This is a genomic window from Bradyrhizobium sp. 23AC (assembly GCF_054863025.1).
In genome coordinates this window covers 1-54738 of the sequence record NZ_JAVAYN010000001.1, presented here as the reverse complement: position 1 = coordinate 54738, position 54738 = coordinate 1, and the positions used below count along the sequence as shown (strand labels likewise).

The following is a 54738-nucleotide window of genomic DNA, read 5'->3' as shown; positions in this document are numbered from 1 at the left end:
GGCATGGCCTATCTGGAGCAGGGGCTGTTCGATCGGGCGCGCGGCATGCTGACCGAGGCGCGCGAGGAGGCCAAGGCGGTCGGCTATACCTCGGCGGTGCTGCGCAGCTCGATCTACCTTGCGCTCGCGACCTGTCGCCTCGGCGATGTCAGGGCGGCGCAGAACATGCTGCGAGAGGCCCGCAACACCGCCCGCCAGCAGGGGTTTTCGGGCCTCGAGGCCGAGGCCCTGTTCGGTGAAGCCGTTGTGACGCCCGCCTCCAGTACGGAGAGCAGGGTGGCCATCCTTACCGCGCTGCGCGCGGCCATCGCGATCGCCTCCGAAAGCGGCGCGCGGCCGCTCCAGCGCAAGGCCGAAACGATGCTGACCGAGGTGCTCGCCCAGGGCAGCGAGCTCATCTGACGCCGCGTCCCGCCGGGTCTGCACCTTGTCGCCGCGGGATCGAACCGTCGGCCCAAAATGCCAAATGAATCTCATAGGTAGCACAAGGGGTTAGCTACTGTGCATGGGGTTGTTTTCGACATAATTGGTCGGGCGCCGCCTCCGGACGGCTGCGAGAGGCAGCCCCGCTCACCGCAGTGACAAAGCCCCTTGCACCGACGCCAAGGTGGGCTACCGTCGGTGACTAGCCGCAGGGCCAGGTGACTTTTGATCTCGATTTTTTAGCATCGCATTTTGCCGGCGCCGCGATGGCGCGACGCCTACCGGATGAGGCGGGGCCATGATCACACGGGACCAGTCAGCTTTGTTGGCGCCGGTCGAGCGCGACCTCAGGCTCGATCTCTTCCGCGGCATCGGCCTGTGGATGATCTTCCTCGATCACATCCCGCACGACGTCGTGGCCTGGCTGACGCTGCGCAATTACGGCTTCAGCGACGCCGCCGAGTTCTTCGTCTTCATCTCCGGCTATCTGGTCGGCTGGATCTACGGGCCGATCGTCGCCGGCGGCTGGTTTCTCGCCGCGGCGAAGCGGCTGTGGCGGCGTGCGGCCGAGTTGTATGTCGCGCACATCATGCTGTTCCTGCTGTTCACCGCGCAGATCGCCCGCACCGCGCGTCGCTTCGACAATCCGATGTACCAGCACGAGTTCAACGTGTTCAACTTCCTGGCGCATCCGGACGAACTGATCGGGCAGGCGATCGTGCTGAAATACAAGCCGGTCAATCTCGACGTGCTGCCGCTCTACATCACGCTGGTGGTGGCTTCGCCCTTCATCGTCTGGTGCCTGGTGCGCCGGCCGAACCTGACGCTCGCCGCCTCGGTCGTGCTCTACGTGCTGGCGCGCTGGTTCAACTGGAACATCGCTTCCTACCCGCCCGGCACGACCTGGTACTTCAATCCGTTCTGCTGGCAGTTGATGTTCGTGTTCGCGGCCTGGTGCGGCGTCGGCCAGATCGACAAGGTCGCCAGATGGGTGTGGTCGAGGGCGGCGATGGGTCTGGCCGCGGCCTGGCTGGTGTTCGCGCTGCTGATCGTGATGACCTGGCACGTCCACGCGCTCGAGGCGCTGATCCCGAAATGGATGATCAAGGCGATCTACCCGATCGACAAGACCGACCTCGACATGCTGCGCTTCACGCATTTCCTGGCATTGGCAATCTGGGTCACCCACTTCCTCTCGCGCAAATGGCGGGCGCTGCATGGGGTCTGGCTGCGCCCCGTGATCCTCTGCGGCCAGCATTCGCTGCCGATCTTCTGTCTCGGTGTGTTCCTGTCGTTCTCGGCGCACTGGATCCTGACGCAATACACCAAGGGCGTCTGGGAGCAGTTCGCCGTCTCCATCGTCGGCATCGTCATCATGGTCGGCGCGGCCTGGCTGCTCAACCGCGCCGAGCGCGTGCCGAACCTGTTCGTGAAGGTGACGGAGGTCGAGGAGCCGGAGATGGTCGAGAGCGCGCAGGCCGCGACCGCCGGCGCGGCTCCCGCGAGCCGCTGAAGCATCGTCCGCATTTCCTGGAGAGCCCAATGTCCAAACGTTTGTTGACGATCGCCGGCGCTCTCCTGTTTCTCGTTTGCGGTGCAGCGGCGCAGGCGCCGTCGCCGGAGGCGATGAGCGCGGCGCGCAAGCTCGTCGTCACCTTGAAGATCGCCGATCAGTACCGCGCATTGCTGCCGCAGCTCCTGCTCAAGCTCCGGCCCGTGGTCGCGCAGGACAGGCCGGAGATCGAGCGCGACTACGATGCGGTGACGGCACCCGGCTCCGAGATCTATGCTCCGTTCGTTGCGTCCATGGTCGAGCAGATCGCGGCGTTCTATGCCCAAAGCTTCACGGTGGACGAGCTGCGCCAGATCGAGGCGTTCTATGCCCAGCCGGCCGGCAAGAAGTTTTTGGAGAAGTCGGATGCGCTGGCGCAGGCGAGTGCGCAGATCGGCCAGGACGTCAGCCAGAAGGCCGCCGACGAACTGAAGCAACGCCTGATCGAGGCGCTGCGCCAGAAGGGGCATAAGCTCTAAAGCTACGGCCTAAGCCAGAAACGCACGGAAGCGCCGCAGCGCGATCACGAAGAAGACGCCGCCGATGACGGCGAGCGCGACCAGCTGCGGCCACACCGCCTCAAGGCCCGCGCCGCGGAACAGGATCGCCTGGGCGAGCATCACGAAATGCGTGTTGGGTGCCGCCAGCATGATGTCCTGGACGAATTGCGGCATGCTCTCGCGCGGCGTCATGCTGCCCGACAGGGTCTGCAGCGGCAGCAGGATCATGATCAGCAGCAGTCCGAACTGCGGCATCGATCCGGCGACGGTGGCAAGAAAGATGCCCATGCTGGTGGTGGCGAACAGCTGCAGCGCGGCGCCGACGAGGAACAGCGCCAGCGAGCCGTCGATCGTGACCTGCAGCCATCCCTTGACGACGAAGGCGATCGACAGCGCGGAGGCGATCAGCACCACGGCGCCCATCGACCAGACCTTGCTCACCATGATCTCCAATGGCGTGACCGGCATCACCAGCAGGTGCTCGATCGTGCCGTGCTCGCGCTCGCGGATCAGCGCCGCGCCGGTCAGGATGATCGAGAGCATCGTGATCGAGGTGATCACGTGGTCGATGGCGCCGAACCAGGATTTCTTCAGCTCCGGATTGAACCGCGCCCGCAGTGCCAGCTCGATCGGCACGGTCTGGGCATTGCGCGTATGCGCCAGGAACTCCGCGACCTCCGCGCTGACGATTTGCTCGATATAGCCGCCGCCGTTGAACGCCTGCGAGATGCGCGTCGCATCGACGTTGAGCTGGATCGTGGGCGATTTGCGCGCCAGCAGGTCGCGCTGGAAGTCGGGCGGGATGTCCAGCGCGAAGGTATCGAGGCCGGCGTCCATCCTCCGGTCCATCTCGTATTGCGAGATCAGGCGCGGCGCGGAGAAATAGGGCGCCGTGAACGCCATCTCGATGCGGGTCGAGATCGGCGAATGGTCTTCGTCGATGACCGCGATCGCGGCGCGGTTCAACGTTTCCGGCAGCGCCTTCGCGCCGGCATAGACCGCCAGCGTGAAGGAATAGACGATGAGCACGAGCAGCATGGGGTCACGCACCAGGCCGCGCAATTCCTTGATGCCGAGCTGAAATACATTGTCGAAGCGCATGGTCAGCGGGCCTGTTTCTTCAGCAGCATCGCGCCGGCAATCACCACGACGGGGACCATGATCGCGAGCGCCAGCAGATCGTCGTTGAGGGTGTCGAACGCCAGCCCCTTGGAGAAGGTGCCGCGCGAGATCGTGACGAAATAGGTGGTGGGATAGAGCCGCCCAATCAGCGCGCCGGCCCCCTGCAGCGACGACACCGGGTCGATCAGCCCGGAATACTGGATGGCCGGGATCAGCGTGACCAGCACCGTGCCGAACAGGGCCGCGATCTGGCTGTTCATGAAGGCCGAGATCACCAGCCCCATGCCGGTCGTCGCCGTGACGTAGAGCAGCGCGGCGAGCGCGTAGGTCGGAAAGCTCCCGGTGAAGGGGACGCGAAAGACCACGAGGGCAAAGCCGACGAGGAGGAGGAAGTTTCCGAACGCCAGCACGACATAGGGCAGCTGCGTGCCGAGCAGGAATTCAAGCCGCGTCACCGGCGTCACGTAGAAATTGACGATCGAGCCGAGCTCCTTCTCGCGCACGACGGCGAGCGCGGCGAGCACGGCCGGAATCATGATCAGCAGCAGCGGAATGATGCCCGGCGCCATGGCGACGACGCTGATGACATCGGGATTGTAGCGGTAGCGCAGCTGGAGCTGGTAGGCGCCGGCAATCGCCGCCTCGCCATAGAGCTCGCGGCCCTTTTGCGCGAGCCAGGTGGCGTGGATTGCCTGGGCGTAGGAGCGCAGCGTCTCGGCACGCGTCGGATTGGCGCCGTCGACCCAGGCGCCGACCTCGACATGGCGGCCGCGGCTGACGTCGCGGCCGAAGCCCGGCGGAAGCTCGATGGCGAGGCCGATCTCGCCGGCGCGCATGCGGCGGTCGAGATCGGCGTAATCGGTGATGGGGGATTTTTCGGTAAAGTAACGCGAGCCCGCGATCTGGAGGCTGTAGTCGCGGCTGATCGCGCTGTCGTCGCGGTCGAGCACGGCGAAGGTCAGGTTCTCGACGTCCATGCTGATGCCGTAGCCGAGCACGAACAGCAGCAGCACGCTGCCGAGGATCGCGAGCGTGGCACGGATCGGATCGCGCCGCAGCTCGAGCGCCTCGCGCCGGGAATAGGCGAGCATGCGGGTCGGATTGAACGTCGCGCCGCGCCTGCGCGGCGGCTCCGCTGTCGCGGCCGGTAGGGGCGATGCGATCCCAGGCTGGCCGGCCGGCTCCGCCGTATCCGCGATCGCCTGCTCCAGGCAGGCGATGAAGGCCTGCTCCAGCGTCGCGGTGCCGCGCGCGGCCACGATCGCGGCGGGGGTGTCCGACGTCAGCACCTTGCCCGCATGCATCAGCGAGACCCGGTCGCAGCGCTCGGCCTCGTTCATGAAATGGGTCGAGACGAAGATGGTGACGTTGTCCTTGCGGGAGAGCTCGGCGAGGATCTGCCAGAAGCGGTCGCGGGCGACCGGGTCCACGCCGGAGGTCGGCTCGTCGAGGATGAGGATGTCGGGCGCATGGATCATGGCCACCGCCAGCGACAATCGCTGCCGCAGCCCGAGCGGCAGCGCATCGGGCAGCGAATTGGCGACGTCGGCGAGGTCGAACCGGCCGATCATCTCGTCGATGCGCGCGGCGACGGTGTCCGCCGGCAGCTCGAACAGCCGCGCATGCAGGTCGAGATTTTGCGCGACCGTGAGCTCCGAGTAGAGCGAGAAGCCCTGCGACATGTAGCCGATGCGCCGCCGCACCGACATGTCGCCGGCATCGATGGTCTTGCCGAACAGCCGCGCGGTGCCTTCGCTTACGGGCAGGAGGCCGGTGAGCATCTTCATAGTCGTGGTCTTGCCGCACCCGTTCGAGCCGAGAAAGCCGAAGATCTCGCCCTTCCTGATGCGGAAGCTGACGTCGTCGACGGCGACGAAGCCGTTGAACCGTCGGGTCAGGTGGTCGGCCTCGATCGCTATCTCGTCCTGGTCCTCGGCGCGCGGCGGGATGACGACATTGGTGTAGTTGCTGCGATCCGCCTCAGGCAAAAGACGAATGAAGGCGTCATCGAGCGTATCCGCTCCGGTCTGCCGCTTCAGCTCGGCAGGCGTTCCGGTCGCCAGCACGCGGCCGGCATTCATCGCAATCAGGAAGTCGAACTGCGCGGCCTCTTCCATGTAGGCGGTCGATACGATCACGCTCATGCCGGGCCGGCCGTCGCGGATCGAGGTGATCAATTCCCAGAACTGGCGGCGCGACAGCGGATCGACGCCGGTGGTCGGCTCGTCCAGGATCAAGAGCTCGGGATCGTGGATCAGGGCGCAGCACAGGCCGACCTTCTGCTTCATGCCGCCGGAGAGTTTTGCCGCCGGCCGGTCGGCGAAAGGCGTGAGCCCGGTGTCGCGCAGCAGGCCGGCGATCCGCCGGTGCCTTTCGGCCTTGTCGTGTCCGAACAGGCGGCCGAAGAAGTCGATGTTCTCGAACACCGACAGTGTCGGATACAGATTCTTGCCGAGGCCCTGCGGCATGTAGGCGATGTCGGGGCACACGTTGCGGCGATGGCGCGAACTCGCCATATCGCCGCCGAGGACGTTGATGCGCCCCTGCTGGATCGCGCGGGCCCCGGCGATCAGCGAGAGCAGGCTCGATTTGCCGACGCCGTCGGGGCCGATCAGTCCGACCATGCAGCCGGACGGCAGGTCGAGCGTGATGGCATCGAGCGCCCGGGCCTTGCCATAGCTCAGGCCCACGCCTTCCAGATGCACCACGCTGCCGGCGGCAGCCGATGCATCGGCTGTGACAGTCGCGCTCATCGGGTCAGCTTGATCTTGAGATTGTCAGGCCATTGCGCGGCCGGATCGAGCTGCACATACGCCATGCCGGGCAGGCCGGTCTTCACATGCTCGATGTGCTGGCGCAGCAGCTCCGGCGCGATATGCGCCTTGATGCGGAACATCAGCTTCTGACGCTCCTCCTCGGTCTCGACGGTCTTGGGCGTGAATTGCGCGACGTCGGCGACGAAGGTGGCCTTGGCGGGGATCACATATTGTGGGATGGCGTCGAGCACGAGGCGGACCTCGGCGCCCATCGCGACGCGCCCGGCATCGGCCGTCGGCAGGAAGAACGTCATGTAGACGTCGCCGAGATCGACCATGTTGAGGACGCGGCCGCCGGCGGCGAGCACCTCGCCGGGCTGCGACACGCGATACTGTACGCGGCCGTCGCGCGGCGCCTTCAGCACGCTGTCGTTGAGGTCGGCATTGATGCTTTCGATCGCGGCCTTCGCGGCGTCGACCGAAGCGCCGGCGTCGATCACCATGGCGCGGGAGGAGCTGATCGCGGCCTCGGATGCGGCGACCTGAGCGTGGGACGCGGCGAGCGCCGCCTTGGCCGTGGCGTTGGCGGAGCGGTCGTCGTCCAGCACCTGCTGCGATACCGCACTGGTTCTGATCAATTGTTCGGAACGATCGAGCTTGCGGCTCGTGGTGTCGAGCTGGGCGATGCGCTGGTCGACCACGGCTTCGGCAGCCCTGCGCTCAGCCTCGCGCTGGTTCACCAGGCTCTTGGCGGTCTCGACGTTGATCGATGCGCGCTGCAGCTGCGCCTCGGCCTGGCGGCGCTGGGCCTGCAATTGCTCGGTGTCCATGCGCGCCAGAATCTGGCCCGCGCGCACGAAGTCGCCTTCGTTGACCAGGATCTCGCGAATCCGGCCCGGCGTCTTGGTCGCGATGTCGATCTCGACCGCCTCGATGCGGCCGTTGCCGCGGGCGAAGCCTGCCGGCAGCGTGTTGGTATCGCGATGCTGCCAATAGTAATAGCCGCCGCCAGCAACGAGGACGGCGATCGCGGCGATGACGCGACCCGAAGTGAAGTTCATTTGATCAAAACGCCGTGAGGCGGCGCCCACTGTTGAGACACGAACGCCCGGCCGCTGATGGCGCGGAAAGGCGGGCTCAACACTGCAGCGAAATTTTGCACCGCAACTTGATGCAGATCAGACGGCGGCGCGTAGCGTTCTTGCCTCCATTTTGGGCTGCGCGCCATCGCCGCCGCTCGTCCGCCCAGATTGGTCAAGCGGACGAGCGAGGCTTGCTGAACGGATTACTATCGGCGCGATCCAGCACGCCCTATTTCACCAGCGGGCAGCCGCCATCCTTCAGAGGCCGAAACGCCTGGTCCGCGGGCACCTCGGCGAGCAACTTGTAGTAATCCCACGGCCCCTTGGATTCCTCCGGCTTCTTCACCTGGAACAGGTACATGCTGTGCACCATGCGGCCGTCCTCGCGCAGCACGCCATTGTCGGTGAAGGCGTCTCGCACCGGCAACTCGCGCATCTTCGCCATCACGGTCTTGGTGTCCTTCGTGCCTGCGGCCTGCACTGCCTTCAAATAGTGCAGTGTTGCGCTGTAGGTCGCGGCCTGGTTCATCGTCGGCATGCGCTTGACGCGCTCGAGGAAACGCTTGCCGAAGGCGCGGGTCTTGTCGTTGAGATCCCAGTAATAGGCCTCGGTGATGATCAGGCCTTGCGCGAGCTTCAAGCCGAGGCTGTGCACGTCGGAGATGAACATCACGATCGCCGCCAGGTTCTGTCCGCCGGCGACGATGCCGAACTCGCCGGCCTGCTTGATCGCGTTGATGGTGTCGCCGCCGCCGTTGGCGAGGCCGATGATCTTGGCCTTGGAGGCCTGGGCCTGGAGCAGGAACGAGGAAAAATCGGCGGTGTTGAGCGGGTGCTTGACGCTGCCCAGCACCTTGCCACCCGCGGCCTTCACGACATCGCCGGTGTCGCGCTCGACCGAATGGCCGAACACGTAGTCTGCGGTGAGGAAGAACCAGGTGTCGCCGCCGTTCTTGACGATGGCGCTGCCGACGGTGTGCGCGTTGGCATAGGTGTCGTAGGTCCAGTGCGCGGTGTAGGGCGAGCAGGATTTTCCGGTGATGTCGGAGCTGGCCGCATCCGTCACGATCATGATCTTCTCGTACTGCTTCGACAGCTCCATCACCGCCAGCGCGGTGGCCGACGTCGGCAGGTCGATGATCATGTCGACGCCTTCGGTCTCCCACCATTTGCGCGCGATGGTGGAGGCGACGTCGGGCTTGTTGAGCACGTCGGCCGAGACCATGTCGATCGGCTTGCCGAACATCTGACCGCCGAAATCCTCGATCGCCATTTTGGTCGCCTCGACATTCCCCATGCCGCCAATGTCGGAATAGACGGAGGAGAAGTCGGAGAGCACGCCGATCTTGAGCGGCGCCTGCTGGGCCGAGGCAGGGGTGATCAGGGCAGCCGACAGCAGGCCGGCCGCAGACACGAGTGCTGCGATGGGTCTCATGGATACGTTTCCTCTTGAGCGGGACTATTCTGTCCCTTTGTCCGACAAAGCTAGAGCGGGGTTCCGGCGGAGTCAATTTGCTCCGTAGGTGTTATAAATGACGTAGTTTGACGCACCCGACGTCGGTGCCTATACTTTGTCCGACAATCACCATTGGAGGCCGGTTTGCCCATCGCGCCGCTGTTCCGACCGATCGATGTCGCGCCGGCCTATCAGAAGGTCGCCGACGCCATCGAGCGCGAGATCGTCAATGGCCGCATCAAGCCCGGCGATCCCATCGGCACCGAGCACGATCTGGTCCGCCAGTTCGGCGTCAATCGCTCGACCATTCGCGAGGGCATCCGTGTGCTGGAGGAGGGCGGGCTGATCCGGCGCGATTCCTCGCGCCGCTTGCACGCCTGCCTGCCGCGCTACAGCAAGCTCGCAAGCCGTCTCAGCCGCGCCCTGGTCCTGCACGAGGTCACCTTCCGCGAGCTCTATGAGGCCTCGATGACGCTGGAGGTCGCCAGCATCGAGGGCGCGGTGGAACGGGCGAGCGAGGAGAACCTCGCCGAGCTCGCCGGCAATCTCGCGCGCAGCGAGGCCGCCGTTGGCAGTCCCGCGATGCTTGCCGAATGCGACGCCGAATTCCACGTGCTGGTCGCAAAAGCCTCGCAGAACCGCGTGCTCCAGCTCGCGCGCGAGCCCGCGGCGCAGCTGTTCTATCCGACCACCGAGATGATCGTGACCGGTGTCGCCGAAGGCGGCCCGCGTCTCGTCGCGGCGCACCGCCATCTCATCGACGCGATCCGCCGCCGCGATCGCGAGGCCGGCGTGCTCTGGACGCGCCGGCATTTGCAGGACTGGCGCCGCGGCTTCGAGAAGATTGCTTCGCTCGATCGCTCGGTCGAGCACATGTACATGGAGCACGCGCAGGCGGCCCGGCGAAGATAACGCAAGATATCAAGCAAGAAATCCAACAAACAAAGACATCACCCGGAGGGACACATGACCGAGACCGCAGCCACCATCGCGAAGGCCCGCGAACATTCCATCGGCGATCTCCTGCGCCGCTCGGCAGGTCGCGATCCGAACAAGCTCGCGGTGAGCTGCGGGGATGTGAGCTGGACCTTTGCCGAGATGGACGCGATCTGCAACCGGCTCGGCCGCGGTCTGCTCGGGCTCGGCGTGAAGAAGGGCGACCGCCTCGCCGTGCTGTCGCGCAATTCGCACGCCTTCGCCGCGCTGCGCTTCGCGGTGGCGCGGATCGGCGCGGTTCTGGTGCCGATCAACTTCATGCTCAATCCGGACGAGATTAATTTCATCCTGAAGAGCTCCGGGGCAAAATTGCTCGCGACCGGTCCCGATTTCGTCGAGCCGGCGAAGGCCGCCAGCGCGAAAGACTGCGCGGTCGAAAAAATGATCTGGCTGCCGGGCGAGGATCCCGCGTCGGCGCCGGCGGGCCTCACCACCTTCGACGACCTGCTTCATTCCGACGGCTCGTTCCTGGAAGCCTCGGTCGATAGCCGCGATCTCGCGCAGATCGTCTACACCTCAGGCACCGAATCGCTGCCCAAGGGTGCGATGCTGACCCATGAAGCGGTGATGTGGCAGTATGTCAGCTGTATCATCGACGGCGGCATGAGCGTGGACGACAAGTTCCTGCACGCGCTGCCGCTGTATCACTGCGCCCAGTTGGACGTGTTCCTCGGGCCGCAGATCTATCTCGGCGCCTCCGGCGTCATCACGGGCAAGCCGACCGCCGACAACATCCTGGCCCTGATCCAGGCCCACAAGATCACGTCGTTCTTCGCGCCGCCGACGATCTGGATCGCGATGCTGCGCTCGCCGAATTTCGACAAGTCCGACCTGTCGTCCCTGCAGAAGGGCTATTACGGCGCCTCGATCATGCCGGTAGAAGTTTTGCTCGAGCTTCAGCGCCGCCTGCCCGCCGTAAAATTCTGGAACTTCTACGGTCAGACCGAAATCGCGCCGCTCGCGACCGTACTGCGGCCGGAGGACCAGCTGCGCAAGGCCGGCTCGGCGGGCAAGCCGGTTCTCAATGTCGAGACGCGCGTCGTCAACACGTCAATGGAAGACGTTGAGGTCGGCGAGGTCGGCGAGATCGTGCACCGTTCGCCGCATCTATTGTCCGGCTATTACAACGATCCCGTGAAGACTGCGGCAGCATTCACCGGCGGCTGGTTTCACTCTGGGGATCTCGCCACCGTCGACGAAGAGGGCCACATCACTGTGGTCGACCGCGTCAAGGACATGATCAAGACCGGCGGCGAGAATGTCGCCAGCCGCGAGGTCGAGGAGATGGTATATCGTATCCCGGCGGTTTCCGAGGTCGCCGTCGTCGGCCTGCCCGATCCGCGCTGGATCGAGGCGGTCACCGCCATCGTCGTGGTCAAGAGCGGCGAAAAGCTGGACGAGGACGCCGTCATCAAGCACTGCGCCGGCCAGATGGCGCATTTCAAGGTGCCCAAGCGCGTCATCTTCGTGGATGCCTTGCCGAAGAATCCCAGCGGCAAGCTGCTCAAGCGCGAGCTGCGCCAGCGCTTCGTCGGTGGCGAGACGCTCGACAAGGCGATCCAGAAGAATTTTGGCGTGTAAGGGCGGGCAGCTTTTGGCTGCGTCGTGATCGAGTTCGCTAGCCGGCGTCGCCGGCCAGCTTCCTGACGTCGTCCGGCGTCTGTCCGAACCGGCGGCGAAACGCGCGATGGAAGTAGGAGACGTCGTGGAAACCGGCGAGATGCGCGATCTCGATGATCTTGCGTGTGCGCAGGCTCGGATTTCGAAGGAGACGTTCGGCACGCAGCAGGCGCTGCTCCAGCACGAAGCCGCTATAGGTGATGCCGGCCTGCTCGAACAGCAGCTGGATCGTGCGCGGGCTGACCCGGTGCGCGGCTGAAAGGACGGTGAGCGACAGCGCGGGGCTGTCAAGCTGCGCCAGGATGTCGGACTTGAGGGTTTCGAGACGCGCTGCCGCCAGGCCGCGCATTCGAGCCTGCTCGGCGACATCGCCGCGCGCTCCGATCATCAGCACCGAAAGGTCGAACAGGTGCTGCGAGACCGCGTCGAGTTCCGCGGGGGCGAGTTTGTCGGCATAAGCATGCGCGAGATCGTAATATCGCAGGTACATCGACGTGATCGGATTGGCGCCGGGGATCGACCGCGCAATCAGGTCCTCGGCATTCGGGCAAACGCGTAGCAGCGCCTTGCGCGGCAGCAGCGCGGTCCGAAAATTGCCGTTCCCGGTCTGAGTGATGTAGGCGCCTTTGATCGAGGGATCGCCAATTGTGACGTCCCCCGCCGCGATCTCCAGCGGGCGTTTTCCCATGGTCCCGCTCAACGCCGAATTGGGCGACGTCGTAATCACCAATTCGTCGTTCGTCCCCAACGACACGAAGGATATCGGCGAGCCGAACGAGGCCGAGAGCCTGATGCGGGGAAGAATGGCCGGCGCAATGGTCCGGTGGACTCGCCCTTCCCCGACCGGCACGAAATCGACGTTCGCCACCTGACGGCAAAACTGCTCGCGCCATCTTTCATAGGCCGGGCCATTCGGGTCGCCATCAAAGGAGAGTTGAGGCTGGATCATCGATCGGGAAGGGCAGGTCTGTTGGCGATTACGGCAGGTTGTATCGTCACGCTGCTGCTCCGCAACGGCAAAAGCGGGAAATTGCGTGATAAGCCACTTGCGATGACGCGCTGCGACCGCGACCAGGTGCCGCAGTCCGGTGTGCCCGGATCGCAACAGGCGCAGCCGCTGTCGCTGCGTTTCAGCTCAGTCCATTCGGCGGTTCGCGCCCTGCCACGAACGCGGATCGCTTCCCGCCTATCGTGGCGAGCGAGTGATCGACCGATTGGAAGGGAATGACCGGATGACACCTCGTGTGCGCGATCTGCTACCGGCTCTGCTGGCGCTTGGCCTTGGCGCGGCTTGTGCCATTGATGCAACGGCTGCCGACATCTCGCTCAAGGCTCCGCCTGCGCCGCTGCCGGTCGGCTTCAGCTGGACGGGCTTCTATGCGGGTGTTCACGCCGGCTATGGCACCGGCGATGGCAACGCCGCGAGGGTCGATCCCGGTGCGCTGCCGGCGCTGTTTCCCGGCGTGAACAATCTCACGTCGACGGCATCGGCGTCGTTCACGCTGGGGGTCGATCAGTCCGGCTGGCTGGGCGGATTGCAGGCAGGCTACAACTGGCAGAGCGGGCATCTGGTCGCCGGCGTCGAAGCCGATGTGAGCGCTGCCGGGATCGGCGGGCGGGCATCTGGCTCATATGCGTTTCGTCCCGTTTTCCTGGTCGGCGATTTCGACAATTACACCGGCACCGTGAGGGTGACCCAGGACATCGATTATCTCGGTACGCTGCGCGGACGTATCGGCTATGCCAGCAACAACTGGCTGCTCTATGCCACGGGCGGTCTCGCCTGGGCCCACGTCAAGGCAAGCCTCGACAGTTCTCATGTCAGATTGACCAATAATTTCCCGATTCCCGGTTTTCCCGGCGCACTGGACGGTCATGCCTCCGCAAGCGGCTACAATATCGGCTATGCGGTCGGCGGCGGCGGCGAATGGGCGTTCGCGCCGCACTGGTCGTTCAAGGCGGAGTATCTGTATCTCAACCTTGGCCGCCAGCTCTCCTTGTCTATCCCTGCGAGCAGCATGCCCGCCGGCGACATCGAGCTTCACACCTTCAGGGTCGGCCTGAACCGGCAATTTACGCCGTGAGGTCGGCCACGGCGATGAAGCTCAATACTTCTTCACCGTCGACCCGAACGCGAACCACAGCGCCATCGATGCGAGGCCGAAGCCGCCGAGCAGCAGGAAGGTCGGCCCGTAGCCGATCCATTGCGCGATCCAGCCGCCGAGCGCGGGACTGAGGCTGGCGCCGATGCCCTGCACCGTAATCACGGCGCCCTGGCCGAGATTGATGCGGCCGCTGCCGTTCAGCGCTCGCGCGACCATGCCGGGAACGGCGACCGTCTGCAGACCGGTGCCGATACCGTCGAGCACCTGCATCGGTATGACGCCCCACCATCCCGTCACGAAGAAGGCCAGCACGCCGCGGATTGGCAGGAACATGAAGGACACCAGGATTACCGGCCAATAGTTGCGCTTGCTCGCGACCTTCATCGCGATCAGCGAGGTCACGATCATGACGCCTTGCGCGATCACCACGGTGGTCGCGACGAAGCTCGGGCCGTTGGCCTGTCCCTCGGCCACGGCCGCAAGCCCGTAGAGCGGTACAATGGCGGCATTGCCGAGGTGGAAGACCGCGAGCGCGAGTGCCAGCACGAGCAGAGCCTTGTGCTTGAGCAGCATCGTCATCGCATCCGGCGGAGCCTTGGAGTCGTCCTCCTTGCTGCCGCGTGCGGCACGGTCGTCGATCGCTTTGGCGGGGATCATCATCACGCAGGCGATCGCGATGGCGCCGAACACGGCCGCCAGCACGAACACGGCGACATAGCCGAACCTGTAGCCGAGATAGCCGGACAATGCCGCGCCGATCATGTTGCCGGCGTGGTTGAAGGCCTGATTGCGGCCGTTGAGCGCGTTGAACCCCTTCTGCTTGGCGATGCCGAGCGTGATGCCTGTTACCGCCGGCACGATGGCGGCACTCGCCAGCGATTGCGCCACTTGCGAGAACGTCACTGCCCAGAAGTTTTGCGAGATCAGGATGATGGCGGAGGCGAGAACGACGCAGATGCCGGGAATGACGACCCATAGCCGTTTGTTGCGGCTGGAATCGATGAAGCCGCCGATCGGCGTCGTGACCAGCATGCCCGCGACATTGCCGATCGTCATCGCGGTGCCGATCAGCCCGGTTGCCCAGCCGCGTTCCTGGAGGAAGACCCCGACGAACGGCCCGATGCCCGACTGCATGTCGGCCATGAAGAAGTTGAGCGCAAACAGAGGCCAGATACGGGACGAGGAGGGAGGCCGCGATGTCATCGATACCTAAACATGCTCTTCGTGTGTCGCGATCCTCTTGACCATCCTTCCGGCGTGGACCTGAACGTAACGGGCGCTCGCCGCGTTGGTTCCAGTCGTCTCCTTGCGCTCATCGATCTTGCCGAAAGCGCGGTCGCAATGTCATCCTGCGATCTTCCCATGGAGCTCTGGTCATGCCTCTCTGGACCTGCGAAACCTGCGGCGCGCAATTCCCGAACGGCGGAAATCCGCCGACCTCCTGCGTCATCTGCGAGGACGAGCGGCAGTTCGTGAACTGGAAAGGGCAGACCTTTCTCACGCGCGAGGAACTCGCGCGGGGGCACCGACTGGTGGGACGCGACGATCTTGGTCTCACCGGGATCGGCCTGGAGCCGAGCTTCGCGATCGGACAGCGCGCGCTGCTGGTGCCTCAGAGCGACGGCTGCGTGATGTGGGATTGCATTCCGCTCGCGACCGATGAAGCCATCCAGTACGTCGCCGCACTCGGCGGGCTGAAGGCGATCGCGATCTCGCATCCGCATTACTACGGCGCGGTCGCAGACTGGAGCGATACCTTTGGCGGCGTGCCGGTCTATCTGCATGCCGACGATCGCGCTTTCGTCACGCGGCTGCATCCCTCGATCGTGCACTGGACCGGCGAAAGCCACCGCATCTCAGACGATGTGCTGCTGCTGCGCACCGGCGGTCATTTCGCCGGCGCCACCATGCTGCACTCTGCGCGCGGTGCGGACGGCAGGGGCGCGCTGCTCACCGGCGATATCGCCCAGGTGACGATGGACCGCCGCTTCGTCAGCTTCATGTATTCCTACCCCAACTACATGCCGCTCAATGCCGCCGCGGTGCGGCGGATCGCGGCCGCCGTCGAGCCGCTCGCCTTCGATCGCATCTATGGCGCCTGGTGGGGCCGCAACATCGCTGGCGGCGCCAAGGCCGCCTTCGCGGCGTCGGTGGAGCGCTACATCGCCGCCATCGCCTGAGCCGGCGAGCGGATCGGAGATTTGAGAAGACGGGAAATTGCGGTCAGTTCGCAAATTTTACGAGATAGCGGTAGGATGGAATTTCGGGATTGGAGCCGAACATTTCGATGTCCATCTCGTTGGCGCCGCCGCGGCGGATCCCAGTCACGACCCTTCTATCGGGCGTCCATATTCCCTGGCCTGCCGAGCGCTGCGCAAAGGAAATCCAGATCGCTGTTATGTTGAAAGGAGGCGAACTGCCGGGAAGTTGACCGCCGACAAACGTCATTCGATCACGGTAATCCCATGTTCGTTTGATATCTATGCCCTCCCTTGGCTTCACTGCGCCATGCACACTTCCACTCACCCGCCCAGCAAAGTCCTGCTCGGCCGCATCCGTAAATCCCGCCAGCAGATCAGATGTGATCCTCGTCGAGGCAATCTGCGTCCTTTGGTGCGCCTGTGCTACTACAGTGGTGTCATCGCCTCGCCTTGTGAACTGTCGAGTGGCGTATCTTCGGTCAAGCGGGCGATCGACCCAACTTTCACCCTCTCGTCGCATTGTCACGGACGGTATGCCATCCTCGGATTGCTTTTTGACCTGGATGCCTAGAAAGGATGTCTCTGCGTTTTCGGGCGAAACCACGGGTTGGTTGTTGAAGACGAGATAGATTTGATCGTAACGGGGCCTTACCTGCACCATTGATCCATACTGCTCGTCCAGAACGCAGTAGCTTTCGGCGGCTCGTGCTCTCTCTTTGCTTGCAGCATTGACGGCAATTGCCAGTCTTCCGGCGTAAGCGGATGAAAAGAAGGTGCGGTGGGCAACCCTCGTCGTGCCGCTCTGGCAATCTTGGGCCAGAGTTGGATTGAATCCCGCGACCCAGGCTGCCAGCGCAACAAAGAAAGAGGCGATACATCTCCGGTGAATGCTATGCACTGCGCGGTCCGCCCTGTCCGGCTTGGATGATGCCCATGTAATCCTTAACCAGGTTGATGAACTGGCCGAAATAGAAGCCAAGGATGATCCCGCCCCAGTTGGATAGCTGATCCGGTATGTCCTTTCCGATGATCGCCAGGGTGATGACCGAACCAATAACCGCGACGGCGATGATTCCGGCGATCAAGCTGATGACGTTGATCATACGGCCAATGGGCGCCGCCGAAAGTTCGATGCGACGCATCAATAGCTTTTCTGCAGTTGTCGCGGAATCCTGCTGCGGAGTGGCCTGCTCCTGGGGCGCCGCACCTGCTGGCCCAATGTCTGTCATGAGAGTCTATCCATAATTCTTCAAAAATCGATATGGGCAGTAAGCGGTGGCAACGAGGACACGACACCGAGGACGAAAAGTCCTTTCGCGTGTCACAGGAAATGTCGCTACCTTAGCGAGAGCTACCGTCTCGTCAAGGCCAGCCGTTGTGTTGGGACCACTTCGTCTCATTTCGCTAACGTGGGCGGTTGTCGCTGCCGCCCTCGACGACGCCTGCTTAAGTTGAGTCCACTTCATCTTGACTTTATTTCTGTACTATATGTACAGTATTTGACGTGGCGCGCCGGCGCGTCGGCGGGGCTCGGCATGATCGATGCATCGCCGCCTCAGCGGCGTATTCTTTGGCTGCGAGCGGGAGTTCGGCTCATGACGGCGCACTACGAGATCTTCGAGGCTGGCGACGTTGTCCTCCAGTCCGGGACCGTTTTCCCTTCGCTGAAGCTTGCCTACAAGACCTACGGCACGCTGAGCGCTGCAAAGGACAACGTCATCCTCTATCCGACCTCGTTCAGCGCCCAGCATTTTGACACCGAGTGGCTGATCGGCCCGGACGGCGTGCTCGACCCCACGCGCTACTTCATCGTCATCCCGAACCTGTTCGGCAACGGCCTGTCGTCCTCGCCGTCGAATACCCGAGCGCCGTTTCCCGAGGTGACCTATCACGATGCGATTGCGGTCCAGCATCGGCTCCTCACCGAGCGTTTCGGCATTTCAAAGCTGGCCCTCGTCTATGGCTGGTCGATGGGTGGCATGCAGGCCTATCACTGGGGGGCCCTGCACCCTGATATGGTCGAGCGTGCAGCCGTGGTCTGCGGCAGTGCCCGCTGCGCGCCCTACAACTACGTCTTCCTGGAGAGCGTGAAGGCTGCGCTGACCGCCGATCCCGCCTTCCGCGACGGCCGCTTCGCAGACAAGCCCGTTGCCGGCTATCGCGCCATGGGGCGCGTCTATGCCGGCTGGGCGATGTCGCACGGCTTCTATCGCGACGAGCTCTGGCGCGAGGCCGGCTTCACCTCGCTGGAGGATTATCTCGTCCGCGTCTGGGACGCGACGTTTGCGCGGCGCGACGCCAATGATCTCTTGGCGCAGATCGGCATCTGGCAGCGGGGTGACATCAGCCGCTGCGAGGCGTTCGGTGGCGATCTCAATCGCGCGCTGGCGGCGATCAAGGCGCACATGCTGCTGATGCCGGGCGCGACCGACCGCTATTTCGACGTCCGCGACAACGAGGACGAGCTTGGCCGGCTGGTCAACGCGAAATCCGCGGTGCTGCATCCGATCCCGTCGCTGCATGGCCATCGCGCCGGCAACCCCGTCGGCAATCCGCGCGACCAGGCTTTCATCAAGGCCGAAATCGCGGACCTACTCGGCAAACAGGCAGGCAACCGATCATGACCGACACAGCCGTTTCAGAGTCCGGCCACCGCCTGAAGCCGCTGACGCCGGCCATGCTGCGCGAATTGTCGGCCCGCTCCGATCTCAGAGGCGCGGCGCAGAGCCTTGGGCATTATGGCGCGATCGTGCTAGTGGGCGCGCTGATCTGGAAGATTTCGTCGACCTGGGGCGTGCTCTGGGCGTTGCCGCTGATGGCGGTGCAGGGCTATGTCGTCGCCTTCCTGTTCATGGCGGTGCACGAGACCGCGCACAAGACCGCGTTCAGGAGCCGCAGCCTCAATCTCGTCGTCGGTCATCTCTCAGCCTTCCTGATCGGATTGCCTTACGAATATTACTGCCTGTTTCACTGGGACCATCACCGCTACACCCAGGATCCGGACAAGGATCCCGAGCTGATCGTCGGCGTGAAACCGACCTCCGACACGCAGCTCGCGATCGCCTATAGCGGCCTGCTCCAGGTCGCCGGCCGTCTTCGGCTGATGCTCGGCCATGCTGTCACCGGAAAGGTCACCGTGCCCTGGATCCCCGAAAATAAGCGCGCCGTCATTGTGAGAGAGGCGCGTGTTTATGTCGCGGTCTATGTCCTGCTGCTCGCGCTCTCGCTGTGGTTCTCGTCAGGGCTGCTGCTCTGGGTCTGGATCGTCCCGCTTGTTATCGGGCAGTTGTTCCTGCGGCCCTATCTCTATGCTGAGCATACCGGCTGCGAGCGCACTCGCAGTGCTTTTCAGAACACCCGCACCACCTATACCGCCGCGTTGGTCAAATGGTTTGCGTGGAACATGCCCTACCATGTTGAGCACCACGCCTATCCCTCGATCCCGTTTCACGCGCTGCCGAAGCTGAACGAGATCGTCGACGGCGAGATCGTTTATCGCGGCCGCGGCTACATCCAGACGACGCGCGAAACCTGGGCCTGGTTTCGCCGGAATCTGAGGAGCCGTTAACCAAACGCAAAACTCCGGCCGCAGCGCGACCGGAGCTTTGTTTGGAAGGCGAGATATCAGTAGATCCCGTACGCGCAGACATTCACGACGCGGACGCGCATGCCGTGGCGGGTCTGAACGAGGCGCTCCTGGTAGCAGTTGCTGACGCCGGTGTTGACGTAGACGCCGCCGAAGCCCCAGCCCGGACCCCAGCCATGACCCCAATGGTGATGGTGGAAACCGCCAGCCGAGGCGGCGGTGGGCGCGAGAGCGGCAACGCCGAGCGAACCGGCGGCGATCAGACCGAGAGCAAGCTTACGAAACATCTTCATTCTCCAGTGTGGCGCTAAGGCCGTTGTTGTGTCCCTGCATCTCGGTCGGGCCGAGACGCGAATGCGTTCACCCGGGAGGAGGAGAATCGTGTTTCAGGAATGTTTCGTGGGCTGCGGCGAAATATGCCGGCCTCATGTTTTCCGCGCCGCGCGATAGCGCGCGGCCATCGCCTGCGTCAGCTCCGCCATCTTGTCGCGGAGGTCGGCGGGCTCCAGCACCTCGGCCTCGGGGCCGAGCCGCAACAATTCGGCCGCGGCGTGCCAGGACGTCTTGCCAACAGGCACGCGCGCAATGCGCCAGCCGTCCGCATCAACGGTCTCCTCGAGCTGCGTGCGCGCCTTGATGTACGGCTGGCTCAGCGCGTCGAGCAGCTTGACGCCGAACGGCGACAACCGGACGATCGCGACATTGGGATGCATCTCGGCCTCGAGACGCAGCGTCGCGGCCTGCCAATAGGCGGCGAGATCGAAATCGGCGGGACGATCGAAGCCGTCGTCGAGCGCCGTGCAGTCGAGCACGCGCGCAACGCGATAGGTGCGCACGCTGGCGTCGACCTGGCCGGCGAAATACCAGCTTCCACCCTTCAGCACGAGGCCGAGCGGCGCGAGCCGACGCTGCTTCTCCGCGCGCCAGCTCTGGTAGCGGATCTTGATCAGTGTCCCGCGCAGCACCGCGCCGGCAATCGTGCGCAGATGCTTCGGCTCTTCGGCCTCGCCGAACCAGCCCGGCGCGTCCAGATGAAAGCGTTCCTGCATTCGGCTGGCATCCTGGCGCAGATGGACGGGCAGCGCCGCCATCAGCTTGTTCTGCGCGGCGATCATTGCCGCATCCAGCCCGAGCGCCGCCGCCGGGCCCGGCAAGCCCGCCAGAAACAGCGTCTCCGCCTCGCTCTGCGACAGGCCGTTCAGCCGCACGCGATAGCCGTCGAGCAGCCGATAGCCGCCCTCCGCGCCACGGTCGGCGTAAACGGGGACACCGGACGCCGCGAGCGCGTCGATGTCGCGATAGATCGTGCGGACCGAGACCTCGCAGGCCTCCGCGAGTTCGGGCGCAGTGACTTGCCCCCTGGCCTGGAGGGTGGTGAGGATCGACAACATTCGGCTCGCGCGCATGATTGCTTAAACCATACCTGACACAGGATGTCAGGTATGGCCCGCTACAAGCTGCGCCACCGCCCGCTGGCCCGATGGAGACCTGCCATGACCGATCCGAACCGCATCACGCTGTATTACTCGCCGCAAAGCCGCGCCACCGGCACGCGGGTGCTGCTGGAGGAGCTAGGTGCGCCCTACGATCTGCATGTCCTCAACATGAAGGCCGGCGAGCAGCGCCAGCCCGCTTATCTCGCCATCAATCCGCTCGGCAAGGTCCCGGCGATCCGCCACGGCGATGCCCTGGTGACCGAGCAGGTCGCGATCACCATCCATCTCGCCGATCTCTTCCCGCAGGCAGGTCTGACGCCCGCGCTGAACGATCCGCTGCGCGGTCCTTATCTGCGCTGGATCGCCTATTACGGCTCCTCCTTCGAGCCGGCGCTGATCGACAAGTTCATGCAGCGCGAGCCGGCGCCGATCACGCAGTCGCCCTATGCCGACTACGACACCATGCTCGGCGCGCTCGAAGCGCAGCTGTCGAAGGGACCGTATCTGCTCGGCGAGCGGATGACGGCTGCCGACGTGTTGTGGGGCGTGGCGTTCAGCTGGACCATGATGTTCGGCATCGTGCCGAAGAAGGACGTTTTCGTCCGCTATGCCGAACGCATGACGGCGCGGCCGGCGTTCCAGCGCATCAATGCGGCGGACGACGAGATGGCGGCGCTGCATGCGGAGGCGGCGGGAGTGTAGGTCAGCCCTACACTCGGTGTCGTCCCGGATCTGCGCTTCGCTTGTCCGGGACGACGGCAGAGTATGAGACGCCTCCTCGTACTCCCTGACCAATCCCCTCAAAACCTCGGCGCTCTCTTCTCCGCGAACGCCTTGATGCCTTCCTTGATCTCGTCGCCGCGCATGCTGTCGCGGTGGCGCTGGTCGGCGGCGCGGTCATCGAGCTCGCCGCGGGCGAATTCGTTGATCGCGCGCTTCATGCCGCGCATCGCCTGCGGGGCATTGCCGGCGAGGATGTTGGCGAGCTTGTCGACCTCCTCGTCGAGGAATTCCACCGGTACCATCGCGGTGAGATAGCCGATGCGCAGCATCTCCGGCGCGCTGATCTTCTGCGCCGTCAGGAACAGTTTCTTCGCATTGTCGACGCCAAGCCGGGTGACGTAGCGTTTGATGCCGCTTCTGTAATAATGCAGCCCGAGCCGCGCCGCCGGCATGAACATCTCGGCGGTGTCGACGCCGATCCGGAAATCGCAGGCGAGCGCGAGGTCGGTCGAGCCGCCATAGACGCCGCCGTTGAGCCGGCAGATCGTCGGCACGCCCAAATCCTCCAACCGGTTGACGACGACTTCGAAGGCAGAGCCCGCGCTCTGCTGCTCGTTGGCGCTCACCGCGCGCTCGGCGACCGAGTTGAGGTCATACCCGGCCGAGAAGGCGCGTCCGGTGCCGGTCAGCACCAGCACGCGGATGGCTGGGTCGGCCTCGATCAGATCGAACAGTCTGACGAGCTCGTCGAGGTCTTCCGCTTGGAGCCGGTTGAGATGCTTGGGCCGGTTGAGGCGGATGGTGGCGCGTGCGCCGTCGCGGTCGAGCACAGGGCCGGTGGCTGCGTCGGTGATGTCCGACATTCTTGTCTCCTTTTACCTGTTTTCGAGCGCGCGCCGTTTCGCCTCGGCGTCAATGGTCTCGGCGAGATCGGGATGCCGTGCCATCAGCACGCGGAAGTCGACGAGGTCGAGCACCAGAAGCCGCGACACTTTCGTGGTCGAGACGTTGGCGCCGCGCATGTTGTTGCCGAGCAGCGCCATCTCGCCGAAGAAGGCGCCTTCGCCGAGCTGCACTTTCTTGCCGGGCAGCTCGACCTCGACCTCGCCCGCGGCGATGAAATACATGCAGTCGCCCTGCGCCCCCTTGCGAATGATCATGGTGCGCGCCGGCAGCTCCATGGTCCGCAGCATGTGGGTGACGTCGGCAATCGCAGCGGGGCCGAGCGCCGCGAAGAATGGCACCTTGCTGACGGATTCCCAGGTCTTGAGGAAATTGTCGCGCCGCGTCTCGGCGGCAAATCCGGTCGCCAAAATACCGGTCCAGAGGCCGAACACGCCGAGGCCGGAGATCATCACCGCGGCCGCCACGATGCGGCCGAGCGGCGTGACCGGCACGACGTCGCCGTAGCCGGTGGTCGTGAGTGTGACGACGGCCCACCACAGCGCGGCGGGGACGCTGCCAAAAGTCTGCGGCTGCACGTCCCGCTCCAGGAAATATTCGGCGACGGAGGCGAGGAAGACCACCATCAGGAAGATCACGAGCACGCTGAGCAGCGGGCCCGATTCCAGCACCAGCACGCGGCGAAGCTGCCGCAGGCCGGGGATGCCCGGCACCACCTTCAGCACCCAGAGCACGCTGAGCAGCCAGGCCGTCTTCGGCTCGGCGCCGAGGAGAAGCGCGACTGGCACCGCCAGCGCCCCGATCGCATCGACCAGTCCGGCGGAGGAGGACATATACAGCGAGAGCCGCCCCTGCTGCGTCATGTGGCGCAGCCGCACCAGCCATTCGAACACGAAATAGGCGAGGCAGGTCCAGAGCAGGGCGTTGATCCAGCCGTGCGCCTCCTGGGCGCCCTTGTCCGACAGCAACACCATGCTGAGCACGCCGACGGTCACAGCCACATAGGCCGCCTTGGTCATGTTGCGGCCGGCCGTGGCGGCCGCGAACTGGGCCAGAGCGGAAATCAGCGGCTTGGACATGCGGAAAGGCGGCTCGATCTTGAGACAAGTCTTCGGGTCCCGGCGGGGACGCCGGTGTCAAAGTGCCCGCCCGGGCGGGGGCCGTCAACGACGGGCAGGCTGCGTGAACGGCGCTGCTGCGCCGGGCCTGCCGGTCCGTGCCGCCGTCGCTGGCGTGGTGCCTTACCTGAAATGGGGTGGCTCGTCGTAACCGCGGCGGCTGCTGAAGAACAGCAGCACCATCAGCCCGACGCCGACAATGACGGAAAACCCCGCGCCCAGTGCCAGCGCCACATAGCCTTCCGTCGGGATCGGCTCACCTTCGACCGCCATTGCGGAATAGGCGAAGTAGCCGGCCCCCGCCAGCATTCCCAGAAGGAGGATGATGAGGAGTGCACGCATGCTGCGGTCTCCGGTTGTAGTCGCGAACCAACGGTTGCAGATGGGCTGGGTTCCAGGCGGCGGTCGTCTCGATCTCCCTCTCGTGCTCCGGACGCAGCGCAGCACGGAGTGATGCGCTGCAGAGCCAGGGCCCATCCAGCAGCGCAAGCTGCGGTTCCTGGGTCCCGGCTCGGCGCTGCAACGCCTTCGGCATTGCGGCTTGTCCGGGACAAGAGAACGGTGGCGGCGCCAACCGGCGCGGCCGTCAGGCGCTCTGGGCAGTCTTCACCACCACGACATTGCTGTCGTCGTGCTGGGCAGGGCCGCCGCCCTGCACCGTCTTCTCGGTCTCGCCGGCATGGCGTTTCAGATAGTCGCGGCGCATGCCGATCTCGTCGCGGACGAATTCGTAGCCGAGCTTGAAGGTGTCGAGCCCGTCGGTGCTGATCGTGCCGTCCCTGAGCCCGATGACTGCCCCGCGTAAAATGCCCTCCAGCTCGTCCTGGAGACATTCGAGCTGATCCAGAGAGTGGGCGTGCTCGATCCGCTCACCGATGTCGAGGATGGCGGTAGAGAGCTCGCTGGCCTTCTCCGGCGCGATGCGGGTGATCTTGGCGTAGATCGCCGCGAAGATCGAGCCGATGACGCTGAGCGCGGCGGCGCCCAGATACATCAAGTCGCTGTACTTATCCATGAATGACTTGGTGTCGTCGTTGATGTAGTCGGCCGCCCCCTGGTGCGCCATCACGAAGGCGTCCTTTTCGGTCGAGGCCGGCTCAATTCTGCTGGCAAAGCCGTTGTCGAGCCCGAGCGCGGATTTGTTTTCGTAGATGGTGCGCGCCAGCTCGCCCGCCGTGGATGGCGACATCCTGGATTGCGTGACCAGCAGCCATTCGAGCCCGATCGTGTCGAGATCGTCATCGGGAATTTGCGGCGACGTCGACAGCGTGCCCGCCGTCAGCGTCTCGCTGGAAATGCCCGGGAGCTTGCGCGCCAGCGCCTTGGCCTCGTCGATCGCGTTGAGCGTGAAGCCGCCGCGCTTGGCGACCTGCTCATAGGCCTTGTCGCGCACCGCCCTGGAGGCATGAACGATGGCGATCACCGCGCCAAAGCCGTTTGACGGCGCAAACAGCTTGTCGAGCGTCGTGCCCTGCGGCGCCATCTGGATCTTGGCGGCGTCCGGACCGTCGGGGATGTCGAGGATGCCGCGGACGAAGGCAAGGGAGGATTCGTTCTCGGCGAGAACGGCGACCTTCTTTTTCTTCAGCTCGGCGATCGACTTGATCTTCTTGGTGCCGGGGCCGAGCAGAAGCACGAGATCGTGCTCGAGGATCGCGAGCGTGCGCGCCCGTAGCGGCACCTTGGCGTCGGTGCGCAGCACGGCGAGATCGGCCTGCTTGCGGTCGAACTGCGCGAGCGCCTTGGGGTTGTCGGCGTTGTTGACGACCTTGATCCGGAAGCGCGAGGCGTTGGTCTTCAGCAGGGTGGCGAGCTTTGCCGCGAACAGCGCCTCGTCGCTGTTGGGAGCGCCGACGGCAAAGATCAGCGTTTCCGAATTATGCAGCATGGCGCGGCCGCCCCAGACGGTGGCGAGCGACAGCAGCAGGGTCAGCACGACGTAGAGGAAGACCTGTTGCTGATTGGTCTTGATCACCTTGGGACGCCGCGGCGGCGGCTCGATCGGGGATGTGGTGGGGCCTTCAGTACTCATGGCAGCACTCTGGCCTTAATCTCCGGTGACGGACGGCTCGCGGACGTGATCGCGGCGGGCGCCCTGCAATTCCTAAACGTCTGAAAAAAGAATGATATTCTGTACCGGCAATGATAGCGCGCCGGGACCGGAATGCAAATTTCGAGCCGAGGGTAACCTTACTCGACGCGGACGCGGCGAAAGGTCATCCTATCACCGGTTAGCCACACTTGGCGATTTTCCGGTTCCCCCCGGCTGCATTCCGCCGCGGGAGATGTCATAAATCGAAGGTCCCGGCGATTTGACCCGGTCCAAGAAGAAGTTGCGCTGAACGCTCCAATTTTTCTTGTCACCTCAATGAGGGCGTCGGCTTTGTCGTTTCCACCCATGTCATCGGCGATTCCGGTCGAAGCGCTCATTGGCTGGATGTTGCTGCTCACCTTCAAGCACATCATCGCCGATTTCGTCCTTCAGACCGCCTGGATGGCGCACGGCAAGGACCAGAAGCACGGCTGGGCCCTGCCGCTTCTGGTGCATTGCCTGATTCACCTTGCGGTTGCGCTGCCGCTGATCCTGATCGTCGCGCCGAAATTCTGGTTCGTGGCCTTTATCGACTTCGTGATCCACATCACGATCGACCGCGCCAAGGGACTGGTCTCGGCCAATTTCGGCGTCGACCTTGCGCATCCCTGGTTCTGGACCCTGATCGGCGTCGACCAGGCCCTGCATCATCTCACCGGCTTCGGCCTCTCCATCTTCATGGCGGCGAACTGAGGGTAGTGGCCTCTGGGCGACGGTCGGGCCTGCATGGTTCGAGACGGCGCTACGCGCCTCCTCACCATGAGGGGATAGTGTCTTTCAGCAGCTCCTCATCCTGACGAGCCCGCCGAAGGCGGGCGTCTCGAAGGATGGCCACGGGGAAGCTCTTCGCCGCCTCCGATTCGCGGCCCACGCGCAAGCACCCCGGGTGACTACCGGGCAGCGTGGTTAACCTTTCATTAGAGAATTGCGCTGCATCTTCCGCACACGAGGGAGAACTGCAATGTTTTCAAGCCGCGACACTTTTGAAAGCGATTTCTGCCCGGTTCGCGACGAGCTCCTTGGCGAGATGTATCGCGCCAGCGAGAGTGGCCTGCCGAGGCTGGTTGAGAGTGTTTCCCCTGACGCGCGCGCCAGGCTGGCGCTGTTCTGCTATCGCCGCAGCCATCTGCATTCGCTGGCGGTCGCGATCGCAGCAAGCTGCAACGAGCGCGACCTGATCGAGAACGGCGGCCGCGTCGGCTCGACGCTCTATGCGCTGTCGCGCGAAGGCACGGCGAAATCCTCGCCCTCGCTGCCGGGCGGGCGCAAGCCGATCACGCTGTCGACCAAGCCGCTCTCGGTGCTCGCACCGCTGGATGACGAGATCGACGACGAAATCGGCGAAGCCGTTCCGGCCTAACTTGCCTCGATAGCCGGAAGCCCGAACTTCCGCCGCGCCATCGCGCATTCGGCATCGCCCGGCATGCAGGTGCGGCACACCTCCGGCCGCACCGCATAGATGCCGCATGCGGTCGCTTTTCCAATCTCCCCCTGCAGCGCCGAACAGCGGTCGCCCTCGCAACGCATGCCGGATTGGCGGTCGTTGACCAGCGCCTCCGGAATCGCGGCAAGCTCTTCGTCGCTCTCGATCGAGAAGCGCGGCCAGTTGGCCGAATAGCCGCAGCAGGCGCCGCAACTCTGGCAAAAGCTCGACAGATCGACGGGGGAGTTCTCTTCCATCGTCCTCAAATGTCCTTGTCAGGTGTCTTTGGGCGGGCCCCAGACCAGGCTCTGCCGCCATCTCGCGCGCAGCACGTCGCGCCGCTCCGGATATCTCTCGTCGAGATAGTTGGCGTCGACCACGCGGTCGGTGCGGAAGCTGCGGAAGTCGCCGCGTAGCTCGCACCAGGCTGCCAGCAGGCGCACGGCTTCGAGATAGCCGACCGAGATCGGCCAGATCATGCGCTCGCTGGCGCGGCCCTGCTCGTCGCGATAGCGCAGCATGATTTTCTTGCCTTCGTGGATCTGGGTGCGCGTGCGTACCATGTCCAGGCGGTCCGGCTCCCTGTTCCAGCTCGGCCGTGCCCGGCTCGCCGGCTCCAGCACGAAGGGACGCAGGCGCTCAGGCACGGTGTCGGCGATCTTGGCCATCAGATCTTCGGCCGCGCGCGCCAGTGCCGAATCGGCATGGCCGGCGACCCATTGTGCGCCCAGCACCGCCGCCTCGATCTCGTCGGGCGTGAGCATCAAGGGCGGGAGATCAAATCCCTTTTCTAGGATGTAGCCCATGCCGGCTTCGCCGCGGATCGGCACGCGCTGGCCGATCAGCGTCGCGATATCGCGATAGATCGTGCGCTTCGAGGTCTCGAGCTCGGCCGCGATGGCGTCCGCCGTAAGCGGCTTACGCGTGCGCCTCAGCACCTGGATGATTTGAAACAGCCGGTCGGCGCGTCTCATGCGGGTCCCTTGTCGGTGATCTTTTCAGAAGGCGGCGCGCGGCTGCTGACAGGATGTTGGCAGCAGGGGGGTTCTATACCGGGACAACACATCGACTGAAGAGGATTTGTCCATGATCATTCCGACCCATTTCGGCCCGGCTATTCCGATGTTGCGGGCACAGGCGTGGTCCGCATCGGCGTTCGGCCGCCTCGTTTCGCTCGATCTCATGGCCGTCGACCTCCGGTTTGCCCTCGCAAGCGTGGTGGTACGCCCGCTGATCCAGGCCGCGGACGCGCTGGTCCGCCACGTGATGGGCCGTGCCTGGCGGGGGGCCCGTTTCGCAGAAGATATCACGGCTGCTGCCACCATGGTGGCAGCAGCCCGGCACTAGGTTCCGTCAACTTTTTCGGTGGTTCAGGAGAAGCTTTCATGATCACGCTCTACGGATTTGGCACCGGCTTCGGCCTGCCGGAAATCAGCCCCTTCGTCACCAAGACGGAGGTGCAGCTCAAGATGGCGGGACTGCCCTACCGGAAGGAGCGGGCGATGCCGCCGGCCTCGCCCAAGGGGCAGTTGCCCTTCATCGACGACGGCGGCGAGGCGGTGGCCGATTCCACCTTCATTCGCGCCCATATCGAGCGCCGCTACGGCTTTGATTTCGATGCCGGGCTGTCGCTGACCGAGCGCGCGCAGGCCTGGGCGTTCGAGCGAATGATCGAGCACCACATCTACTGGGGGCTGGTCGGCGCGCGCTGGGTCGATCCGGTCAATTTCGCCAAGGGGCCTGCGCATTTCTTCGACGGCGCACCGGAGCACAACCGCGAGAAACTGCGCGAGGATGCGCAATTCCGCGTCGCCGAGAACTATCTGCTCTCGGGCCTCGGCCGCCATGGGCCCGATGACGATGTCGAGCTCGCCGTGCGCTCGCTGTTCGCGCTCTCGGTGCAGCTCGGCGACAAATCCTATCTGATGGGCAACAAGCCCTGCGGCGTCGACGCCACCGCCTTCGGTATGCTCGCCGGCATCCTCTCGCCGTTCTTCGAATCGGCCCTGCGCGAGCGCGCCGAGGGCTTTCCGAACCTTACCGCCTATGTCGATCGCATGATGGACAATTACTATCCGGAGTTCGCCTGGACCCCGCTGCGGCAGGCGGCTTAGGACCGCGGCGTATCCGCGGGCTCGGTGCAACCTCTCCCGCTTGCGGGGGAGGTCGGCGCGAAGCGCCGGGTGGGGGCTCTCTCCTCTGGGGGATTTCCTCGGAAATTCGGAGACAGCCCCAACGCGGAGGCACCCCCACCCCAACCCTCCCCCGCAAGCGGGAGAGGGAGCGCAGCGACACCGTGGAAGCAGTTCGCTCCTACAGGCCAAAACAAAAGGGCCGGCCCATTGGGCCGGCTCTCGTCGTCTCTCAGCTTTCGCTGCGTCTATTTCACCAGCGAGTACTTGCCGTTCTTCACCGTCAGCAGGATGCGCGAGCGCTCGTCGAGGCCGTAGCGGTCCTTTTCGGTGAAGTTGTAGACGCCCTGGCTTGCCGCCAGTTCCTTCTCCGTCAGCAAGGCCTGGCGGATCGCTTCGCGGAATTCCGGCGTACCGGGTTTTGCGGTCTTCAGCGCGGTCGGGATGATGCGCTTGAGGATCTCAAAGGCGTCGTAGGAATGGCCGGCGAACTGGCTGCGGCTGTTCGGGCCGTACTTTGCCTCATACGCGGCGTTGAGCGCGAGACCCGGCTTCTTGGTGGCGGCTTCGTCCGGCTGGTCCTCGGGGTCCATCACTGGACCCGACGCCATCAGCACGCCTTCGGCCGCTTTGCCGGCGATGCGGATGAAGTCCATGCTGGCTGCGCCGTGGGTCTGGTAGATCAGGCCCTGATAGCCGCGTTCGCGCAACTCGGTCTGCGGCAGCGCGGCCGCGGTGCCCGACGCGCCGACCAGGATCGCATCCGGATTGGCGGCAACCAGCTTCAGCACCTGTCCGGTCACCGAGGTATCGGGACGGGCGAAGCGCTCTTCGTCGACGATGGTCATGCCCATCGGCACGGCCTGGGCCTTAAGGTCGTTGAACCAGAGGTCGCCATAGGAGTCGGAATAGCCGATATAGCCGAGCGTCTTCACGCCCTTGCTCTTCATGTGCTCGTACAGCACCTTGCCCACGATCGGGATCGGCTGCGGCATCGCCACCGACCACTTCATGCGCTCGGGCGTGATCGGGAAGGGCGCCAGGCCGAAATGCGGAATGCCGGCTTCGTTGGCGACGTTGGAGACCGCGATCGTCGGCGGCGTCAGCGCCGAGCCCATGATGATGTCGGCCTTGGATTCGGTCACGAAGCGGCGCGCGTTGGTGGTCGCAGTGGTGGGATCGCCGCCGTCGTCGAGCACGATCACCTTCAGCGGCACGCCGCCGATTTCCTTCGGCACGAATTCCAGCGCGTTGCGCTCGGGAATGCCGAGCGCGGCGCCGGGGCCGGTCGTGGTGGTGGTGATGCCGATGGTGATTTCGCTGGTCTGGGCCAGCGCGGGCAGCGCCGGCAGGGCAAGCGTCGCCGCGGTGATGGCGGCGGTCAAGTAAAAGCGTTTCATCTATTCCTCCCTTTACGTGTTTCTTTGAAAGCAGAAATCGGGGGGTAATTCAGCCCCCTCTTTTGGCGATGCGGCGATTAGCTCCGGACTTAACTCCCCGTGAATTTGGCTACCATTTCCGCCGGGAACGGTGCCGATTTCAGCTTGTCGGGGTTAACGGGATCGCGACCGACGAGGACGCGGGTCTCAAACCCCTCGATCGCCAGCGCGTCACCCTTGTAGACGTTGTGCTTCACCTCGAAGCTCGATCGCCTGATGCTCTCGATCTTCGTTTCGATGGTGATCCAGTCGCCATAGGTCGAGGGGATGTAGAACTTGGATCGCGTGTCGACCATCGGGATGCCCACCAGGCCGTATTTGCGGACCAGATCCTGCTTGGAGAATCCGGCGACCTCGAACAGGGTCGAGGTCGAATCGTCGAACATCGCGAAATAGCGCGGGTAGTAGACGATGTTGGCGGGGTCGCAATCGCCCCACTGGATCTGTACGTCGCGCCGGTTCACGAACATGTGTCGCGCGCCTTATTTCGGCGCCATGCGCAGCGAGCCGTCGAGGCGCACCACTTCGCCGTTCAGGTAGGAGTTCTCGACCATGTGCAGCGCGAGCGCGGCGAACTCGTCGGCATGGCCGAGCCGGCGCGGGAAGGGGATCGCGGCGGCGAGTGAGTCCTGGGCTTCCTGCGGCAGGTTGGCGAGCAGAGGCGTCAGGAACAGGCCGGGCGCGATGGTCAGCACGCGGACGCCGAATTGCGCGAGCTCGCGCGCGATCGGAAGCGTCATGCCGACGATGCCGCCCTTGGAAGCCGAATAGGCTGATTGCCCGATCTGACCGTCATAAGCGGCAACGGAGGCCGTGTTGATGATGACGCCGCGCTCGCCTGTCGCCTGCGGCTCCAGCTTGGACATCTCGGTCGCGGCCAGGCGCAGCATGTTGAAGGTGCCGATCAGATTGACCTTGATCACCTTGTCGAAATCGGCGAGCGCCATCGGGCCGTCGCGGCCGACGACGCGTTTGGCAACGCCGATGCCGGCGCAATTGACCAGCACGCGCGGCGCGCCAAGAGCCTTGGTCGCCTGCGCGATCGCAGCTTCAGCGGAAGCGGCATCGGACACGTCGCAGGTGATTGCCACGCCCTTGATCTCGGCGGCAACCGTCTCCGCGAGCTTGGCGTTGAGGTCGAACACTGCGACCTTGGCGCCCTGCGCCGCCAGTTTTCGCGCGGTGGCGGCGCCCAGCCCCGATGCGCCGCCGGTGACGATGGCTGCCTGATCTTTCAACAACATGGCGTTCTCCTGTAGCTTATGTCCGGGTTAGCCGACCGATATCACACGGTCGGACGGATTGGCAGCATAGAGCTCCTCGATCAATTCGGCGCGATGCTCGAGCACGGCGCGCTGGTTGATCGAGCCCTTGTCGGTGACTTCGCCCTTGTCGATCGAGAGCGGCGCGTCCATCAGGATCGCGCGCGTGATCCGGGTCGAGGAACCCGTGGCTTGACTGAGGAAACGGGTCAGGCGCTCGCGAAAAGCCTCGCGCACCAGCCGGTCGCGCGTTGCGACGACGAGATCGTCGGTCGGCAGCGTCGGATTGATCAGCCGGCAGCCGTCGAGGTCGAGCACGACCAGCGCCGAGACCTCGTCACGATTGATGCCGGCAATGACGACGTCGCGCACCAGCGGGGCGCAGGCCGCAGTGAGGCGCGCGCGCAGCGGGCCGACGCTGACCCAGGTGCCGCTGGCGAGCTTGAAGTCTTCGCCGACGCGGCCGTCGAAATCGAAGCCTGCGTTGAGATCCTCGGGATCGGCGGGCTTGAGCGCATCACCCATCATGTAAAATCCTTCCTCGTCGAAGGATTTTGCGCTGATGTCGGGTTGGCGCCAGTAGCCGGGCATGACGTTCGGCCCCTTGGCGCGCACTTCCAGCTTGCCGTTGTTCGGCACCAGCTTGGCGTCATTGCCTGATACCGGCAGACCGACATGGCCGGAGCGGCTGGTGCGCGGATTGACCGACATGAAGAACGGCGCGGTCTCGGTCGCACCGAGCCCGGTCAGCATCGGAACCCGATAACCTTTTTCCTTCACCGCGAGCTCGTCGAGGCTGTCCCAGATGAAGGGCGACAGCGCTGCGCCGGAGAAGAACATCGCGTGCAGCCGGTCGAAGAACTTTGCGCGCAAGCCCTGATCGTCGCGCAAATAGGGCAGCAGCGATTCATAGCCCTTGGGCACGTTGAAATAGACCGTCGGCGAGATCTCCTGGAGATTGCGCACGGTCTCCTCGATGCCGCCGGGCATCGGCTTGCCGGCGTCCAGATACATCGAGCCGCCATTGTAGAGCGTCAGCCCGATATTGTGGTTGCCGCCAAAGGTGTGATTCCAGGGCAACCAGTCGATGATGACGGGCGGCTCGTCTTTCAGAAAGGCGAGCGTCTCGCGCAGCATGACCTGGTTGGCGCAGATCATGCGCTGGGTGTTGATGACGGCCTTGGGGTTGCCGGTCGAGCCCGAGGTCAGCAGGAATTTGGCGATCGTGTCGGGGCCGATCTTGCCGTGGACCTCGTCGAGATCGGCGCGGATCGGCGTCGCCATGAGGTCGGCGAGCGTGGCGACGTCGCGGCCCGGCACCTGGCCGTAGGACGCGGCGATCTCGGTGCCGAGCGAGACGTTGGCGGCAAGCGCATCGGCGAACTTGTCGGCGTCCTCGGCGAAGACGAGGCCGGGCGTCAGCAGCTTCATCAGGTAAGAAAGCTTGCCGTAATCCTTCGACACCAGCGAATAGGCCGGCGACACCGGGCAGAACGGAATGCCGGCATAGAACGCGCCGAACGCCAGCAATGCGTGGTCGATCGAATTGCCGGAAAGGATGACGACCGGCCGCTCCGCCGACAGGCCGCGCGCAATCAGGCCGGACGCAATGTGACGGCTCGCGACGAGCAGCTCGGCGTAAGTGATCTTGCGCCAGCCGCGGCCGCCTTCGCGCTCGGCCATGAAGACACGGTCCGGCGTGGTGCTGGCCCAGTGATGCAGGCGGTCGGTGAGGCGAACCGGATAGTCGCCGAGCGGCTGCTTCGGCCTGAGGTAGATCGTGCCGTCGTCGCGGCGTTCGATGTCGACGACGGGGTCGCCGAATGAAATGGGCCGCAGCGGGAAAGTGCTCGCGCCGCGCTCCATGCTGGAAGAGGACGGCTGCGCGCTCATGACTTGGGCTTTACCTTTGCGGTCTTGTGTTCGAGGAACTCGCGGATCCGGCGCTTTGCCTCTTTGTCGCTCTGCGCGACGGTCGCCATCAGCGATTCCATCAGCAGGCCGGTCTGCGGATTGGCCTCCGCGATCATCGGCAGCGCCTGGAGCACGGCGAAGTTCGTCAGCGGCGCGTTCGAGGCGACCTTGGTCGCAAGCTCCATCGCCTTGCCGAGGCCGTTGCCGGCCTCCGTGACATATTGCGCGAAGCCGTAGGAGGCGCCTTCGGTGGCGCTGTAGACGCGACCCGTCAGCATCATGTCCATCATCCGGGCGACGCCGATCAATCGCGGCAGCCGCACCGAGCCGCCGCCGCCGACGAAGATGCCGCGCTGTCCTTCCGGCAGTGCGAAATAGGTCGAGGGCTCGGCGACGCGGATATGCGCCGAGCAGGCAAGCTCCAGCCCGCCGCCGATCACGGCGCCCTTCAGGGCTGCGATCACGGGGACGCGGCTGTACTGGATGCGGTCGAACACCCGGTGCCACATCTGGGAATGGAGCAGGCCGCCGGTCGCGTCATGCTCGGTCAGCTCGGACAGGTCGAGGCCGCTGGAGAAATGATCGCCGATGCCGTGGATGACGACCGCGCCGATATCCTCGGGCAGGGACGCAAAACACTCGCCGATTTCCAGGATGATGCCGTCGTTGAGCGCATTGCGCTTGGCCGGCCGGTTCAGACCCACAGTCAGAACCCGGTCCGCCCGCTCGATCCTCAATAGCCCGGAGGCACCCGCGTCAGCGGTCTCGGCGTTTCCCTGTGTCATTTGCGTCCTTGTCAGAATAGTTATGTTGTATAACGAATTTTGGGGGAGTCAAGCTTGGGACGGCACAATGCTGCTCCGCACACTATGTCATCCCTGCGAACGCAGGGACCCATAACCCCAGGGAGAAATTTGGCGGGGGACCCGTCGTTCGGTACTCCGACCACCGGCAACCGATGGACCACGCGGTATGGGTCCCTGCGTTCGCAGGGACGACGGCGCTATACCACTTGATGCACGTCGATCACGACGCGATCGGCGTGGCGTGCGGCTGAGCCGACGAAGATGTGCTCCATCAGCCAGCGATATGTCTCATGCCCGGTCTCGAATTTCGGCACGGTGCGGAAATAGATCAGCTTGGGATCGACCGGCTCGCCGCGCTTGAGCTTCTGCAGCAGCTCAACCGGTCCGAAACGCATGCCCTTGTTCTCGACATAGACAATGGCGCCGTCGTCGGTCTCGAAGGCGTATTTTGCCTCCAGGTCGATCAGCTCGTTGGGGCGGATGGTCTGGAAGTCGGCGCCGAACGGCAGCACCTTGCCTGATATCGCGCCCGTGACCTCACCGCCGATGATCGGGATGATGCGGCGGACACCGATGCCGGTCTCGCCGGCGGTGACGACGTCGCCGATGCGCGCGGTGATGGTGAAGACGTACTTCGTCTCGAGCGTCGGTGTCGTCATGCTTCACCCCGTCAATGCGCCATCATCCGCGTCGGCAGCCAGGTCGCCAGCAGCGGGAAGGCGATCAGGATCACGAGGCGGATCAGGTCCGTGACCACGAACGGAATCACGCCCTTGAAGATCGTGGAGAAGGAGACGTCCTTCACCACGCTCTTGATGACGAAGACGTTCATCCCGACCGGCGGGTGAATCAGGCCGAGTTCGACGGTCATGACGATGATGACACCGAACCAGATCGGGTCGAAGCCGAGATGCGTGATGACGGGGAAGATGATCGGCACTGTGAGGATGATCATCGCCATGGCATCCATCAGGCAGCCGAGCACGAGATACATCACCATGATCAGCGCCAGCACGCCGTAGCTGCCGAGACCGAGGCCGGTGAGGAATTCGGTCACTTTCTGTGGCGTCTGCGTCACCGTGAGGAAATAGCCGAAGATCAGCGCGCCGATCAGCACCGTGAACACCGCCGCGGCGGTGCGCGTCGCCTGGAGCAGCGAGGCCAGGATCTTCTCGCGGTCGAGCCGGCCCGTCAGCACGCCGATGATGAACGCGCCGGCGGCGCCGACGCCGCCGGCTTCCGTCGGCGTGAAGCGCGGCAAATAGGGCAGGCCGTAGAGGCCGCCGATCACGAAGATGAACAGCAGCACCGGCGCCCAGATCTCCTTCAGGCCGGCAAAGCGCTCGCGCCACGGCGTCACCTTGCCCTTGGGGAGGAAGTCGGGACGGAAATAGCCGATCAGGAAGATCGTGATCATGTACATGCTCATCGCCAGCAGGCCCGGGATGATGCCGGCGATGAAGAGCTTTCCGATGTCCTGCTCGGTGATGATGCCGTAGACGGCGAGCACCGTGGAGGGCGGCAGCATCGCGCCCAGCGTGCCGCCCGCGGCGATTACGCCAGTGGCGAACGACTGCGGATAGCCGAAGCGGCGCATCTCGGGATAGGCGACGGCCGAGAAGGTCGCGGCGGTCGCAACCGACGAGCCGCAGATCGCGGCAAAGCCGCCGCAGGCCCCGACGGTGGCGATGCCGAGGCCGCCGCGCAAATGTCCGACGAAACCGTTGGCGGCGCGGAATAGCTCGCGGCTCATGCCGGAATTGGACACGAAGGAACCCATCAGCAGGAACATCGGGATGACGCCGAAGGTGTAGTCGGTCACCGTACGCATCGAGGTCTGGCCGACCAGCTTCAGGGCCGCCGTCCCGTTGACGAGATAGGCGAAGCCGGAGACGCCGACGAGGCCCATCGCCATGCCGACGGGCACGCGCAGCAGCATCAGGACAAACAGGGAGACGAAGCCGATTACGGCGACGGCATCGGTGCTCATGATTACTCCGTCGCCTTCAATTTGGGATCGTGCATGTCTTCGGGGTGGAAGATCAGGCGGTAAGTGCGGATCGCGATCAGCAGCACGGCGCAGACGTCACCGACCCAGGCGATCGCGAAGAACGGCCATGTCGGCATGTGCATGTCGAAGGTCAGGACATTGTCGTTGTAGGTGCCGCGCACCTTGTCGAACAGCGTCCAGGTCTGCACCGTCACGACGAACAGCAGCACCAGGGTTGCGAACACGTCGATCCAGCGCTGATGGCGCGGTCCGACATTGCCCCAGACGAGGTCGACCGTGATGTGGGTGCCGCGATAGGAGGTCGCGGCGATGCCCCAGAAGATGAGGATGCCGAGCAGCATGCGGCCGATGTCGAACGAATCGGGGATCGAATAATTCAGCGTGTTGCGCAGCAGCACCGACAGGAAGATGTCGAGCGCGACGATGCCGACGAAGCCGGCCGCGATCCATTCGATCGTGTCGATGATGCGGTCCATCCAGGAGCGCTTCATGGGGTGGTCCTGTTCAAGATGAGTGCGTTGCATCCACGACCGTGCTGCGCTCCCTCTCCCGCTTGCGGGGGAGGGTTGGGGTGGGGGTGCCTCCACAGAGAGACTCCCGAACGGGAGACTCCCCAAGGGGGGAGAGCCCTCACCCGGCGCGCGGGACGATGCTTCGCATCGCCCGGACGCGCCGACCTCTCCCGCAAGCGGGAGAGGTGGAGCGAGTGTGGGCCTCACTCCGCCAGCGCGTTGTATTTCTTCAGCGAGGCCTTGAGGTCCGCGAGCGCGGCGTCCGGATCGGCTCCGGCCTTCTTGGCGCCCTCGGACCAGGTCTTCACCAGCGGCTCGGCGGCCTTCTTCCAGGCGGCGGTCTGCTCGGGCGTCAGCTTGTAGACCTCGTGGCCGGATTCCGCCTTCACCTTGTCGATGCCCGCATCCTCGAACTTGCCCCAGTGCTCGCCGACCACGCCCGCCATTTCGACCGAGCAGTTCTTGTCGATCGCGGCCTTCTGCTTGTCGGACATCGCGTTGTACTTGTCCTTGTTGATCACGAACACGAAGGTCGTTGTGTAGAGCGGCGCCTCCATGTCGTATTTGGTCACCTTGTCGATGCCGAACAGCACCAGCGACCCCCAGGGGAAGGTGACGCCGTCGGCGACGCCGCGCTCGATGATGTCGCGGACCTCAGGCGCCGAGGACTGCACATTGGTGCCGCCGAGCGACGTCACGAAGTTCGCCATGGTGGCGTGCGCCGGGCGGATCTTCATGCCCTTCACGTCTTCGGGCAGCACGATCTTCTTGGTCTTGGAATGGAAGGAGGAGGGTGAGTGGACGAAGGCGAGGCAGTATTTGACGTCCTTCATCTCCTTCTCGGCATATTTGCGATACCAGGCGTCCAGCCCCATCGAGCCGCCCTTGGCGTCCGAGATCAGGAACGGCAGCTCGCCGGCGCCGACGATCGGGAAGCGGCCGGGCTGGTAGCCGGGATTGACATAGGTGACGTCGGCGATGCCGTCGCGCGCCATGTCGTAATGGTCGAATGCCTTGCCGAGCTGCTGGGCCGGAAACACCTTGCCCTTGATGGTGCCGCCGGAATCCTTCTCGACCGCGGCAGCCCAGTCTTCCAGCGATTTCTGCAGCGGATGCGAAGCCGGCACCCAGTGCGAGATCTTCAAATCGAAGGTCTTGTCCTGCGCGAAGGCAGGCGTCACGCTTGCGGCCAGCAGCAACGCCAGACAGGCTTTCCTCATCACACGTCTCTCCCTGTTTTCGACGGCGGGCTTCGATGGCCCGGTCTCGTTAATTAACATGTTATCTAATCGGCCGGCGCGTTCAAGCCGGAACTGGCGCGCACTTCGCCGCGCCGTCTGCGTCAGCCATGCTGCATGGATTTGTCGCTGCCCGGCGACGGCCCTCCCCTTTTGCCCAACCGTTATATGATATAATTATCGTGCGCGGAGCAACGCGACAAGCGAGCCACGAGCAAAGCCTACAGGATCGGAAGGAGCAAGTATTGCGGACAAAAGTCGCAATCATCGGGGCCGGACCGGCCGGATTGTTGCTTGGGCAACTGCTGCACGCATACGGCATCGACAATGTCATCCTGGAGCGGCAGAGCCCGGATTACGTGCTCGGTCGCATCCGCGCCGGTCTGCTGGAGGAGGGAACCGTCGCGCTGCTCGACGAGATCGGCGCCGGTGCGCGGGCGCATGCCGAAGGCCTGGTGCATGAAGGCATCGAGCTCGCCTTTTCCGGCCGCCGTCACCGCATCGACATGAAGGCGGCGACCGGCAAGACGGTCATGATCTACGGCCAGACCGAGGTCACGCTCGACCTGATGAATGCGCGGAAGGCCGCCGGTCTCGTCTCGGTCTACGAGGCCAGGGACGTGCAGCCGCATGATTTCGACGGCAGTCACCCGCGCGTAACCTGGGTCAAGGACGGCGTCACCCACACGCTCGATTGCGATTTCATCGCCGGCTGCGACGGCTTTCACGGCGTCAGCCGCGCCAGCGTCCCGGCCGGGGCGATTGAGGAGTTCGAGCGGGTCTATCCGTTCGGCTGGCTCGGCATCCTCTCGGAGACGCCGCCGGTCAGCCATGAGCTGATCTACTCCAACCACGCCCGCGGCTTTGCGCTTTGCACCATGCGCTCGACCAGACGCAGCCGCTACTATGTGCAGTGTTCGCTCGACGACCATGTCGACCAATGGCCGGACGAACGCTTCTGGGACGAATTGAAGCGCCGGCTCGACCAGGAGGCGGCCGACAGCCTCGTCACGGGCCCCTCGATCGAGAAGAGCATTGCGCCCCTGCGCAGCTTCGTCGCCGAGCCGATGCGCTTCGGCAAGCTGTTCCTGTGCGGTGACGCCGCCCACATCGTGCCGCCGACCGGCGCCAAGGGACTGAATCTCGCTGCCAGCGACGCACATTATCTGTCGGGCGCGCTGCGCGAATTCTACGACGAGAAATCCAGCGCCGGCATCGACGCCTATTCCACCACGGCCCTGGCGCGGGTCTGGAAGGCGGTGCGCTTCTCCTGGTGGATGACCTCGATGCTGCACAAATTCCCCGACACCGGCACCATCGGCGCGCGCATTCAACTCGCCGAGCTCGACTACGTCACGCAGTCGCAGGCCGCGATGACGTCGCTGTCGGAGAATTATGTCGGACTGCCGTTTTAGGACGGGGCCGACGGTGCCGTAGGGTGGGCAAAGGCGCCCTTGCGCCGTGCCCACCACCTTCCCATAATTGCGAAAGCGCGTGGGCACGCTTCGCTTTGCCCACCCTACGGCTCGGTCATTGTGGCGCCACCCGTGTTTCAAACACGCGAGCAAATCCCGTTTAAAACTTTGTAATTGATGCAACCGTCATCGCCATCGCGTTCAATGCTGACGACTCAGCAACGCGAGACAACCATGACCGCCACCGACATTCCCGCCGGCTTCGAGCCGCTCTTTCGCAAGAGCCCTCTCACCGAACCCTGGGAGCCGCTTTACTCCAAGAACACCGACAAGGCCGTCATCATCGGCCTCCGGCTGGCCAGGCCCCACACCAACGGCCGCGGGCTGATCCATGGCGGCCTCATCGCGGCGCTCGCCGACAATGCCATGGGCTATAGTTGTGCGCTGGTGACCAACTGGACCACGTCGTTCGTGACGATCTCGCTTTCGGTCGATTTTGCCGGCTCCGCCGAGATCGGCCAGTGGTGTTCGATCGAGAGCGGCGTGATCAAGACCGGCAAGACGATCTGCTTTGCGCAGTGCCTTGTGAAGGTCGACGATGCCGTGATCGCGCGGGCGAGCGGCACGTTTCGGGTGGTGCCGAAGAAGGGATGATCTCTCCGTGTCCCGGACGCGCTGCAGCGTGCAACGCTGCTGCGCAGAGCCGGGACCCATGTCTCGACATGTCACCCTGCCGCCTTCTGGGTCCCGGCTGTGCGCCGCTCCGCGGCGCGTCCGGGACACGCCTAGGCAAACCTCCACTCCGCCGTCTCCACCACGAGATCGACGAATGCGCGCACCTTGGCCGAGAGCAGGCGCGAGGTCGGGTAGATGATGTGAATCGGCAGCGCCGGCTGCTCGTACTTCGCCAGCACGATTTTCAGCCGTCCGCGCTTCAGCCCCTCGGCGGCCTGGTAGGCCAGCACGCGCGTCACCCCGCCGCCGGCTTCGGCGTATTGCAGGGCGGCGTCGGCGCTGTTGCTGATGAAGCGGGGCGACGGCGTGACCTCGATGTCGCGGCCGTCGTGCACGAAGTGCCAGCTGGCGGACGGGCCGAACTGAATGGTCTGGTGTTCGAGCAACGCGTCTGGCGTCTTCGGCTCGCCGTGGCGCTTCAGATAGCCCGGCGTCGCCACCACGATCCGCCGCATCTCGCCAACTTGCCGCGCCACCAGCGAGGAATCGGCGAGATGACCGATCCGCACCGCGACATCGACGGCGTCCTCCACGAGATTGACGAGATGGTCGGACAAGCGCAATTCCCCGCCGACCTCGGGATAGCGCTTGAGATAGTCGGTCATGACCGGCCCGACATGCAGCCGGCCGAAGCCGACCGGCGCCGAGACCACCAACCGTCCGCTCGGCCGGTTGCGCTCCTCCCGCGCGGAGCCGTCGGCCTCCTCGACATCGGCGAGGATGCGCCGCGCGCGCTCCAGATAGCGCGTACCGACGTCGGTCAATCTCACCTGCCGGGTGGTCCGCTGCAACAGCCGGGCGCCGAGATGCTCCTCCAGCGCCGCGATCAGCCGCGTTACCGCCGAGGGCGACAGGTGTAGCTTGCGCGCCGCCGGCGCGAAGCCGCTGAGATCGGCGACGGTGACGAAGGCATGCATGGCTTCAAGGCGGTCCATGTCACTATTGCATATATTGCAATGATGAAGTGTCAAGCGGGTAGATTGTTTTAGTCGGAGAAAGGTCCATTTTAGACCGCGAAAGACGCAGCAATGCGCCGGAATTCGAGGAGATATGCCGATGACGGCAACTCACACCTACGCCAGCGACGTTGCATTTTCGCCGGCGGTGAAATCGATCCAGACCCGAAAGGGATCGCGCGAAGGGTATGCCCATGCCGAGCAGCGAGGATGGCGGACCGAGGTCGATGAGAACCTCGCGGCGTTCCTGGCTGACGCCAGCAGTTTCTATTTCGCCACCGCCTCGGCCGACGGCCAGCCTTACATCCAGCACCGCGGCGGTCCGAAGGGTTTCTTGAAGGTATTGGACAAGCAGACGCTGGCCTTCACCGACTACGCCGGCAACCGGCAATACATCACGCAAGGAAATCTCTCGGAGAATCCCAAGGCGTATATCTTCGTGATGGATTACGCCCATCGCCGCCGCGTCAAGATCTGGGGCGAGGCCCGCGTGGTCGAGGACGACGAGGCAATGACCACAGCGCTGATGCCAAAGGGCTATCGCGCCCGACCGGAGCAGGTGATCCTGTTCAAGATCGCAGCCTGGGACACCAACTGCCCGCAGCACATTCCGCAGAAGTTCGATGCCGCGGACGTTGCCGCAGCACTGGCGGCGAGGGACCAGCGCATCGCGGACCTGGAGGCGGAGGTCGCGGCGTTGAAGAATGAGAGGGCGGCCGGACATTAGTCGCAAGCAAGTGCGATACCCTCGCTGCACCTTTCCCCTTATGAGAGAGCGGCTCGCGTCATAGCCGCGAGACGGGTGAGAGGGTCATCTCCGCAGGCGACAGTCCCACGTCGTCATTCATGGAGAGGACCCTCGTCTGGCGCACTTGCGTGCGTGACCGCAAGCGAGAAGGATCCCGCAATGGTCAGGATCACGTTCATATTGAACGATTTGTGCTTGACCTAGATCAATCCGCAATGAGCACGCGCGATGTCTTGCCGTGGGGCACGGCAAGACAATGGAGATCGCGATGACGAAGAAAGCAGCCGTTGCGACGATTGCAATCCTTTTGACGACGTCACCGCTTGCCTATGCAGCGGAGACGTCTGCCACCGTCGGAATGCGGCAACCCAGCGTCGCTGACATGAATAGCTTGACGGATATGCGTGTCGGCATCGTCAAGGCTGCCCTGCAGATGACAGCCGAGCAGGAGAAATACTGGCCAGCGATCGAAGACGCGATCCGCGCGCGAGCGAAGAATCGGGAGGCCCGGCTGAAGCGATTGGCCCAGTTGCATGACAACGGCCCGATGGATGCCCTCAACGAGCGAAATCCGGTCGAGTTGATGCAACGCAGAGCCGATCTGCTGGTTCAGCGCGGGGCGGACCTGAAGAAGCTCGCCGACGCCTGGGAGCCTCTCTACAAGACACTGACTCCAGACCAGAGGAGGAGAATGGCATTCGTCTCGTATGTCGCCATGCGCGGCATGCGAGATGCGATCGAGCATCATAGCGAAGCGGAAGATGACGACGACTAGTGACGCGCTTTATGGAGGCACATCATGCTTCGATACATCCTGGTTGCTTTGGCAGCGCTCGTTTTGCTCACTGTCAGCCTCATTCCGGATGACGCATTCGCCCGACGTGGCGGCGGTGGCGGGTTCCGCGGCGGTGGCGGCGCCATGCGCGCCGGGGGATTCCACGGCGGGGTGCATGCCGGCGGCATCCATCGCGGTGGCGGCTACGCCGGACGCGGCTATCGCGTAGCGGGAGGGCCGCGGCCTTCGCATCCCATCGCGGGGCGTCCGGGACGACCGGGATACCCGGGTCGTCCGATTGCCGGCCGCCCGGGGCGGCCGATCGCAGGTTATCCGGGCTATGGTGCCGGCTATCGCCCGGGTTGGGGCTATGGCGCGGCCGCCGTCGGAGCCGCTGCTGCCTACGGCGCCTACGGCTACTACAACAACAGCAATTGCACCTACGATACCTACGGCAATTGGGTGTGCCCGGGTCAGTACCCCTACCAGAACTATTGAGATGCGCACGCTCGGACGGTGGCTGTCATACCGTCCGGGCGTGCAAGACTAAATCGCGCTCTCGCCTTCGTGCTGGAAGCCGAGATAGCTCGCCGCGACACGCTCGTTCGCCGCGATGTCGCTCGCCTTGCCCGAGAGCACGAACTCGCCGAGTTCCATCACATAGGCCTGGTCCGCGATCTTCAGCGCGGCCTGGGCGTTCTGCTCGACCAGCAGCACGGAGACGCCGCTGGCGCGCAGCTCAGTGACGATGCGGAAGATGTCGGCGACGATGATCGGCGCGAGGCCGAGGCTCGGCTCGTCCAGCATCAGCAGTTTCGGCTCGCCCATCAACGCGCGGCCCATCGCGAGCATCTGCTGCTCGCCGCCGGAGAGCGTGCCGGCGAACTGCTTGCGCCGCTCCTTCAGCCGTGGGAACAGCGCGTAGACGCGCTCCATCGAGGCTTTCGCCTTGCTGCGCTCGATGCGGAAGGCGCCCAGCTCGAGATTGTCCTCGACATTCATGGTGACGAACAACTCGCGGTGCTCGGGAACGAGACCGAGGCCCATCGCGACGCGGTCCTCGATGTCGAGCCGGGCGAGATCCTGGCCGGCAAAGGTGACGCGGCCTTTCAGCGGCAGGATGCCCATGATGGCGGAGAGCAGCGTGGTCTTGCCGGCGCCGTTGGCGCCGACGATGGTGACGATCTGGTTTTGGCCGACCTCGAGCGAGACCGAGCGCACCGCCTCGACCTTGCCATAGGCGACATGGGCGTCGGTGACGGACAACAGCGCGCTCATGCCGCCACTCCGAGATAGGCCTTGATCACTTCGGGATTGGTCTTGATCGTGGCGGGGGTGCCTTCGGCGATCTTGGTGCCGAAATCGAGCACCACGATGCGGTCGGCGAGGTTCATGACGAAGCCCATGTCGTGCTCGACCAGGAGGACGCTCATGCCGCCGTCGCGCAGCTCCCGCAACAGCTTGGCGAGCTGCTGCTTCTCCATGTGGCGCAGGCCGGCGGCCGGTTCGTCGAGCAGCAGCAGCATCGGATCGACGCAGAGCGCGCGGGCGATCTCGACGATGCGCTGCTGGCCAAGCGAGAGGCTGCCTGCGAGCTGGTGCATCTGGTCGGCAAGGCCGACACGCTCGATCTGGCGGGCGGCCTCCGCCAGCAGTCTGGCTTCGTCGGCGCGGTCGAGCCGCAGCATCGAGGAGATCGGGCCGGAATGGCCGCGCAGATGCGCGCCGATCGCGACGTTCTCCAGCACGGTCATGTCAGGGACCAGCTTCACATGCTGGAAAGTCCTGCTGATGCCGAGCTTGACGATCTCCTGCGGCGGCGCCTTGTCGACCTTCTTGCCGAGCACCGAGACCGAGCCTGACGTGGCCGACAGCACGCCGGTGATCAGGTTGAAGGTCGTGCTCTTGCCGGCGCCGTTCGGGCCGATCAGCGCGACGATCTCGCGGGCCTGGACGTCGAAGGAGACGTTGTTGACCGCGACCACGCCGCCGAACTGTTTTCGCGCCTTGTCGACCTGGAGCAGGATGCTGGACTGGCCGAGCGCGCGGGGACGCTGCTCCAGCTTCAGTGAGGTGTCCGGCTTCTTGCCACCGGTCCGCTCCGGCAGGAACGACATCAGCCACGGCCAGAGGCCGCCGGGCGCAAGTTGCAGCAGCGCCACCAGCATGATGCCGAACACGATGGTCTCGACCTGTCCGGAGCCGGGCAGGATCAGCGGCAGATAGCTCTGCAGCACCTCTTTCAGCACTACGACGATCGCCGCGCCCAAAACGCCGCCCCAGACATAGCCGGCGCCGCCGACCACCGCGATGAAGAGATATTCGATGCCGGCCTGTGCGCCGAACGGCGTCGGGTTCACCGCGCGCTGGAGATGCGCGTAGAGCCAGCCTGACAGGCCGGCGAGCACCGCGGCATGGATGAACACCAGCAATTTGGCGCGCGGGGTGTGCACGCCGAACGCCTCGGCGGCAACATGGCCGCGCCGTAGCGCGCGGATGGCGCGTCCGGTGCGGGAATCCAAGAGGTTCATCGTCAGCAGCGCCGAGAGGATCACGGCGACCCAGATCGCGTAATAGATCGAGCCGGGCGAGAGCATCTTGAACGTGCCGATCGAAAGCGGCGGGATCGCCGAGATGCCGTCGTTACGGCCGAGAAACTCCAGCTTGCTGAAGAGATAGAATAGCCCGAGCCCCCAGGCGAGCGTGCCGAGCGGCAGATAATGGCCGGAGAGGCGGACGGTGATCAGCCCGAGCAGCACCGCCAGTGATCCGCTGACCAATAGCGACAGCGGCAGCGTCAGCCAGGGCGACAGGCCGTAGGCCGTCGACAGCACCGCGGTGGTGTAGGCGCCGAAGCCGACGAAGGCTGCCTGTCCGAACGAGGTCAGGCCGCCGACGCCGGTCAACAGCACGAGGCCCATCGCGACGAGGGCCGCGAGGCCGATATTGTCGAGCAGCACGATCCAGAACGGAGGCATGCCGGGGACGAACGGGATCACGGCCATGACGGCTGCGAAGACGATGATGGGAAGGCGGCTCTGCATTTCAGCCTCAGTCCTTCTCTTCTTCGACGGCGGGCGCGGCGAGCGAGCGCAGCAGCAGCACGGGGATCAGCAGCATGAAAACGATCACCTCCTTGTAGTTGGAGGCATAGAAGGACGAGAACGCCTCGACGAGGCCGACGACCAGCGCCGCGGCGGCGGTGAGGGGGTAGCTGACGAGGCCGCCGATGATCGCGGCGACGAAGCCCTTCAGGCCGATCAGGAAGCCGCTGTCATAGTAGAGCGTCGTGATCGGCACGATCATGATGCCCGACAGCGCGCCGATGACGGATGCCAGCAGAAAGGCGATCTGCCCCGACAGCGTGGTGCGGATGCCGACGAGCCGCGCCCCTAGCCGGTTCACGGCGGTCGCGCGCAGCGCCTTGCCGTAGAGTGTCAGGCCGAAGAACAGCCAGAGGGCGACGATGAAGGCGATGGTGATGCCGTAGACGGTAAGGCTCTGGCCGGTGAAGCGCAGCGAACCCGCGGTGAACGCGCCGGACAGCACGGCAGGTCCGCGCTGGCCTTCGGCGCCGAAAAACAGCAGGCCGAGGCCCTGCAGTGCCAGATGGACGCCCACTGATGCGATCAGCAGCACCAGCACGGAGGTGTGTGCCAGCGGCTGGAATGCGACGCGGTAGAGATAGAGGCCGATCATCGCCACGATCACCAGCGACAGCGCGATCGAGACCGCGACCGGCGGCTTCTGCGCGGCGAAGTAAACCGTCAGCGCCAGCACGATGGCCGGCAGCACGATATTGGTGAGGAGGCTACGCACGATCAGGCGGCCGTGCAGCGCCTTGCGCGCGACGAACAGGTCGAAGGCGAAGGCGCCGATGCCGAGCGCCAGCGCGAGCTTTGCCGTGCCCGGCATCTGGCCTGCGGCCAGCGAGGCGTAGGTCAGCGCGCCGTAGGTGACGAATTCGCCCTGGGGAATGAGAATGACGCGGGTGACGGCGAACACCAGCACCAGCGCCAGGCCGAGCAGCGCATAGATCGCGCCATTGGTGATGCCGTCCTGCACCAGGAACAGCATGATGGTGGTATTCAAGACCGGACGCTCCCCCTTAAGATTACGGACCAGTCCCCTCGATCGCGGTGGACGGTCCGCTCACAGCCATTGAAAAACGCATGCGATATTTGATATGGTCCATAACAATTATCAAATATAACATCAAGGGCGGGAACGATCCCTCCCGAATTTAGCGGGATTACGAGCACGAGGCGATGACCGTTTCCAAAGCCGCTGAAAAGTCCTCCGAAAAGCCTGCCGACACGGCCAAGGGCCGCAAGGACGCGGCCGAGGTGCAAGGCCAGGGGGCTGCTGGCGAAGCGCTCCAGCTCGGCGAGCTCTCGGAACAGCTCGGCTATGTGCTGAAGCGGGCGCAGCTCAAGGTGTTCGAGAACTTCCTGCGCTGCATGGCCTCGCTCCAGCTCACGCCGGCGCAGTTCTCCGTGCTGCTGCTGGTCGAGAAGAATCCCGGCCGTAACCAGACCGAGATCGCCTCCACCCTCGGCATCCTCAGGCCGAACTTCGTGGCCATGCTCGACAATCTCGAGAGCCGCGACCTTTGCGCGCGGATCCGCTCCACCAACGACCGCCGCTCGCACATCCTGGTGCTGACCGACAAGGGCAAGGCGGTGCTGGCCCGCGCCAAGAAGCTGGTCGCCACCAAGCACGAGGCCCGGCTCAACGAGCTGCTCGGGCAGGCCAATCGCGAAGCCCTGATCGCGATGCTCGCGAAGGTCGCGAGCGAATTCTGACCCTCCGCTGTCATCGCCCGGCTTGACCGGGCGATCCAGTATTCCAGAGACGGCACAGCCGGAATCGAGAAGCCGCGGCGTACTGGATTCCCCGCTTCCGCGGGGAATGACACCGTTGTTGGGGCGGGCGCCTCAATCCACCAAAATCACCCTGATGTCGTTCACGTTGGTCAGCGTCGGGCCCGGCAGCAGCAGGTCGCCGGTCGCCTCGAAGAACGTCGTGGCGTCGTTGTTGTCCAGGTACGCTTGCGGCTGAAGCCCCTGCGCCTTCATCTTCGCGAACGTCGTCGCGTCGATCAGCGCGCCGGCGGGGTCGGTGGGGTTGCCGGCGCCGCCGTCGGCGCCGTCGGTGTCGCCGGCCAGCGCCGAGATGTCAGGCGTGTCCTTGAGCAGAGCGGCGAGCGCCAACGCGTATTCCTGGTTCGGCCCGCCACGTCCATTGCCGCGCACCGTGACGGTGAGCTCGCCGCCGGAGAGGATCGCGAGGCGCTTGCCTTGCGCGCGCGCTTGCAGCGCCAGCCTGGCGTGAGCGGCGGCGACCTCGCGCGCCTCGCCTTCGAGATCGGCGCCGAGGTCGATGGTCTCGTAACCGGATTCGCGCGCGAGCTTCACCGCGGCGTCGAGCGACTGCTTGGGCCGCGCGATCAATTCGAAATGCGCGCGCGCGAAGGCGGCATCGCCGGGCTTGCAGCTTTCGTTGGCGGGATCGTCGAGCGCGCGGCGGACGGCATCGTCGATGTCGAGCTTGTATTTCGCGACGATGGCGCGCGCATCGGCCAGCGTGGTCGGATCAGGCACGGTCGGGCCGGAGGCGATCGCGGAAGGATCGTCATGCGGCACGTCCGAGATCGCGAGCGTCACGATCTCGGCGGCATTCTTGCCGGCGCGTGCGAGACGGCCGCCCTTGATCCGCGACAGGTGTTTGCGCACGACGTTCATCTCGCCGATCGGCGCGCCCGAGCGCAGCAGCGCCTTATTGACCGCCTGCTTCTGCGCGAAGCTGATACCGTCGCTGGGCGCGATCCAGTTCGCCGAGCCGCCGCCGGTGAGCAGCACCAGGAGCAGATCGTCCGGCCCGGCCTCGCCTGCGAGCGCGAGCGTGTCGGCCGCGCCCTTGAGGCCAGCCTCATCCGGCACGGGATGCCCGGCCTCGACCACGCGGATGCGGCGCGTTGGCACGCCGTAGCCGTGACGCGTGGTGGCGATGCCGACGAGCCGTTCCGGCGCCAGCTTGAGCGTGTCGAGGTAATGCCGTTCGGCTGCCGCGGCCATGGCGCCCGCGCCCTTGCCGGCGGCGAGGCAGATCACGCGTCCTTTCGGCGCGGGCCCCAGGTGCGGCGCCAGCACCACATTGGGATGGGCGGCGGCAACGGCGGCGTCGTAGAGCGCGCGGAGCAGGGGACGACGGTCGGTCATGACGATGGCCTTCGGCAGACGGAACAAACTGGCGACACACGCCGCCGTTCACCTGCCTAGCGCATCGGCGGCCGAAGCGTAAGCCGGCTGTGTCATCATTCGAATATGCAATCGCGTGATCATAATCGCCGCGTAGCAAAAAGCCCTCCGCGATGATCTCGCGGAGGGCCCTTTTGAACATTGCGATCCGGCTGGAGGCTAGCCGCCGGCGTCAGCGCTGATGACGTCGCCGAACAGATCCCACTTCTCGCCCTTGAACTTCATGAGCTGAAGCGAGCTGATCGGTGCGAAGTCGTTCGCGCCGGTGTTGATCTTGATGCCGGGCAGCAGCACCTCGGTGCGGAAGTCCTTCAGGCTCGCCGCCTGCTTCATGACGTTCTCGCGCGTGAGATTGTCGCCACACTTCTTCAGCGCTTCCACCAGCGTCTGCGCCACGCCGTAACCGACGATGGTGCCGCCGTCGAGCTTGTCACCTTCAGGGAAGTATTTCGTCATGAACTCCAGGAAACCCTTCATGCCGGCGTCGTCCTTCCACTGAGGATCCGACACGTCCTTCAGGTACGCAGCCGAAATGATGTCCTGCGAATTCTCGAAGCCGGCGGGCTTGATCACGCTGCCGACCGAGGCCGAGACGTTGTTGAGGAAGTGGGTCGGCTTCCAGCCGATTTCGGAGATCTTCTTGATCGCCTGCGCCGCGAACTTCGGTGTGGTGATGTTGATGAAGACGTCGGCGCCGGTCGCCTTCATCTTCACGATGTGATTGTCGATCGTCGGCTCGGAGGTCTCGTAGCTTTCCTCCAGCACGATCATGCTCGCGGCCTTGGCGCCGAGCCCGTCTTTCAGGCCCTTCAGGTAGTCCTTGCCGTAATCGTCGTTCTGGTAGAGCACACCGATCTTGGCATTGGGCATCTCCTTCAGGATGTATTTCGCGTAGATCTGCGTCTCGCTCTGGTAATTGGGCTGCCAGCCCATGGTCCAGGGGAAGTTCTGCGGATCGTTCCATTTGGTGGCGCCGGTCGCGACGAACAGCTGCGGCACCTTCTTCGAGTTCATGTATTTCTGAATGGCCGAGTTCGGCGGCGTGCCGAGTGAATTGAAGATCAGCAGAACCTCGTCGCTCTCGACCAGCTTGCGTGCCTGCTCCACCGTCTTCGGCGGCGAATAGGCGTCGTCGTAGGAGACGAAATTGATCTTGCGGCCGTTGATGCCGCCCTCTTCGTTGATCTTCTTGAAATAGGCGGCTTCGGTCCGCCCGATGATGCCGTAGGCGGAGGCCGGTCCGCTGTAGGGCATGATGTTGCCGATCTTGATCTCCGTATCGGTCGCGCCGGTATCGTATTTCTTCTGGGCCGATGCAGTGGAGGCCGAGGCCGCAATGAGCGCAAGCGCCAGTGATGCGGCTGCAAGTTTGCCGGTGACAGCGGGCATTCCTATCTCCCTATTTTCTTGGTGTGTGTGCGCCCCTTTTCTTGTCTCGATTTTCTTGGCGACGCTGCCGCAATTCAATACGATTTGGCTGATGCCTTCAACAGAAAGCCCCCGGGACGGCGTCGCGGGGGGTGCGTCTTTAGTAGTCAGGGACGGCCGGCTCTCGTGTGCGACTGCGAGAAGGGCCGGCTGTCTTGAGTTGTTTAACCAATCTGGGAGCGATTTTGGGTTGCGCCGCTTCAGTGGCCCATCTCGCTGGAGATGATCTCGCCGAACAGCTGCCATTTCCGGCCCTTGAAACGCATCATCTGCAACTGCTCGATCGGGGCGAAATTGTCCGGCGCGGTGTTGATCCTGATGCCGGGCAGCAGCGTGTCGGGCTCGAAATCCTTCAAGGAGGCTGCCTGCCTCATGACGTTCTCGCGGGTGAGGTCGTCGCCGCACATCTGCAGCACTTTGACCATGGTCTGCGCGGCGGCATAGCCGAACACGACGCCGGCATCGAGCTTGTTGGCCTTGGGATCATACTGCGCGAGGAAGTCATAGAATTTCTTCATGCCGTCGTCGGCATTCCACTGCGGATCGGAGCCGTCCTTGGTGTAGCTCGCCGACAGCAGGCCTTGCGAGATCTCCAGGCCCGCCGGCTCGATCACGCCGCCGACGGAGGCCGAGACGTTGGAGACGATGTGGACCGGACGCCAGTTGATCTCCGCCGCCTTCTTGATCGCCTGCGCGGCGAATTTCGGCGTGGTGATGCTGATGAACACGTCGGCGCCTGAGGCCTTCAGCTTCACGACGTGCTCGTCGATGGCGGGCTCCGACGTGTCGTAGGCCTCTTCCAGCACGATCATCGACGCCTTGGGCCCGAGGCCATCCTTTAGCCCCTTCAGATAGTCCTTGCCGAAATCGTCGTTCTGGTAGAGCACGCCGATCTTTCCGTCCGGCTTCTCCTTCATGATGTATTTGGCGTAGATCCGCGCCTCGCTCGCGTAGCTCGGCTGCCAGCCCATGGTCCAGGGATACTGCTTGGGATCGTTCCACTTCGAGGCGCCGCTCGCCACGAACAATTGCGGCACCTTCTTCTCGTTCATGTATTTGCGGATGGCGCCGTTGGTGGACGTGCCGAGCGAGCCGAAGATCAGCAGCACCCCATCGCTCTCGACCAGCTTGCGCGCCTGCTCCACCGTCTTCGGCGGTGAATAGGCGTCGTCATAGGAGATGAACTTGATCTTGCGCCCGTTGATGCCGCCCTCGGCGTTGACCTTGCGGAAATAAGCTTCCTCGGCCTTGCCGATCGCGGCGTAGGCCGAGGCCGGGCCGCTGTAGGGCATGATGTTGCCTATTCTGATCTCGGTATCGGATGCGCCGCTGTCGTACTTCTTCTGCGCCAGTGCCGGGCTGCTCATCGCAGTGCACAAAGCGAGCGCGGTCCAGAGGGCCGCAACCTGAAAACGAACGGCGGACATTGTTCTCCTGCCCCGAGTTGGATCGGCGCCGCATTGAACAAGATTAGCGCCTGCCGTCAACAAAAAGCCCCCGCGATCGCTCGCGGGGGCTTCTCGAGGGTCGGACTATTGCGTCAGCGTGTCACTCGGAGGCGACGTCGCCGCTGATGATCTCGCCGAACAGTTCCCACTTCTCACCCTTGAAGCGCTGCATCTGCAGCTGCGCAATCGGGGCGAAGTCGGTAGCGCTGGTATTGATCTTGACGCCGGGCAGGAGCGTATCCGGCGCAAAATCCTTCAGCGAAGCCGCCTGCTTCATGAGATTGGCGCGGGTGAGATCGTCACCGCACATCTCCAGGACCTTGGCCAGGGTCGAGGCCGCCCCGTAGCCATAGACCATGCTGGTGTCGGACTTGTCGGCACCCGGCATGTACTTGTCGACGAACTCGTTCCACTTCTTCATGCCGGGGTCGTTGGCCCACTGCGGATCGGTGGAGTCCTTGGCATAGGCCGCCGACAGCACGCCCTGTGCATTCTCGAAGCCGGCGGGCTTCATCACGCTGCCGACCGAGATCGAGACGTTGGTGAGGATCTGGAGCGGCTTCCAGCTGAGCTCGGCCGTCTTCTTGATGGTCTGCGCCGCGAATTTGGGCGTCGCATAGATCAGCAGAACGTCGGGATTGGCGGCCTTGATCTTGACGATATGGCCGTCGATCGACGGCTCGGACACCTCATAGCTCTCTTCCATGATGATCATGGACGCGCCCTTGGCGCCGAGACCGTCCTTGGTGCCCTTGAGGTAGTCTTTGCCGAAATCGTCGTTCTGATAGAGGATCGCGACCTTGGCGTCGGGCTTCTCCTTCATCAGCCATTTCGCGTAGATCTGGGCTTCGCTCTGATAGGAGGGCTGCCAGCCGATGGTCCAGGGGAAGTTCTTCGGATCGTTCCACTTGGTGGCGCCGGTGGCGACGAAGAGCTGCGGGATCTTCTTGGCGTTGAGGTACTTCTGGATCGCGCTGTTCGAGGGGGTGCCGAGCGGATTGAACACGGCCAGCACCTCGTCGCTCTCGACCAGCTTGCGGACCTGCTCGACGGCCTTCGGCGGCGAATAGCCGTCGTCATAGGTGACGAAGTTGATCTTGCGGCCGTTGATGCCGCCCTTGTCGTTGATCATCTTGAAATAGGCTTCTTCGGTCTTGCCGATGATGCCATAGGCCGACGCCGGACCGCTGTACGGCATGATGTTGCCGACCTTGATCTCGGTGTCACTTGCGCCGGTGTCGTATTTCTTTTGGGCGAGTGCTGCGCCGGAGGTGAGAGTGATGGCTGCCGTTGCCGTGACCAGCGCGGCGGCTCGCAGTGTTCTTCCAAAATGCAATTCGGTCTCCTTGCTTAATTTAACGGGACTTCAGTTCTTTTTGAGCTTGCCGACGAGTTGCTGGCCAATGATCGCGATCTGCCTTGCGCCGTGCGGCACGAGGTAGATGACGAGGAACAGCAGCACACCGAACACCGCGCCGGAGAGGCCCTTGGAGATGCTCTCCGCCATGTTCGGCACGAAGATGATGAAGGCCGCACCGACGAACGAGCCGGGCAGCCAGCCGACGCCGCCGACCACCATGCCGAGGAACAGCGAGATCGCGAGCGTGATGGTGTAGCTGTCGGGGGCCACGAACTGCACCGCGATGGCGCCGAGCGAGCCGGCAATGCCCGTGATCGCCGCCGACACGCCGAAAGCCAGCGTCTTGTAGAGTGAGACGTTGACACCCATCGAGGACGCCGCGATCTCGTTGTCGCGGATCGCCATGAAGGCGCGGCCTGACCTCGAGCGCAACAGGTTCACCGAGAGCATGTAGATCGCGATCGTGACGATGAGCGTGAAGTAGTACAGCCACGTGTCCTGCGACATCGGCAGGCCGAACGGCGCGTCCGGCTTGGTGACGACGAGGCCCTGCACGCCGCCGGTCCAGTGTTCCAGGAAGTTCAGCTTCAGCAACTGTGGCATCGCGGTCGCGAGTGCGAAGGTCGCGAGCGCGAGATAGACGCCCGACAGTCGCAGCGCCGGTTTGCCGAACAGGTACCCGAAGCCGAAGCAGACCACGGCGGAGATCGGAATGGTCAGCGCGTAGTTGATGTTGGCGTGCTCCATCAGCACCGCCGACGTATAGGCGCCGACGGCGTAGAACGCGCTCTGGCCGAGCGAGAACTGGCCGGAGCCGCCGGTCAGGATGTTCAGCGCCAGCACGGCGAGCCCGTAGATCAGGAGCATCGTCATCTGGAAGATGACGAAGTTCTTGACGAACATCGGCACGATCAAAAGCGCCGCGAGCACCACCAGCGAGGTGCCGGTGCCCAGCGTCATGGCCCGCTTCGGAACGGCCTCGACCGCCTGGTGGCCTTCTGCAACGACTTCTTCTGCAGCGCTCATGATCAAACTCGCTTGACGATGTGCCGGCCGAACAGGCCGGCGGGTTTGACGACCAGGACGGAGATGATCAGCGCGAGCGCGATCGGAAGTTTCAGCTCGTTGCCGACGCCGGGGATGTAGGTGCCGGCGAGGTTCTCGAAGACACCGACCAGGAAGCCGCCGACCACGGCGCCGAACGG

The 54738-nt window shown here is 64.3% G+C and carries 55 protein-coding genes and 1 pseudogene (1 of these 56 only partly in view); 21 read left to right on the top strand and 35 right to left on the bottom strand.

The window, feature by feature from the left end:
- The 3 genes from RAD10_RS00280 to RAD10_RS00270 all read left to right on the top strand — a co-directional run.
- Positions 1 to 402: the end of an ATP-binding protein gene (locus tag RAD10_RS00280; RefSeq protein WP_461616556.1), read on the top strand. The gene continues 2652 nt to the left of window position 1, outside the view; the window shows 402 of its 3054 coding nt (coding positions 2653-3054); its start codon lies off the left edge, out of view; it ends in the stop codon at positions 400 to 402.
- A 319-nt stretch (positions 403 to 721) separates the two neighbouring features.
- A complete protein-coding gene (locus RAD10_RS00275) occupies positions 722 to 1936 on the top strand; it encodes an OpgC domain-containing protein (protein ID WP_461615865.1) in 1215 nt (404 codons plus the stop codon).
- A gap of 29 nt (positions 1937 to 1965) precedes the next feature.
- Complete coding sequence (locus RAD10_RS00270) at positions 1966 to 2454, top strand: DUF2059 domain-containing protein (RefSeq protein WP_461615864.1); 489 nt, start codon at positions 1966 to 1968, stop codon at positions 2452 to 2454.
- 9 nt (positions 2455 to 2463) lie between these two features.
- Here the strand turns inward: RAD10_RS00270 and RAD10_RS00265 are convergent, their stop codons facing one another.
- The 4 genes from RAD10_RS00265 to RAD10_RS00250 form a co-directional block, all read right to left on the bottom strand.
- Entirely contained in the window at positions 2464 to 3576 is a 1113-nt protein-coding gene (locus tag RAD10_RS00265; protein ID WP_461615863.1) for an ABC transporter permease, read from the bottom strand.
- 2 nt (positions 3577 to 3578) lie between these two features.
- Positions 3579 to 6350, bottom strand: coding sequence for a ribosome-associated ATPase/putative transporter RbbA (gene rbbA / locus RAD10_RS00260; RefSeq protein WP_461615862.1), 2772 nt, complete (start codon positions 6348 to 6350; stop codon positions 3579 to 3581).
- On the bottom strand, positions 6347 to 7414 hold the full coding sequence (locus RAD10_RS00255) for an HlyD family secretion protein (protein ID WP_461615861.1): 1068 nt from the start codon (positions 7412 to 7414) through the stop codon (positions 6347 to 6349). Before RAD10_RS00255 ends, rbbA begins: the two co-directional genes overlap by 4 nt.
- Before the next feature lie 250 nt (positions 7415 to 7664).
- Positions 7665 to 8870 (bottom strand): ABC transporter substrate-binding protein, encoded by a 1206-nt coding sequence (locus RAD10_RS00250; RefSeq protein WP_461615860.1) that lies wholly within the window; start codon positions 8868 to 8870, stop codon positions 7665 to 7667.
- Between the two features lie 165 nt (positions 8871 to 9035).
- Between RAD10_RS00250 and RAD10_RS00245 the strand changes: the two genes are divergently transcribed.
- Together RAD10_RS00245 and RAD10_RS00240 are read left to right on the top strand one after the other, a co-directional pair.
- The gene (locus tag RAD10_RS00245) at positions 9036 to 9803 is read left to right on the top strand and encodes a FadR/GntR family transcriptional regulator (RefSeq protein ID WP_461615859.1); all 768 of its coding nucleotides are present in this window, start codon (positions 9036 to 9038) and stop codon (positions 9801 to 9803) included.
- A gap of 54 nt (positions 9804 to 9857) precedes the next feature.
- Positions 9858 to 11468, top strand: a complete 1611-nt coding sequence (locus RAD10_RS00240; RefSeq protein WP_461615858.1) for an acyl-CoA synthetase — start codon at positions 9858 to 9860, stop codon at positions 11466 to 11468.
- Between the two features lie 37 nt (positions 11469 to 11505).
- Here RAD10_RS00240 and RAD10_RS00235 read toward each other — a convergent pair whose 3' ends face one another.
- Positions 11506 to 12195: an AraC family transcriptional regulator gene (locus tag RAD10_RS00235; protein ID WP_461615857.1), complete on the bottom strand. Its 690-nt coding sequence runs from the start codon at positions 12193 to 12195 to the stop codon at positions 11506 to 11508.
- Between RAD10_RS00235 and RAD10_RS00230 the strand changes: the two genes are divergently transcribed.
- Positions 12194 to 12379, top strand: a complete 186-nt coding sequence (locus RAD10_RS00230) for a hypothetical protein (RefSeq protein WP_245324723.1) — start codon at positions 12194 to 12196, stop codon at positions 12377 to 12379. The two genes, RAD10_RS00235 and RAD10_RS00230, sit on opposite strands and share 2 nt — an antisense overlap.
- Before the next feature lie 360 nt (positions 12380 to 12739).
- Positions 12740 to 13591: an outer membrane protein gene (locus tag RAD10_RS00225; protein WP_461615856.1), complete on the top strand. Its 852-nt coding sequence runs from the start codon at positions 12740 to 12742 to the stop codon at positions 13589 to 13591.
- Between the two features lie 21 nt (positions 13592 to 13612).
- On the opposite strand, the gene RAD10_RS00220 is transcribed toward RAD10_RS00225, so the two are convergent.
- Positions 13613 to 14815 (bottom strand): MFS transporter, encoded by a 1203-nt coding sequence (locus RAD10_RS00220; RefSeq protein ID WP_461615855.1) that lies wholly within the window; start codon positions 14813 to 14815, stop codon positions 13613 to 13615.
- 173 nt (positions 14816 to 14988) lie between these two features.
- Between RAD10_RS00220 and RAD10_RS00215 the strand changes: the two genes are divergently transcribed.
- Positions 14989 to 15792 carry an MBL fold metallo-hydrolase gene (locus tag RAD10_RS00215; RefSeq protein WP_461615854.1) on the top strand — a complete coding sequence of 268 codons (804 nt, stop codon included), beginning with the start codon at positions 14989 to 14991 and terminating at the stop codon, positions 15790 to 15792.
- A 43-nt stretch (positions 15793 to 15835) separates the two neighbouring features.
- Here RAD10_RS00215 and RAD10_RS00210 read toward each other — a convergent pair whose 3' ends face one another.
- Positions 15836 to 16711, bottom strand: a complete 876-nt coding sequence (locus RAD10_RS00210) for a hypothetical protein (RefSeq protein ID WP_461615853.1) — start codon at positions 16709 to 16711, stop codon at positions 15836 to 15838.
- Complete coding sequence (locus RAD10_RS00205; protein WP_461615852.1) at positions 16704 to 17042, bottom strand: hypothetical protein; 339 nt, start codon at positions 17040 to 17042, stop codon at positions 16704 to 16706. The genes RAD10_RS00210 and RAD10_RS00205 overlap by 8 nt, the downstream gene beginning before the upstream one ends.
- Positions 17043 to 17408: 366 nt before the next feature.
- On the opposite strand from RAD10_RS00205, the gene RAD10_RS00200 reads away from it, so the two are divergent.
- Together RAD10_RS00200 and RAD10_RS00195 are read left to right on the top strand one after the other, a co-directional pair.
- A complete protein-coding gene (locus RAD10_RS00200; protein WP_461615851.1) occupies positions 17409 to 18437 on the top strand; it encodes an alpha/beta fold hydrolase in 1029 nt (342 codons plus the stop codon).
- Positions 18434 to 19381: a fatty acid desaturase family protein gene (locus RAD10_RS00195; RefSeq protein WP_461615850.1), complete on the top strand. Its 948-nt coding sequence runs from the start codon at positions 18434 to 18436 to the stop codon at positions 19379 to 19381. Before RAD10_RS00200 ends, RAD10_RS00195 begins: the two co-directional genes overlap by 4 nt.
- 56 nt (positions 19382 to 19437) lie before the next feature.
- On the opposite strand, the gene RAD10_RS00190 is transcribed toward RAD10_RS00195, so the two are convergent.
- Positions 19438 to 19686 carry a hypothetical protein gene (locus tag RAD10_RS00190; RefSeq protein ID WP_091956035.1) on the bottom strand — a complete coding sequence of 83 codons (249 nt, stop codon included), beginning with the start codon at positions 19684 to 19686 and terminating at the stop codon, positions 19438 to 19440.
- A gap of 138 nt (positions 19687 to 19824) precedes the next feature.
- The gene (locus tag RAD10_RS00185; RefSeq protein WP_091955885.1) at positions 19825 to 20805 is read right to left on the bottom strand and encodes a helix-turn-helix transcriptional regulator; all 981 of its coding nucleotides are present in this window, start codon (positions 20803 to 20805) and stop codon (positions 19825 to 19827) included.
- An 87-nt stretch (positions 20806 to 20892) separates the two neighbouring features.
- Between RAD10_RS00185 and RAD10_RS00180 the strand changes: the two genes are divergently transcribed.
- On the top strand, positions 20893 to 21537 hold the full coding sequence (locus tag RAD10_RS00180) for a glutathione S-transferase family protein (protein ID WP_461615849.1): 645 nt from the start codon (positions 20893 to 20895) through the stop codon (positions 21535 to 21537).
- Between the two features lie 98 nt (positions 21538 to 21635).
- Here RAD10_RS00180 and RAD10_RS00175 read toward each other — a convergent pair whose 3' ends face one another.
- The 4 genes from RAD10_RS00175 to RAD10_RS00160 form a co-directional block, all read right to left on the bottom strand.
- The gene (locus tag RAD10_RS00175) at positions 21636 to 22421 is read right to left on the bottom strand and encodes an enoyl-CoA hydratase/isomerase family protein (protein WP_461615848.1); all 786 of its coding nucleotides are present in this window, start codon (positions 22419 to 22421) and stop codon (positions 21636 to 21638) included.
- 12 nt (positions 22422 to 22433) lie between these two features.
- The gene (locus RAD10_RS00170; RefSeq protein WP_461615847.1) at positions 22434 to 23540 is read right to left on the bottom strand and encodes a cyclic nucleotide-gated ion channel; all 1107 of its coding nucleotides are present in this window, start codon (positions 23538 to 23540) and stop codon (positions 22434 to 22436) included.
- Between the two features lie 162 nt (positions 23541 to 23702).
- Positions 23703 to 23921 (bottom strand): hypothetical protein, encoded by a 219-nt coding sequence (locus RAD10_RS00165; RefSeq protein WP_461615846.1) that lies wholly within the window; start codon positions 23919 to 23921, stop codon positions 23703 to 23705.
- Positions 23922 to 24165: 244 nt separating this feature from the next.
- Positions 24166 to 25611: a TAXI family TRAP transporter solute-binding subunit gene (locus RAD10_RS00160; RefSeq protein WP_461615845.1), complete on the bottom strand. Its 1446-nt coding sequence runs from the start codon at positions 25609 to 25611 to the stop codon at positions 24166 to 24168.
- A 405-nt stretch (positions 25612 to 26016) separates the two neighbouring features.
- Here RAD10_RS00160 and RAD10_RS00155 point away from each other — a divergent pair, with 405 nt between their 5' ends.
- Complete coding sequence (locus tag RAD10_RS00155) at positions 26017 to 26364, top strand: DUF3307 domain-containing protein (protein WP_049801962.1); 348 nt, start codon at positions 26017 to 26019, stop codon at positions 26362 to 26364.
- Between the two features lie 268 nt (positions 26365 to 26632).
- Entirely contained in the window at positions 26633 to 27031 is a 399-nt protein-coding gene (locus RAD10_RS00150; RefSeq protein WP_461615844.1) for a hypothetical protein, read from the top strand.
- Here RAD10_RS00150 and RAD10_RS00145 read toward each other — a convergent pair.
- Positions 27028 to 27351 (bottom strand): YkgJ family cysteine cluster protein, encoded by a 324-nt coding sequence (locus RAD10_RS00145; protein ID WP_461615843.1) that lies wholly within the window; start codon positions 27349 to 27351, stop codon positions 27028 to 27030. The two genes, RAD10_RS00150 and RAD10_RS00145, sit on opposite strands and share 4 nt — an antisense overlap.
- Positions 27352 to 27369: 18 nt before the next feature.
- Positions 27370 to 28068 carry a helix-turn-helix transcriptional regulator gene (locus tag RAD10_RS00140; RefSeq protein ID WP_026202551.1) on the bottom strand — a complete coding sequence of 233 codons (699 nt, stop codon included), beginning with the start codon at positions 28066 to 28068 and terminating at the stop codon, positions 27370 to 27372.
- Positions 28069 to 28180: 112 nt separating this feature from the next.
- Between RAD10_RS00140 and RAD10_RS00135 the strand changes: the two genes are divergently transcribed.
- Both RAD10_RS00135 and RAD10_RS00130 read left to right on the top strand, forming a co-directional pair.
- Positions 28181 to 28441 (top strand): hypothetical protein, encoded by a 261-nt coding sequence (locus RAD10_RS00135; RefSeq protein ID WP_461615842.1) that lies wholly within the window; start codon positions 28181 to 28183, stop codon positions 28439 to 28441.
- A gap of 38 nt (positions 28442 to 28479) precedes the next feature.
- The gene (locus RAD10_RS00130) at positions 28480 to 29208 is read left to right on the top strand and encodes a glutathione S-transferase family protein (protein WP_018321421.1); all 729 of its coding nucleotides are present in this window, start codon (positions 28480 to 28482) and stop codon (positions 29206 to 29208) included.
- Between the two features lie 266 nt (positions 29209 to 29474).
- Here RAD10_RS00130 and RAD10_RS00125 read toward each other — a convergent pair whose 3' ends face one another.
- The 9 genes from RAD10_RS00125 to RAD10_RS00085 form a co-directional block, all read right to left on the bottom strand.
- Entirely contained in the window at positions 29475 to 30626 is a 1152-nt protein-coding gene (locus tag RAD10_RS00125; protein WP_091955892.1) for an ABC transporter substrate-binding protein, read from the bottom strand.
- Between the two features lie 89 nt (positions 30627 to 30715).
- Positions 30716 to 31135 carry an acyl-CoA thioesterase gene (locus RAD10_RS00120; protein ID WP_018321423.1) on the bottom strand — a complete coding sequence of 140 codons (420 nt, stop codon included), beginning with the start codon at positions 31133 to 31135 and terminating at the stop codon, positions 30716 to 30718.
- A 12-nt stretch (positions 31136 to 31147) separates the two neighbouring features.
- Positions 31148 to 31909 carry an SDR family NAD(P)-dependent oxidoreductase gene (locus RAD10_RS00115; protein WP_461615841.1) on the bottom strand — a complete coding sequence of 254 codons (762 nt, stop codon included), beginning with the start codon at positions 31907 to 31909 and terminating at the stop codon, positions 31148 to 31150.
- Between the two features lie 27 nt (positions 31910 to 31936).
- Entirely contained in the window at positions 31937 to 33820 is a 1884-nt protein-coding gene (locus RAD10_RS00110) for a feruloyl-CoA synthase (RefSeq protein WP_461615840.1), read from the bottom strand.
- Positions 33817 to 34626 (bottom strand): crotonase/enoyl-CoA hydratase family protein, encoded by an 810-nt coding sequence (locus tag RAD10_RS00105; protein ID WP_028142148.1) that lies wholly within the window; start codon positions 34624 to 34626, stop codon positions 33817 to 33819. Before RAD10_RS00105 ends, RAD10_RS00110 begins: the two co-directional genes overlap by 4 nt.
- Positions 34627 to 34844: 218 nt before the next feature.
- Positions 34845 to 35306: a DUF3237 domain-containing protein gene (locus RAD10_RS00100; protein ID WP_461615839.1), complete on the bottom strand. Its 462-nt coding sequence runs from the start codon at positions 35304 to 35306 to the stop codon at positions 34845 to 34847.
- 11 nt (positions 35307 to 35317) lie between these two features.
- A complete protein-coding gene (locus RAD10_RS00095) occupies positions 35318 to 36637 on the bottom strand; it encodes a TRAP transporter large permease (RefSeq protein ID WP_028142146.1) in 1320 nt (439 codons plus the stop codon).
- Between the two features lie 2 nt (positions 36638 to 36639).
- Positions 36640 to 37149 carry a TRAP transporter small permease gene (locus tag RAD10_RS00090; RefSeq protein WP_018321429.1) on the bottom strand — a complete coding sequence of 170 codons (510 nt, stop codon included), beginning with the start codon at positions 37147 to 37149 and terminating at the stop codon, positions 36640 to 36642.
- Between the two features lie 224 nt (positions 37150 to 37373).
- Entirely contained in the window at positions 37374 to 38390 is a 1017-nt protein-coding gene (locus RAD10_RS00085) for a TRAP transporter substrate-binding protein (RefSeq protein WP_461615838.1), read from the bottom strand.
- Positions 38391 to 38653: 263 nt separating this feature from the next.
- Between RAD10_RS00085 and pobA the strand changes: the two genes are divergently transcribed.
- Positions 38654 to 39823, top strand: coding sequence for a 4-hydroxybenzoate 3-monooxygenase (pobA, locus tag RAD10_RS00080; RefSeq protein ID WP_461615837.1), 1170 nt, complete (start codon positions 38654 to 38656; stop codon positions 39821 to 39823).
- Positions 39824 to 40057: 234 nt separating this feature from the next.
- Positions 40058 to 40477, top strand: a complete 420-nt coding sequence (locus tag RAD10_RS00075) for a PaaI family thioesterase (RefSeq protein ID WP_461615836.1) — start codon at positions 40058 to 40060, stop codon at positions 40475 to 40477.
- A gap of 131 nt (positions 40478 to 40608) precedes the next feature.
- Here RAD10_RS00075 and RAD10_RS00070 read toward each other — a convergent pair whose 3' ends face one another.
- Positions 40609 to 41493, bottom strand: coding sequence for a LysR family transcriptional regulator (locus RAD10_RS00070; protein ID WP_461615835.1), 885 nt, complete (start codon positions 41491 to 41493; stop codon positions 40609 to 40611).
- Between the two features lie 121 nt (positions 41494 to 41614).
- On the opposite strand from RAD10_RS00070, the gene RAD10_RS00065 reads away from it, so the two are divergent.
- The 3 genes from RAD10_RS00065 to RAD10_RS00055 all read left to right on the top strand — a co-directional run bounded on the left by RAD10_RS00065 (position 41615) and on the right by RAD10_RS00055 (position 43535).
- Entirely contained in the window at positions 41615 to 42241 is a 627-nt protein-coding gene (locus RAD10_RS00065) for a pyridoxamine 5'-phosphate oxidase family protein (protein ID WP_461615834.1), read from the top strand.
- 289 nt (positions 42242 to 42530) lie between these two features.
- The gene (locus RAD10_RS00060) at positions 42531 to 43037 is read left to right on the top strand and encodes a Spy/CpxP family protein refolding chaperone (protein WP_461615833.1); all 507 of its coding nucleotides are present in this window, start codon (positions 42531 to 42533) and stop codon (positions 43035 to 43037) included.
- A gap of 24 nt (positions 43038 to 43061) precedes the next feature.
- On the top strand, positions 43062 to 43535 hold the full coding sequence (locus tag RAD10_RS00055; protein ID WP_461615832.1) for a hypothetical protein: 474 nt from the start codon (positions 43062 to 43064) through the stop codon (positions 43533 to 43535).
- 48 nt (positions 43536 to 43583) lie between these two features.
- On the opposite strand, the gene RAD10_RS00050 is transcribed toward RAD10_RS00055, so the two are convergent.
- Genes RAD10_RS00050 through RAD10_RS00040 form a run of 3 tightly spaced genes read right to left on the bottom strand, consistent with a single transcriptional unit; the run spans position 43584 to position 47129 of the window.
- Positions 43584 to 44315, bottom strand: a complete 732-nt coding sequence (locus tag RAD10_RS00050) for an ABC transporter ATP-binding protein (protein ID WP_461615831.1) — start codon at positions 44313 to 44315, stop codon at positions 43584 to 43586.
- Positions 44312 to 46081, bottom strand: a complete 1770-nt coding sequence (locus RAD10_RS00045) for a branched-chain amino acid ABC transporter ATP-binding protein/permease (protein ID WP_461615830.1) — start codon at positions 46079 to 46081, stop codon at positions 44312 to 44314. Before RAD10_RS00045 ends, RAD10_RS00050 begins: the two co-directional genes overlap by 4 nt.
- A 7-nt stretch (positions 46082 to 46088) precedes the next feature.
- Positions 46089 to 47129 (bottom strand): branched-chain amino acid ABC transporter permease, encoded by a 1041-nt coding sequence (locus tag RAD10_RS00040; protein WP_461615829.1) that lies wholly within the window; start codon positions 47127 to 47129, stop codon positions 46089 to 46091.
- A 176-nt stretch (positions 47130 to 47305) separates the two neighbouring features.
- On the opposite strand from RAD10_RS00040, the gene RAD10_RS00035 reads away from it, so the two are divergent.
- Entirely contained in the window at positions 47306 to 47842 is a 537-nt protein-coding gene (locus RAD10_RS00035; RefSeq protein ID WP_104465638.1) for a MarR family winged helix-turn-helix transcriptional regulator, read from the top strand.
- Positions 47843 to 47974: 132 nt separating this feature from the next.
- Here RAD10_RS00035 and RAD10_RS00030 read toward each other — a convergent pair whose 3' ends face one another.
- The 6 genes and pseudogenes from RAD10_RS00030 to RAD10_RS00005 all read right to left on the bottom strand — a co-directional run.
- On the bottom strand, positions 47975 to 49258 hold the full coding sequence (locus RAD10_RS00030) for a glycerate kinase type-2 family protein (RefSeq protein ID WP_461615828.1): 1284 nt from the start codon (positions 49256 to 49258) through the stop codon (positions 47975 to 47977).
- A 198-nt stretch (positions 49259 to 49456) separates the two neighbouring features.
- Positions 49457 to 50686: an ABC transporter substrate-binding protein gene (locus tag RAD10_RS00025; protein WP_212475130.1), complete on the bottom strand. Its 1230-nt coding sequence runs from the start codon at positions 50684 to 50686 to the stop codon at positions 49457 to 49459.
- Positions 50687 to 50925: 239 nt separating this feature from the next.
- The gene (locus RAD10_RS00020) at positions 50926 to 52152 is read right to left on the bottom strand and encodes an ABC transporter substrate-binding protein (protein ID WP_461615827.1); all 1227 of its coding nucleotides are present in this window, start codon (positions 52150 to 52152) and stop codon (positions 50926 to 50928) included.
- Between the two features lie 121 nt (positions 52153 to 52273).
- Positions 52274 to 53509, bottom strand: coding sequence for an ABC transporter substrate-binding protein (locus RAD10_RS00015; protein ID WP_028142134.1), 1236 nt, complete (start codon positions 53507 to 53509; stop codon positions 52274 to 52276).
- 30 nt (positions 53510 to 53539) lie between these two features.
- Positions 53540 to 54559, bottom strand: a complete 1020-nt coding sequence (locus RAD10_RS00010; protein ID WP_461615826.1) for a branched-chain amino acid ABC transporter permease — start codon at positions 54557 to 54559, stop codon at positions 53540 to 53542.
- A 2-nt stretch (positions 54560 to 54561) separates the two neighbouring features.
- A pseudogene (locus tag RAD10_RS00005) lies at positions 54562 to 54738 on the bottom strand (branched-chain amino acid ABC transporter permease); the annotation flags it as partial.

What these genes read in the sequence shown, in the direction of transcription:
- RAD10_RS00160 (WP_461615845.1), bottom strand. Translation starts at nt 25,611, where the DNA reads ATGAGTACTGAAGGCCCCACCACATCCCCGATCGAGCCGCCGCCGCGG.
- RAD10_RS00085 (WP_461615838.1), bottom strand. Translation starts at nt 38,390, where the DNA reads ATGAGGAAAGCCTGTCTGGCGTTGCTGCTGGCCGCAAGCGTGACGCCT.
- RAD10_RS00030 (WP_461615828.1), bottom strand. Translation starts at nt 49,258, where the DNA reads ATGACCGACCGTCGTCCCCTGCTCCGCGCGCTCTACGACGCCGCCGTT.
- RAD10_RS00110 (WP_461615840.1), bottom strand. Translation starts at nt 33,820, where the DNA reads ATGAGCGCGCAGCCGTCCTCTTCCAGCATGGAGCGCGGCGCGAGCACT.
- RAD10_RS00145 (WP_461615843.1), bottom strand. Translation starts at nt 27,351, where the DNA reads ATGGAAGAGAACTCCCCCGTCGATCTGTCGAGCTTTTGCCAGAGTTGC.
- RAD10_RS00235 (WP_461615857.1), bottom strand. Translation starts at nt 12,195, where the DNA reads ATGGGAAAACGCCCGCTGGAGATCGCGGCGGGGGACGTCACAATTGGC.
- RAD10_RS00155 (WP_049801962.1), top strand. Translation starts at nt 26,017, where the DNA reads ATGTTGCTGCTCACCTTCAAGCACATCATCGCCGATTTCGTCCTTCAG.
- RAD10_RS00105 (WP_028142148.1), bottom strand. Translation starts at nt 34,626, where the DNA reads ATGACACAGGGAAACGCCGAGACCGCTGACGCGGGTGCCTCCGGGCTA.
- RAD10_RS00100 (WP_461615839.1), bottom strand. Translation starts at nt 35,306, where the DNA reads ATGACGACACCGACGCTCGAGACGAAGTACGTCTTCACCATCACCGCG.
- RAD10_RS00130 (WP_018321421.1), top strand. Translation starts at nt 28,480, where the DNA reads ATGATCACGCTCTACGGATTTGGCACCGGCTTCGGCCTGCCGGAAATC.
- RAD10_RS00065 (WP_461615834.1), top strand. Translation starts at nt 41,615, where the DNA reads ATGACGGCAACTCACACCTACGCCAGCGACGTTGCATTTTCGCCGGCG.
- RAD10_RS00090 (WP_018321429.1), bottom strand. Translation starts at nt 37,149, where the DNA reads ATGAAGCGCTCCTGGATGGACCGCATCATCGACACGATCGAATGGATC.
- RAD10_RS00195 (WP_461615850.1), top strand. Translation starts at nt 18,434, where the DNA reads ATGACCGACACAGCCGTTTCAGAGTCCGGCCACCGCCTGAAGCCGCTG.
- RAD10_RS00010 (WP_461615826.1), bottom strand. Translation starts at nt 54,559, where the DNA reads ATGAGCGCTGCAGAAGAAGTCGTTGCAGAAGGCCACCAGGCGGTCGAG.
- RAD10_RS00025 (WP_212475130.1), bottom strand. Translation starts at nt 50,686, where the DNA reads ATGCCCGCTGTCACCGGCAAACTTGCAGCCGCATCACTGGCGCTTGCG.
- RAD10_RS00240 (WP_461615858.1), top strand. Translation starts at nt 9,858, where the DNA reads ATGACCGAGACCGCAGCCACCATCGCGAAGGCCCGCGAACATTCCATC.
- RAD10_RS00220 (WP_461615855.1), bottom strand. Translation starts at nt 14,815, where the DNA reads ATGACATCGCGGCCTCCCTCCTCGTCCCGTATCTGGCCTCTGTTTGCG.
- RAD10_RS00125 (WP_091955892.1), bottom strand. Translation starts at nt 30,626, where the DNA reads ATGAAACGCTTTTACTTGACCGCCGCCATCACCGCGGCGACGCTTGCC.
- RAD10_RS00170 (WP_461615847.1), bottom strand. Translation starts at nt 23,540, where the DNA reads ATGTCCAAGCCGCTGATTTCCGCTCTGGCCCAGTTCGCGGCCGCCACG.
- RAD10_RS00075 (WP_461615836.1), top strand. Translation starts at nt 40,058, where the DNA reads ATGACCGCCACCGACATTCCCGCCGGCTTCGAGCCGCTCTTTCGCAAG.
- RAD10_RS00095 (WP_028142146.1), bottom strand. Translation starts at nt 36,637, where the DNA reads ATGAGCACCGATGCCGTCGCCGTAATCGGCTTCGTCTCCCTGTTTGTC.
- RAD10_RS00050 (WP_461615831.1), bottom strand. Translation starts at nt 44,315, where the DNA reads ATGAGCGCGCTGTTGTCCGTCACCGACGCCCATGTCGCCTATGGCAAG.
- RAD10_RS00070 (WP_461615835.1), bottom strand. Translation starts at nt 41,493, where the DNA reads ATGGACCGCCTTGAAGCCATGCATGCCTTCGTCACCGTCGCCGATCTC.
- RAD10_RS00135 (WP_461615842.1), top strand. Translation starts at nt 28,181, where the DNA reads ATGATCATTCCGACCCATTTCGGCCCGGCTATTCCGATGTTGCGGGCA.
- RAD10_RS00275 (WP_461615865.1), top strand. Translation starts at nt 722, where the DNA reads ATGATCACACGGGACCAGTCAGCTTTGTTGGCGCCGGTCGAGCGCGAC.
- RAD10_RS00190 (WP_091956035.1), bottom strand. Translation starts at nt 19,686, where the DNA reads ATGTTTCGTAAGCTTGCTCTCGGTCTGATCGCCGCCGGTTCGCTCGGC.
- RAD10_RS00165 (WP_461615846.1), bottom strand. Translation starts at nt 23,921, where the DNA reads ATGCGTGCACTCCTCATCATCCTCCTTCTGGGAATGCTGGCGGGGGCC.
- RAD10_RS00270 (WP_461615864.1), top strand. Translation starts at nt 1,966, where the DNA reads ATGTCCAAACGTTTGTTGACGATCGCCGGCGCTCTCCTGTTTCTCGTT.
- RAD10_RS00035 (WP_104465638.1), top strand. Translation starts at nt 47,306, where the DNA reads ATGACCGTTTCCAAAGCCGCTGAAAAGTCCTCCGAAAAGCCTGCCGAC.
- RAD10_RS00060 (WP_461615833.1), top strand. Translation starts at nt 42,531, where the DNA reads ATGACGAAGAAAGCAGCCGTTGCGACGATTGCAATCCTTTTGACGACG.
- RAD10_RS00215 (WP_461615854.1), top strand. Translation starts at nt 14,989, where the DNA reads ATGCCTCTCTGGACCTGCGAAACCTGCGGCGCGCAATTCCCGAACGGC.
- RAD10_RS00205 (WP_461615852.1), bottom strand. Translation starts at nt 17,042, where the DNA reads ATGACAGACATTGGGCCAGCAGGTGCGGCGCCCCAGGAGCAGGCCACT.
- RAD10_RS00045 (WP_461615830.1), bottom strand. Translation starts at nt 46,081, where the DNA reads ATGCAGAGCCGCCTTCCCATCATCGTCTTCGCAGCCGTCATGGCCGTG.
- RAD10_RS00140 (WP_026202551.1), bottom strand. Translation starts at nt 28,068, where the DNA reads ATGAGACGCGCCGACCGGCTGTTTCAAATCATCCAGGTGCTGAGGCGC.
- RAD10_RS00150 (WP_461615844.1), top strand. Translation starts at nt 26,633, where the DNA reads ATGTTTTCAAGCCGCGACACTTTTGAAAGCGATTTCTGCCCGGTTCGC.
- RAD10_RS00115 (WP_461615841.1), bottom strand. Translation starts at nt 31,909, where the DNA reads ATGTTGTTGAAAGATCAGGCAGCCATCGTCACCGGCGGCGCATCGGGG.
- RAD10_RS00120 (WP_018321423.1), bottom strand. Translation starts at nt 31,135, where the DNA reads ATGTTCGTGAACCGGCGCGACGTACAGATCCAGTGGGGCGATTGCGAC.
- RAD10_RS00180 (WP_461615849.1), top strand. Translation starts at nt 20,893, where the DNA reads ATGACCGATCCGAACCGCATCACGCTGTATTACTCGCCGCAAAGCCGC.
- RAD10_RS00225 (WP_461615856.1), top strand. Translation starts at nt 12,740, where the DNA reads ATGACACCTCGTGTGCGCGATCTGCTACCGGCTCTGCTGGCGCTTGGC.
- RAD10_RS00200 (WP_461615851.1), top strand. Translation starts at nt 17,409, where the DNA reads ATGACGGCGCACTACGAGATCTTCGAGGCTGGCGACGTTGTCCTCCAG.
- RAD10_RS00250 (WP_461615860.1), bottom strand. Translation starts at nt 8,870, where the DNA reads ATGAGACCCATCGCAGCACTCGTGTCTGCGGCCGGCCTGCTGTCGGCT.
- RAD10_RS00265 (WP_461615863.1), bottom strand. Translation starts at nt 3,576, where the DNA reads ATGCGCTTCGACAATGTATTTCAGCTCGGCATCAAGGAATTGCGCGGC.
- RAD10_RS00175 (WP_461615848.1), bottom strand. Translation starts at nt 22,421, where the DNA reads ATGTCGGACATCACCGACGCAGCCACCGGCCCTGTGCTCGACCGCGAC.
- RAD10_RS00020 (WP_461615827.1), bottom strand. Translation starts at nt 52,152, where the DNA reads ATGTCCGCCGTTCGTTTTCAGGTTGCGGCCCTCTGGACCGCGCTCGCT.
- RAD10_RS00185 (WP_091955885.1), bottom strand. Translation starts at nt 20,805, where the DNA reads ATGCGCGCGAGCCGAATGTTGTCGATCCTCACCACCCTCCAGGCCAGG.
- RAD10_RS00230 (WP_245324723.1), top strand. Translation starts at nt 12,194, where the DNA reads ATGGTCCCGCTCAACGCCGAATTGGGCGACGTCGTAATCACCAATTCG.
- RAD10_RS00055 (WP_461615832.1), top strand. Translation starts at nt 43,062, where the DNA reads ATGCTTCGATACATCCTGGTTGCTTTGGCAGCGCTCGTTTTGCTCACT.
- RAD10_RS00255 (WP_461615861.1), bottom strand. Translation starts at nt 7,414, where the DNA reads ATGAACTTCACTTCGGGTCGCGTCATCGCCGCGATCGCCGTCCTCGTT.
- rbbA (WP_461615862.1), bottom strand. Translation starts at nt 6,350, where the DNA reads ATGAGCGCGACTGTCACAGCCGATGCATCGGCTGCCGCCGGCAGCGTG.